This is a genomic window from Agromyces aurantiacus, from assembly GCF_016907355.1.
Lineage (GTDB): Bacteria > Actinomycetota > Actinomycetes > Actinomycetales > Microbacteriaceae > Agromyces > Agromyces aurantiacus.
On the sequence record NZ_JAFBBW010000001.1, the window covers coordinates 1,972,309 to 2,027,536 of the forward strand.

Sequence of the window (55,228 nt, forward strand, 5' to 3'; positions counted from 1 at the left end):
ATCGAGTGGTTATCGCACGTGCCGAGCGCGTCGGTGTAGCGGAACGCGATCTCCTGCTGGCCGAGGTTGCACTCGCCCTTCACGCCCTCGCAGTACATGCCGGCGCCGTCCATGGCGTTGCGGATGTCGCGCAGCAGCGGCTCCATGCGCGTCGAGGCGAGGAGGGCGTAGTCGATGTTGTAGTCGCTCGCGGGCGTGAGCTCGCGATAGCCCTTGCGCCATGCGTCGCGGTAGGAGTCGTCGAAGACGATGAACTCGAGCTCGGTGCCGACGTACGCCGTGAGGCCCCGCTCGGCGAGCCGTTCGAGCTGGCGCTGCAGGATGCGGCGGGGCGAGGCCTCGACGGGCCGGCCGTCGAGCCACTGCAGGTCGGCAGTGACGAGCGCGGTGGCCTCGAGCCAGGGCGCCATCCGGAGCGTCGTGAGGTCGGGCACGAGCGCCATGTCGCCGTAGCCGCGCTCCCAGCTGGACATCTCGTAGCCGTCGACGGTGTTCATCTCGACGTCGACGGCGAGCAGGTAGTTGCACGCCTCGGCGCCGTGGAGCGCGACCTCCTCGAGGAACAGGCGGGCCGACGTGCGCTTGCCGACGAGGCGCCCCTGCATGTCGGTGAACGCCACGATGACCGTGTCGACGTGCCCGTCGGCGACCGCGGAGCGGAGCCCGTCGAGCGTCAGGTAACCGGTGGGTGCCGCCATGTCGGGCGCCTCCTCGCGTGGGGAATGGTCGGGTACGGCGACCATTACACCACGGGCCGACGCGACCGACTAGGCCATCTTCGCCGTGATCACGGGGCGACGGTGCCGTGGCCCCCGGAAAAAGGTCTGTACGGGCGACCATTGCGCCCCTATCATGTGGCGCACAGCATCGCACCCCGCGCCCGCCCCCCAGGCCCGCGCGATGACGAACAGGAGCGCCATGGCGAAAGACACCCTCAAGGTCTCGGGCGTCACGTACACGACCGCCGACCAGGGATACTTCGAGAAACGCAAGCTCACCCGCGCCGCGGGCGTCTGGGGCCTCTGGGGCCTCGCCGTCGCCGCGGTCATCTCCGGCGACTTCTCCGGCTGGAACTTCGGCATCGACTTCGCGGGCTTCGGCGGCATGCTCATCGCCTTCGCGATCCTCGTGGTCATGTACTACGGCCTGATCTTCTCGATCGGCGAGATGGCGTCGGCCATGCCCCACACGGGCGGCGCCTACTCGTTCTCGCGCGCGGCGATGGGGCCGTGGGGCGGATTCGTGACGGGCCTCGCCGAGACGATCGAGTACGTCGCGACGACGGCCGTCATCGTGTTCTTCTCGGCCTCGTACGCCGACGCGATCACGAGCGAGCTGCTCGGCTTCTCGATGCCGGGCTGGGTCTGGTGGGTCATCCTCTACGCGATCTTCATCGGGATCAACGCCGCCGGCGCGAACATCTCGTTCAAGTTCGCCATCGTCGTCTCGATCATCTCGATCGCGATCCTGCTCGTCTTCAGCGTGATGGCGCTGTTCTCCGGGCAGTTCTCGTGGGACAACCTGTTCGACATCGAGCCCGACCCCGGCCAGAGCGCGTTCCTGCCGCACGGCGTGCTGCCGATCCTCTTCGCGCTGCCGTTCGCCATGTGGTTCTTCCTCGGCATCGAGGAGCTGCCGCTCGCGGCGGAGGAGTCGCACAACCCGGTCAAGGACATCCCGCGCGCGGGCATCATCGCGCGCGCCACGCTCATCGTGACCGGCCTGCTCGTGCTCTTCCTCAACACGGGCGTCCTGGGCGCCGAGGCCACGGGCGTGGCGGGGGAGCCGCTGCTCGACGGGTTCCGCGCGATCGTCGGCGACGAGCTCGCGGCGGTGCTCGCGCTGTTCGCGCTCATCGGCCTGCTCGCCTCGCTCCAGGGCATCATGTTCGCCTACGGCCGCAACATGTACTCGCTCTCCCGCGCGGGCTACTACCCGAAGTTCCTCTCGCTGACCGGCAAGCGGCAGACGCCGTGGGTCGCGCTCGTGGCGGGCGCCGTGATCGGCTTCCTCGCGCTCGTGGTGCTCGACGTGCTCGCCCAGGTCGACGCCGAGGGCGCGGGCGCGGTCGCGGGCGCGATCGTGCTGAACATCGCGGTGTGGGGCGCGGTCCTCGCGTACCTGCTCCAGATGGTCTCGTACGTGATCCTCCGCCGGAAGTTCCCCGACGCCAAGCGCCCGTACCGCAGCCCGTGGGGCGTCCCCGGCGCGGTCGCGGCCGCGGCCATCTCGGCGCTGATCTTCCTCGGCTTCCTGCTCAATCCGACCTTCGTGCCCGCGATCATCGCGATCGCCGTCGTGTACGCCGTCATGCTGATCGGCTTCGGGCTCTACGGCCGCAACCACCTCGTGCTCTCGCCCGAGGAGGAGTACGCGGTGTCCGGCGGCCTGCACGGCGATCCGCAGGCCGAGGGCTACGGCGGCGAGGTCGAGGAGGAGATCCTGGCCATGGACGGCGTGGACGCGCCGGCCGAGCCCGTCGACGCGCCCGCCGACGAGACGAAGGGCTGACGCGGGGGCGACGACACCTCCGGCGGCCGAGCGCCGGACACGCCGGGCGGCGGGACGCGGGGGCGTCCCGCCGCCCGATGGCGGGTTCGGCGCGAGGAGCACGGGGCTACGCTGGCGGCGGGAGGGGTCGTCATGGAACCGAGCGCTCCGCGCGCGCCGTCGTGGACGGCGGTCGCGCCCGAGCCCGCGTACGCGACGAGCGAGGATGGGGTCGTCGCGTACCAGGTGTTCGGCCGGGGCGACCACGACCTCCTGCTCATCGGCAACTGGGCGAGCAACATCGAGGTCATGTGGGAGCATCCCTCGATGGCGCGCTACCTCGAGCGCCTCGGCCGGTTCGCGCGGGTCATCTGCTTCGACAAGCGGGGCGCCGGGATCTCCGACCCGGTCTCGCTGGGAGCGCTGCCCACGCTCGAGCACTGGATGGACGATGCGCGCGCCGTGCTCGACGCCGCGGGCTCCGAGAAGGCCGCGCTCCTCGGCGACGCCGAGGGCGGTCCCATGGCGATGATGTTCGCCGCCACGTATCCGCAGCGCACGCGCGCGCTCGTGCTGGTGAACACGTTCGCGCGGATGCTGCGCGCCGAGGACTACCCGATCGGCATGCCCGAGTCGGCCGCCGAGCGGCTGCTCGTGTCGTGGCGCCAGGGCTGGGGGACCGATGCCGCGCTCTGGCTCTCGGCGCCGAGCGTCGCCGACGACGCCCAGCTGCAGCGCTGGGCACGCCACTACATGCGCCTGTCGGCGACGCCGGCCGCGGCGGCGCGGATGTACGGCTGGGTGCTCCGGCTCGACGTCCGCTCGGTGCTGCCGAGCATCCAGGTGCCGACGCTCGTGCTGCACAAGGCCGGCAACCGGCACTACCGGGCCCCGATGGGCCGCTACCTCGCGGAGCACATCCCCGGCGCGAAGTACGTCGAGCTCCCCGGTGCGGACTGGTACCCGCCGTTCGTCGGTGCGGAACCGGTCCTCGACGAGATCGAGGAGTTCCTGACGGGCGACCGGCCGGCGCCGCCCGACGACCGCATCCTCGCGACGGTGCTCTTCACCGACATCGTCGGCTCGACCGACCTGGCCGCGCGTCTCGGCGACCAGCGCTGGCTCGACGTGAAGGCCGCCCACGACGAGCTCGTCCGCTCGCATCTCGAGCGCCACCGCGGGCGCGAGATCGCGACCACGGGCGACGGGTTCCTCGCGATCTTCGACGGGCCGGCGCGCGCGGTGCGGTGCGCGACGGAGATCGCCGCCGCGGTGGACTCGCTCGGCCTCGCCATCCGTGCCGGGCTGCACACGGGCGAGGTCGAGCTGCAGGACGGCCAGGTCGCGGGCATCGCCGTGCACATCGCCGCGCGCGTCATGGCGCACGCCGAGGCGGGCCGGGTGCTCGTGTCGGGCACGGTCACCGACCTCGTCGTCGGTTCGGGCATCCGATTCGCCGATCGCGGGTCGCACGCGTTGAGGGGCGTCCCGGGGCAGTGGCGACTCTTCGAGGTCGTCGCGGAGTCCTGAGCCGGGTCCGCGGTCGCCGCACCGCGCACGATTCGTGCGACCCGCACGCGTTCACGCACGAACCGTCCGCGGCGTGCCCGATCCGGGCGGGGCGCTCGGCGGTAGGCTCGGACCAGTACCCGCGCGGCGATCCCGCGCACCCCTGAGGCGATGGAGCCACCCGTGTCGATGACCCGACCAGACCACCCGACCGTCGCGACCCGGAGAGCGGAGGACGAGATGGACCCCGCGCACGGGCCGACCCGCATCGAGACCGACTCGCTCGGCTCGGTGGAGGTGCCGGCCGACGCGTACTGGGGCGTGCACACCAAGCGCGCGCTCGACAACTTCCCCATCTCCAAGCGCCCGATCTCGGTGTACCCCGAGCTCGTGGTCGCGCTCGCGCAGGTCAAGCAGGCCGCCGCGCGGGCCAACAAGGAGATCGGCGCGCTCGAACCGCAGAAGCAGGTGTGGATCGACGAGGCGTGCCAGCGCATCATCGACGGCGAGTTCCACGACCAGTTCCTCGTGGGCGTCATCCAGGGCGGCGCGGGCACCTCGACGAACATGAACGCGAACGAGGTCATCACCAACGTCGCGCTCGAGATCGCCGGGTACCCCAAGGCCCGCTACGACATCCTGCACCCGATCGACGACGTCAACCGCAGCCAGTCGACGAACGACACCTATCCGACCGCGATCAAGCTGTCGATGACCGCGTCGCTCACGACGATGCTGGCCGAGCTCGACCAGCTCCGCATCGCCTTCGGCCGCAAGGGCCGCGAGTTCCAGGACGTCCTGAAGGTCGGGCGCACCCAGCTGCAGGACGCCGTCCCGATGACGCTCGGCCAGGAGTTCCACGGCTACGCGACGACGCTCGGCGAGGACATCGCGCGGCTGCGCGAGACCATCAAGCTGCTCTCCGAGGTGAACCTCGGCGGCACCGCGGTGGGAACGGGCATCACGGCCGACCCGGGCTACGCCGCCGCCGTCGTGCGCCACCTCAGCGAGATCGCCGGCCAGCCGCTCGAGACCGCACCCGACCTCGTCGAGGCCACGAGCGACACGGGTGTGTTCATGACCTTCTCGAGCGCACTCAAGCGCAGCGCGATCAAGCTCTCCAAGATCTGCAACGACCTCCGGCTGCTCTCGTCGGGGCCGCAGGCCGGCCTCGGCGAGATCAACCTGCCGCCCCGCCAGGCGGGCTCGAGCATCATGCCGGGCAAGGTCAACCCGGTCATCCCCGAGGCGGTCAGCCAGGTCGCCTACGCGGTCGCCGGCGCGGACGTCACGGTCATGATGGCGTCCGAGAGCGGGCAGCTGCAGCTCAACGCGTTCGAGCCGGTGATCGCCCACTCGCTGCTCCAGTCGATCACCTGGATGCGCCAGGCCTGCTGGACCCTGCGCGTGAACTGCGTCGACGGCATCACCGCGAACGTCGAGCGGCTCGAGGCGCAGGTGGCGTCGACCGTCGGCGTCATCACCGCGCTGATCCCGTTCATCGGGTACGCCGAGGCGGCCAAGCTCGCCAAGGCCGCGCTCGCGACAGGCCGTCCGGTCGCCGACCTCGTCGTCGAAGCCGACCTGATGACGCGCGAGGAGGTCACGCGCCACCTGATGCCGTCGCGGCTCTCGGGCACCCACCCCGTGACGCAGGCGATCCCCGTCGTCGAGCGCAAGGGCGAGCCGAGCGAGTGACGCGCCGACGCGCTGCCGCGGTCAGACCACGCGGCAGTGCGTCGTCAGCGACCCGATGCCCTCGATCGTGACCGTGACGGTCGAACCGTCGCGCAGGAACACCTGGGGGTTGCGCGAGTAGCCCGCGCCGCCGGGGCTGCCGGTGGAGATGAGGGTCCCCGCCGGCAGCGTGGCGGTCCTCGACAGGTAGGAGATGATCTCGGCGACGCTGCGCACCATCTCGTTGGTCGATGCGTCCTGCAGGATGTGCCCGTCGACGTTGGTCGTGAGCCAGAGGTCCTGCGGGTCGGCGATCTCGTCGGCCGTGACCACGACGGGGCCGGTCGGCGTGAAGCCGTCGAACGACTTGCACCGCGACCACTGGGCCTCGCTGAACTGGATGTCGCGGGCCGTGATGTCGTTGACGACGGTGTAGCCCCACACGTAGTCGAGCGCGTCGCGCACCGCGACGTCCTTCGCGGGGCGGCCGATGATCACGCCGAGCTCGGCCTCGTAGTCGACCTGGGTCGCGACGTCGCCCGCCCAGGTGGTGGTCTGGCCGTGCCCGGCGAGCGAGTTCGGCCAGAGCGAGAAGATCGTCATCGCCGACTCGGAGCGCAGCTTCAGCTCGGAGGCGTGCGCGGCGTAGTTCGCGCCGATCGCGAGCACCTGCGCGGGGCGGAGCACCGCCGAGGCGTGCCGCAGCTCGGCGACCGGCGTCGTCGGCGCGGCGGCGGCGAGTGCGTCGAACACGGCCGCGCGCACCGCGTCGAGCCCGTCGGCGCCGCGCTCGATCAGGCACTGGAGGTCGTGCGGGGCGTCGGCCATCACCTGGTCGAGGAAGAGCGCGTCGTCGCCGATCACCGCCGCGAGTCGTGGGGTCGGGTGGCCTTCGACTCGGAGGTGTGCGAACTTCACGTGTCTAGGCTATCGGCCGTCCGGCGAGCGAGCCTGTGCGAGGCGTACAACGAAATCGGCCGAACGCTCCCCGGCGGCGACAACGGCGCGCCTCGTGCTCAGGCGGATGCCGCGGCGCGCCAGAGATGCATCGACGCGTAGCTGCGCCACGGCGCCCACGCCTCGCCGCGCGCCGCGAGCGCCCTCGCGTCGCCCGGCAGCCCGAGGCGGAGCGCTCCGTTGCGGAGCGCGAGGTCGGAGACCAGCAGCTCGTCGGGTTCGCGCGTCACCCGCATGGCGAGGTAGCCCGCGGTCCACGGACCGATGCCGGGCACGGCGAGCAGTTCGGCGCGCAGCTCGGCGCGTCCGCGTTCGGGCGCGACGACGAGCGCGCCCAGCGCCAATCGTTCGCACACGTCGACGATCGTCCGGATCCGTGCGGCCGGGCCGCGCAGCACGGAGGCGCCGTGCGCCGCGATCGCCTCGGGCGCGGGGAAGAGCGTGCGGGCGCGTCCCTCGAACTCGACGCGCTCGCCGAGTTCGGCGGCGAGCCGGGTGAGCGACGTGCGGGCCGAGGCCACGGACACCTGCTGGCCGACGAGCGCGCGCACGACGAGTTCGTGCGGATCGAGCGTGCCGGGCATGCGGATGCCGGGGACGGCGGCGACGGACGGCGCGAGCGCGGGATCGGCGGCGAGGGCGGCGTCGATGGCGATCGCGTCGGCGTCGAGGTCGAACAGGCGCCGGACCCGCGCGACGAGCGGGGCGAGGTCGGCGAGGCTCGCGAGCCGCGCCTCGACGTCGATCGCCGGCGCGTCGCCCGCGGCCGAGAGCCGGACGAGCGCCGGACCGGTCGGCAGCTCCAGCGTGCGCTCGTAGCGGTCGGCGCCGGCCTCCTCGACGCCGGCGAGCGCACGGTCGGCGAGCCAGGCGAAGACGCCGGCGGCGTCGAAGGGGGGTCGGGCGGGCAGGCGCAGTCGCACGAGGCCCGCCTCGCCCGCGTCGGACCCCGCGTCATCCGTCGTGCCCGTCCGGCGTGCGGAACGGCGCTGCGCGAGCGCGCGCAGTTCGAGCGGGCTGCGCTCGTAGACGGCACGGATCGTGTCGTTGAACTGCCGGATGCTCCCGAAGCCCGACGCGAACGCGACGTCGGCGACCCGCATGGAGGTCGAGGTCAGGAGCGCGCGTGCGGTCTGGGCGCGGTGGGCCCGGGCCAGCGCGAGCGGTCCGGCGCCGAGCTCGGACGCGAGCACGCGCGTGAGGTGGCGCGGGGTGTAGCCCAGACGCGAGGCGAGGCCGGGCACACCCTCGCGCTCGACGACGCCGTCGCCGATGAGCCGCATGGCGCGCGCGGCGAGGTCGTCGTCGAGGTCCCACTCGGGGGAGCCGGGCACCGCGTCGGGCAGGCATCGCTTGCACGCGCGCAGCCCCGCCTCGTGGGCGGCGGCGGCGGTGCGGTAGAACGTCACGTTGGCCGGCTTGGGCGGCGCGGCGGGGCAGCTGGGCCGGCAGTAGATCCCGGTCGAGTGCACGCCGGTGATGAACTGGCCGTCGAAGCGGGCGTCGCGGGCGAGCATGGCGCGGTAGCGCTCGGCGAACGCCGGGTCGGCGAGGGGGTCGGCGGTCGTGGTCACCCCTCCAGCGTCGCACGGCCCGGCGACCACGGATAGCGGGAATCGGACATGGCTGCGACGGTTACGCTGTCGGCATGCCCGCCGACGTCGTGGAACAGCTCATCGATCTCCTCGGCGACGCGGTGATCGCCGACGGCCCCGCCATGCAGGCCGTGCGCGAGGACCGCTCGGGGTGGCGGAGCCCGCATCCTCCGCTCGCGATCGTGCACGCGGGCTCCGTCGAGGACGTGCAGGCCGTCATGCGCGTCGCGAGCGCCTCGGGCACGCCCGTCGTCCCGCGCGGCGCCGGCACGGGGCTCGCGGGCGGCGCGATCTCGAGCCTCGGCTCGATCGTGCTCGACCTCTCGCGCATGGACCGCATCCTCGAGATCTCCGACGTCGACGAGCTCGCGGTGGTCGAGGCCGGCGTGCTGAACGGCGACCTCGACCGGGCCGCGCGCGAGCGCGGGCTCTGGTACGCACCTGATCCCGCCAGCCGCGCGATCTCGTCGATCGGCGGCAACATCGCCACGAACGCCGGGGGGCTGCTCTGCGCGAAGTACGGCGTCACGCGCGAGTCGGTGCTCGGGCTCGTCGCCGTCCTCGCCGACGGCACGCTGCTGCGCACCGGGCACCGCACCGTCAAGGGCGTCACCGGCTACGACCTCACCGCGCTGCTCACGGGCTCCGAGGGCACGCTCGCCGTGATCGTCGAAGCCACCGTGCGACTGCGCCCGATCGTGCGCGGCGACACGCACACCGTCGCGGCCGCGTTCCCCGACGTCGAGTCGGCGGGCGTCGCGGTCGGCGGGGTCGCGGCGGCGCGCGTGCGACCCGCGCTGCTCGAGCTCATCGATCCGATCGGCCTCGCGCGCGTCGCCGAGTACCTCGGCCCGTCCGCGCTCGAGGGCACGCCGCTCGACGACCTCGCGCCCGGCGAGACGTTCCTGCTCGCGCAGTGCGACGCGGGCGACGCGGCCGACGAGGCCGAGTTCCTGGCGCGCGTCTTCGAGTCCGCGGGCGGGCGCGTGACGCGGTCGACGGATGCCGCGACGGGCGAGCGGCTGCTCGACATCCGCCGCGCGATGCATCCGGCGCTCGCCTCGCGCGGCAACGTGCTCATCGAGGACGTCGCCGTGCCGCGCTCGCGGCTTCCCGAGATGTTCCGCGCGATCGCCGAGATCGGCGCGCGCCACGACGTCGAGATCCCCACCCTCGCGCACGCGGGCGATGGCAACCTGCACCCGAACTTCGTGTTCGAGGGCGACAAGGTGCCCGAGCGGATCTGGGCCGCGGCCGACGAGCTGTTCCGCGCCGGCGTGCGCCTCGGCGGCACGCTCACCGGCGAGCACGGCGTCGGGCTGCTCAAGCGCCGATGGCTCGCCGAGGAGCTCGGCGACACGTCGGTCGAGCTGCAGCGACGCCTCAAGCAGGTCTTCGATCCGCAGGGCATCCTCAATCCCGGCGTCATGTTCGCACCCGTCCGCTCCGACGCCGACGCCGGCCTCGCTCGCTAGGCTTCGGGCGTGAGCCTCACGCCGCCGCCCGCCCCCGGTCCCCAGTCGAACGTCCCAGCCTGGCCGCCGGTATCGCCGCCCCGCCGCGGCGTCGGCGCCGGCCTCATCGTCGCGTTCGCCGTCGCGCTGCTCGTCGGCCTGCTCGTGCTCGGCTACCTCGCGGTCTCGCTCGGACTGTCGGTCGTGGCGACCGGCACGCTGCTCGCGCTCGTGCCGCTCGCGATCGTGCTGCTCGCGGTGCGCTGGGTCGACCGGTGGGAGCCCGAGCCGCGCTGGGCGCTGTGGTTCGCATTCCTCTGGGGCGCCGCGGTGTCGGTCGCGATCGCGCTGATCGTCGATCTCGGCGTGCAGCTCTTCACGGCGCTCTCCAACCCGGCGGGCGCGCCGACCGACGAGGTGATGCAGGCGGTCGTGCAGGCGCCCATCGTCGAGGAGGTCGCGAAGGGCTTCGGCGTGCTGCTCATCTACCTGTTCTCGCGCTCGCACTTCGACGGCCCGGTCGACGGCCTCGTCTACGCCGCGACGGTCGCGGCCGGCTTCGCGTTCACCGAGAACATCCTCTACTTCGGCGTCGCGCTCGTGGAGGGCGGCGCGGGCGAGCTCGGCATGACCTTCATCGTGCGCGGCATCTTCTCGCCGTTCGCGCACGTGCTCTTCACCGCGTGCACGGGCGTCGCGATCGGAATCGGTGCTCGGCGCGGTGCCGGGGCGGCGATCCTCGGATGGTTCCTGGCCGGCCTCGTGCCCGCCATCCTGCTGCACGCGTTCTGGAACGGCTCGCTCGCCTTCGCCGACGCGTTCCTGCTGTACTTCACGGTGCAGGTGCCGATCTTCATCGGCGCCATCGTCGTCACGGTCCTGCTCCGGCGCGAGGAGCAGCGGGTGACGCGCACGCGGCTCGCGGAGTACGCGGCCGCCGGATGGTTCAGCCCCGACGAGGTCGCGGGCCTTTCGACGGCGTCGGGCCGGCGCGCGGCGCTCGCCTGGGCCCGCGCCCAGCAGCCACCGCGCACCGAGGCGGTCCGACGGTTCATCGCGGATGCCACGCGGCTGGCGTTCACGCGGAACGCCCTCGTGACCGGCCGCGCCGACGTGCGCCGGCTCGATGACGAACGCGTCCTGCTCGACGCGGTGGCGCGCGACCGGCGCGCGATCGCCGGCTGAGCGCGGGCCGCGAGAGACCGACCGCGCGGTCCGGGCGCGCACGAGCCGGTCTATGCTTGCGGCATCCTGAATCGAGGGCGATCGGAGACGGCGTGCGCATGCCGAGCGAGGATCCGCGGGGGAGCGAAGCGAGCGACCTGCGCGACCGGCTGCTGCGCGCCCAGGAGGACGCGCTCGCGACCGGCGTCGTGCCGCTCAGCCTGCGTCCGGTCGTCCGTGAATCGTGGGAACGCGCCATCCGCGGGGCCATCGACCCCGACCGCGCGCTGCCCGCCATCGAACTCGACGACGGCGCGTTCCGGGAGTACCGCGCGACGCACGCCCTCGCGCCCGTCATGCCCGTCATCCGCCGCCTGCTCGTGGATGGCGCCGACGACGCCGGCCTCGTCGTCGCGGTCGGCGACGCGCAGGGGCGGCTGCTCTGGGTCGAGGGCGACGCGCACCTGCGGCGCCGCGCCGAGGACATGCTCTTCGTCGCCGGCGCCGACTGGTCCGAAGGGCGGATCGGCACGAGTGCGCCCGGGACCGCGCTGCAGCTCGACCGGGCCGTGCAGATCCGCGGGGCCGAGCACTACAACCGGATCGTGCACCCGTGGAGCTGCACGGCCGCACCCGTGCACGATCCCACCACGGGGGCCCTGCTCGGCGTCATCGACATCACGGGCACCGACCTCGCGGTCGCGCCGCACGCGCTCTCGCTCGTCTCTGCGACCGTCGCGGCGGTCGAGGCCGAGCTGCGCATCGCGAGCCTCGAGACCGCCGTGCGCGCCACCATCCGCCGCTCGCGCATGCGCGCGGTGCCCGCGCCCGAACGCACCCCGCTCACGGTGCTCGGCGAGCAGCGGGCCCGGCTCGGCGCGCTCGAGCTCAGCCCCCGGCACGCCGAGATCCTCGCGCTCCTGGCTTGGAACCCGCGAGGCATCGGCGCTGAGCGCCTGGCCGCGCTGCTGTACGAGCGCGACGCGTCGCCGGTGACGTTGCGGGCGGAGATCGCACGACTCCGCCGCGTGCTCGAGGCCGCGGGCGAGCCCGCACTCGAGTCGCGGCCGTACCGGCTGGGCCGCGAGCTCGACCTCGACGCCGCACGCGTCGCGCGGTTGGCCGGCCAGGGCGCGCTGCGCAAGGCCGTCGAGCAGTACCCCGGCCCCGTGCTGCCGGCCTCCACGGCGCCCGGCATCGTCGAGCTGCGCGAGGAACTCGCGAGCCGGATCCGCGAATCCCTGCTCGCCGACGCCTCGCCCGACCTGCTGCTCGCGTTCGCCGAGCGCGACGAGCACCGCTACGACATCGAGCTCTGGCGCGCGGCGCTCGAACTGCTGCCGGCGCGCTCGCCGCGGCGTGCCTCCATCGTGGCGCACCTCGAACGCATCGAGCAGGCGATGCGCTAGCGGCGCCGCAGCGCACTGCAACCCGATTGCAACCCCCGGGCAACCGACCTGCAACCGCCGCGCGCCTACGTTGTCGATCGCCCCACTCCGAGGGCATGACGACGACGTCACGAGGAGACACGATGACCGTGTACGCCGCGCCCGGCACCGCCGGCGCACTGATCCAGTTCAAGCCGCGCTACGAGCACTTCATCGGCGGCGAGTGGGTGAAGCCGGCCGGCGGCGCCTACTTCGACGACATCTCGCCCGTGAACGGCAAGCCGTTCGCCGAGGTCGCTCGCGGCACCGCGGCCGACATCGACGCGGCGCTCGACGCCGCGCACAAGGCCGCGCCCGCGTGGGGCCGCACGAGCGCCGCGCAGCGCGCCGCCATCCTGAACGCCATCGCCGACCGCATCGATGCGAACCGCGAGCTCCTCGCCGTCGCCGAGACGTGGGACAACGGCAAGTCGATCCGCGAGCCCCTGAACGCCGACCTGCCGCTCGCGAGCGACCACTTCCGCTACTTCGCGAGCCTCATCCGCGCGCAGGAGGGCAGCTTCACCCAGCTCGACGAGGACACCGTCGCGTACCACTTCGACGAGCCGCTCGGCGTCGTCGGCCAGATCATCCCGTGGAACTTCCCGCTGCTCATGGCCGTGTGGAAGCTCGCGCCGGCGCTCGCCGCGGGCAACGCCGTCGTGCTGAAGCCGGCCGAGCAGACGCCCGTCTCGATCCTCGTGCTCGTCGAGCTCATCGCCGACCTGCTGCCCGCGGGTGTGCTGAACGTCGTCAACGGCTTCGGCGTCGAGGCCGGCAAGCCGCTCGCCTCGTCGAGCCGGATCCGCAAGATCGCCTTCACGGGCGAGACCACGACGGGCCGGCTCATCCTGCAGTACGCGTCGGCGAACATCATCCCGTCGACCGTCGAGCTCGGCGGCAAGAGCCCGAACCTCGTGTTCGAGTCGGTCGCCGACCGGCGCGACTCCTTCTACGACAAGGCGCTCGAGGGCTTCAGCCTGTTCGCGTTCAACCAGGGCGAGGTCTGCACCTGCCCGAGCCGGTCGCTCATCCAGACGTCGATCTACGACTCGTTCCTGGGCGACGCGATCGAGCGCACCAAGCAGGCCCGGCAGGGCAACCCGCTCGACACCGAGACCCAGGTCGGTGCGCAGGCCTCGAACGACCAGCTCGAGAAGATCCTGAGCTACATCGACATCGGCAAGAAGGAGGGCGCGAAGCTCCTCCTCGGCGGGGAGCGCGTCGATCTCGGCGGCGACCTCAGCGAGGGCTATTACGTCGCGCCGACCATCTTCGAGGGCGAGAACCGCATGCGGCTCTTCCAGGAGGAGATCTTCGGCCCCGTCGTCGCGGTCACGAGCTTCCAGGACTACGACGACGCCATCCGCATCGCCAACGACACGCTCTACGGCCTCGGGGCGGGCGTCTGGAGCCGCAACGGCAACGAGGCGTATCGCGCGGGCCGCGACATCCAGGCCGGTCGCGTGTGGGTGAACAACTACCACGCCTATCCCGCGGGCGCGGCGTTCGGCGGCTACAAGTCCTCGGGCATCGGCCGCGAGAACAACAAGGAGGCCCTGGCCCACTACCAGCAGACGAAGAACCTCCTCGTCAGCTACAGCGAGAACCCCCTCGGGTTCTTCTGATCCGGATGCCGCTGATCTGAGATGGCGCAGACCATGTCGATCGACGAGCTGGCCGGCCGCGTGGTCGCGTCCGTCACGATCGAGGGCGACGTCTCGCCGCGGGTGGAGCTCACGCCCGCGGCGAGCGTCCTGCTCGCGACGCTCTGGGCGCAGCACGGCCCCCTGATGTTCCACCAGTCGGGCGGATGCTGCGATGGCAGCGCGCCGATGTGCTACCCCGCGGGCGAGTTCGCCACGAGCGCGGCCGACGTGCTGCTCGGCGAGCTCGACCTCGGTTCCGGCCGGGTCGTGCCGTTCTGGATGTCGGCCGAGCAGTTCGGCTACTGGCGGCACACGCACCTGACGGTGGACGTCGTCCCCGGACGCGGAAGCGGCTTCTCGCTCGAGGCGCCGCAGGGCGTCCGGTTCCTCATCCGCTCGCGGCTCATGGAGGAGTGAGCCGCCCGAGACCCGCACCACGGGGCGACGGACGCCCGCCTGCCCGTTCTTCTCGCAACGAAAGAACTCGTCGCCCCGTGGATGTGGCAATGCCGACATCTCGACGGAGCGACGAGCTCTTGAGGGCTTCAGCCTGCAAGATGTTCGCCGTTGGCGCAAGTGCGCGGTGGACGGTTGTCCGCGCCGGGGCTCTTCCGTTTGGATGGAGCCCATGACTGACACGAACAGCAAGCCCGAGGTCGACGCCCCCGAGGGCCCGGCTCCCGTCGAGCTCGTCATCGAGGACATCGTCGTGGGCGACGGCCCCGAGGCGACGCCCGGCTCGACCGTCGACGTGCACTACCTGGGCGTCGAGTACGAGACCGGCGAGGAGTTCGACTCGTCCTGGAGCCGCGGCCAGTCCATCAACTTCCCGCTCCAGGCGCTCATCGCCGGATGGCAGGAGGGCATCCCCGGCATGAAGGTCGGCGGGCGCCGCAAGCTCACCGTCCCGCCGCAGAAGGCGTACGGCCCGGCCGGCGGCGGCCACCAACTCTCGGGCAAGACCCTGATCTTCGTGATCGACCTGCTCGGCGTGAGCTGACCCGCCCCGCCACATCCGCGTCACCCGAAGGCCGGTGGACCGCTCGGTCCACCGGCCTTCGCCATGCCCCCGGCAGAAATTTCCATTCAGGTGCATCCGATTCCCGGGATGCGTGCGAAGTAGGTGGTGACAGGCACACTCGCTCGCCGCCCCGCCTCGCGGGGCAGACCTGGAGGGAAACCATGAAGAAGATCCTCGTCGCCGGGATCGGAGCGGGCGCGCTCATCGCGCTCGGCGCCGTCGCACCGGCCAATGCCGCGGAGGACAACGCGATGCTGTCCGTGCTCCACGGCGTCCCGGACCTCGTCGTCGACGTCTACGTCAACGACGAGCTCACGCTCGACGACTTCCAGCCCGGCGACCTCGCCGGCCCGCTCGAGCTGCCCGCCGGCACCTACTCGGTGGCGATCACCGCATCGGACGCCGCCGACGCGTCGTCGCCGGCGATCGGCCCGGTCGACCTGCCGCTCGAGGCCGGCGGGAACTACACCGCGGTCGCGCACCTCGACGCCGACGGCAACCCGACCGCGACGCTGTTCACGAACGACGTGTCGGACATCGCCGCCGGGCAGGGCCGGCTCACCGTGCGCCACACGGCCGCCGCGCCCGCCGTCGACGTGCTCGCGGGCGGCTCGCCGGTGATCACGAACCTCGCGAACCCCGACGAGGCGACGCTCGACCTGCCGGCCGGCACGGTCTCGGCCTCGGTCGCCGCAGCCGGCACCACCGACCCGGTGATCGGCCCGGCCGACGTCGACGTCGCCGAGGGCACGCTGACCATCGTGTACGCGTGGGGCAGCCTCGAGGACGAGAACCTCGCCCTCGCCGTGCAGACCGTGACCGGCATGCACTCGAGCCCCGACGGCGTGCCCGCCGGTTCGGCCGGCCTCGCCGCGACCAACTCGCCCGAGCAGCAGCTGCGGGTGTGGGGCGCCATCGGGTTCGGCGCGCTCGCGATGGTCGCGCTCGCTGCGGCCCTCCTGCGCAAGAGCGTGGCCGCGAAGGCGGAGCGCTGATCCGGATGGGGGACAAGGGGGTCGCGGCCGGGCTGATCGGGTGCCTGGCCGCGGCCTCCGCCGTGCTCGGCCTGCTGGCCGGGTGCGCCGCGCCGCCGCAGGGGATCGGCGGCGCGGCGTCCTCGGCGCCGACCGAGGCGGCCTCGGCGCCGACCGAGGCGGCCTCGCGCCCGGCTGCGGCCGCACCGCCCGCCGCCGTCCCCGACATCCCCAGGCAGTCGGCCGCCCTCGACGCCCTGCCGGCCGCGCCGCCCGCGCCCGTGCGGGTCGAGGTGCCCGCGCTCGGCATCGACGTGGAGGTGCGACCGGTGGGCCTCGACGACCAAGGCCGCATGGGCCTGTTCGACGATCCGGCCATCGCGGCGTGGTACCAGTGGGGGTCGGCGCCCGCGAGCGACGCGGGATCGACCGTCATCGCGGCCCACGTCGACTCGCTCACCTACGACCTCCTGCCCTTCGCGCGACTGAAGGACGCCGCGCCGGGCACCGAGGTGGTGGTGACGGATGCCGCGGGCACGCGTCACGCGTACGCGGTCGAGTCGCTCGCGGTCACCGAGAAGGCCGACGTCGACTGGGATGCCGCATTCGACCGCTCGGGATCGCCGCGACTGACCCTCGTGACGTGCGGGGGCGAGTTCGACTACGAGCAGCGCCGCTACCTCTCGAACCTCGTGGTGACGGCGCGCCCGGCCGGATAGCCGGACGACGATGCGTGGAGGGTGGATATGCTGATGCCGGTGCCGCAGGCGACCGCTGCCGCGCCGCCCGCGCCGATCGACGGCGTCGGGCTCGTCAGTGGTCGACGAAGGGGTGAGCGTCGCACGGTGACCATGGTGTCCTTCGCCGGCATCGACGACCACGCCCTCGGGCGCGAGTTCGCCGCGGGCGATGAGCGCGCCCTGCGCGAGGCGTACGCCCGGTGGTCGCCGCTCGTCTTCCGGCTCGCGCTGCGCTCGCTCGGCGACCGCACCGATGCCGAGGACGTCACGCAGCAGGTCTACATCTCGGCCTGGAAGGGCCGGCACACGTTCGACCTCGCCCGGTCGACCCTCAGCGCGTGGCTGGTCGGCATCGCCCGTCACCGCATCGCCGACGCGCACGAGGCGCGAGCCCGCGCCCGGCGCCTGGAGGAGACGCTCGTCCTCGAGGCCTCCGCCGGGTCGGAGGCCGTCGACGACGACCTCGCCGAACGCGTGATGGTCGCGGAGGAGCTCGAGCGGCTCGAGCCCGTCCCGCGACGCGTCATGAAGCTGGCGTTCTACGACCAGCTCAGCCATTCGCAGATCGCTGAGACCCTCGGGATCCCGATCGGGACCGTGAAGAGCCATGTCCGACGCAGCCTGACCAGGCTGCGGTCGCGATGGGAGGTGGATGATGGACCATATCGAGCCTGACGAACTCGCCGTGCTGGCGCTCGACGGGCGTGAGCCCGCCGACGCGGTCCGCGGCCACCTCGACACATGCCCGGAATGCCTCGCCGAGTACGACGCGCTCGTGCGCACGGTCTCGCTCGGCCGCGGCGGCGTGCCCGTCGACGAGCTGGAGGCGCCGCCGTCGTCGGTCTGGGCCGGCATCCACGGGGAGCTCGGACTCGCGTCGGAGCTCGCCGCGGATCCGCTCGCCGACTGGCGGACCGTCGTGATCGAGCGCGCGGCTGCGCCCGATGGCGCCCCCGAGGCGCCCGCTGATCGCCCGGCCGGGTCCGAGCGGATCGCGCCGGTGACTCCGCTCGCGCCGCGCCGACGCGCCCGCTGGCCGATCGCGATCGCCGCCGCGGCCGGCGGCATCCTCGCCGGGGTCGGCATCGGCGTCGCGGTCGCGAGTCTCGGCGGTTCGGGTGGCGGCACGTCGACCCCGTCGCCGGCGGTCGTCCTGGCCAGCGCCGACCTCGCCGCGTTCCCCGGGTGGGACGACGCGACGGGTCACGCGACGGTCGAGGAGGATGCCGACGGCGAGCGCTCGATCGTGGTCGACCTCGACGCCGCGGTGCCCGCCGGCGACGTGCGCGAGGTGTGGCTGATCCGCTCGGACGCCTCGGGGCTCGTGAGCCTCGGACTGCTCGACGGCGACTCGGGCCGGTTCGTCGTGCCTTCGGGCATCGACCTCGCGGAGTTCACGCTCGTCGACGTCTCGGCCGAGCCGGTCGACGGCGACCCCGCGCACTCGGGCGACTCGATCGTGCGCGGCGAGCTGGTCGAGAGCTGAGGTGGGCGCTCCCGCCCTGGCGTTCGCCCCGTACGCGGCGCTCTCGCTCGTGCACCTCGTGGTGCTCCAGGCGATGCCCGATCCCACGGCGGTGACGGCCACGAAGCTGCTGCTCATGCCGGCGCTCGCGGCGGGCGTGCTTCTCGCGCGACCGCCGCGGACGCGGTCGACCCTGCTGCTGCTCGCGGCGATCGCCCTCTCGTGGGCCGGCGATGCCGCGCTCACGGGTGCGGGCGCGGGATGGTTCGTCGCGGGCCTGCTCGCGTTCCTCGCCGCGCACGTCGCCTACGTCGTGCTGTTCGCGGGCTCGGGTCGCGGCCGGCGGATGCCGGCGTGGACCGCCGTCTACGCGGTCTGGTACGCGGGCTTCCTCGCGCTGCTCGCGCCGCACCTCGGCGCGCTGCTGGCCCCGGTCGCCGTGTACGGGCTCGTCCTCGGCGCGATGGCGGCGCTCGCGGGACGGCTCGGCGGGATCATCGCCCTCGGCGGGGCGCTGTTCGTGGTGTCCGACTCGGTGCTGGCGCTCGGCCGCTTCCTGCCCGGCTACGGGTTCGCGCTGCACGACCTCGCGGTCATGACGACCTACCTCGCCGCGCAGGGCCTCATCGCCCTCGGCATCCTCCGCCTCGCCGGGACCCCCGCCGTCAGTCGGGCGGGACGGGTGGCGGCGGCCCCGACGGCGGCAACCCCGGCTGCTCCGACCCCGTCGACGACGGATCCGGCGTAGCGGGCGGTCGACCCTCGGAGGGGCGGGCCGCTGCGCGCTCGGGTTCCGCGACATCGCGCACGCGGTCGACGAGGTCGCGCCACGGCCCCGTGACCTGGCGTTCGGCGAGCGTCGCCTCGTGCGGCTCGCAGCGGATCCGGTAGGTGTACCGGTCGGGCTCCGGCGGCGCCGGGGGCGTCTCGCTCCACGGGAGCCGCTCGATGAGCAGCACCCACTCCTCGGGATCGGGCTGGTCGTCGACGTTCACCGTCCACGAGAGCCGCAGCCCCGCGATGCCGCCGCTGCGCACGACCTCGACGTCCATGCGTCGGATGCTACTCCGGGTCGAGACCGACGGCGCGCCAGCCTCGGGAGATCGCGCGCGCCTCGCGCGAGCCGGCCCCGAAGCGCGCCCTCGCGGCGGCGAGCGTGGCCGCGGCGAACACGTCGAAGCCGTCGTCCGGACCGAGCACGCCGTCGGTCAGCGTGTCGTACCAGACCCGGCCCGCGTGCTCCCACGCGAAGCCGCCGAGCTCGACCGCGGCGAGCGCGAAGGCCCGGTTCGGGATGCCCGAGTTCAGGTGCACGCCGCCGTTGTCGTCGTCGGTGCGCACGTAGTCGCGGAAATGGGCGGGCTGCGGGTCGCGGCCGAGCACGTCGTCGTCGTAGGCGGTGCCCGGCTCGAGCATCGACCGGAGCGCGCGGCCCTGCACGAGGTCGGTGAACACGCCCTCGCCGATGAGCCAGGTCGCCGCACCGGCGTCCTGGCCCATCGCGTATTGCTCGACCAGCGCACCGAACACGTCGGAGACGTGCTCGTTGAGGGCGCCCGACTGGTCGCGGTAGCGCAGCCGCGCGGTCGCCTCGGTGACGCCGTGTGCGAGCTCGTGGCCGATCACGCTGAGCGACTGCGTGAAGCCGCGGAACACCTCGCCGTCGCCGTCGCCGAACACCATGCGCTCGCCGTCCCAGAAGGCGTTGTCGTAGCGGTCGCCGAAGTGCACGGTCGCCTCGAGTGGCGCGCCACCGCCGTCGATCGCGTCGCGCCCGTACACGCGGTGGAACAGCGCGAACACCTCGCCGAGGCCGTGGTACGCCTCGTCGACGGAGGCGTCGCCCGTCTCGGGCTCGCCTTCGCGACGCACGAGCCGCCCGGGCAGCGTCTCGAGGTGCTCGGCGTCGGAGATGCGCCGGTCGGGCGACGGCTCGGGTCGCTCGACCGCAATGGTCGGCGCCTCGGCCTCGCCCGAGGGCTCGAGGGACGGCCGGCCCTCGCGCGCCTCCTCGTGCGCGACGAGCGGCGGGTGGGCGGCCTCGGCGCGCAGGTCGCGCAGCGGCCGATCGCGCCGAAGCGACCGTCGTGCCGCTTCGGGCGCGACGTCGTAGTGCTCGGTCGCCTCGGCGACCCGACGCAGCAGCCATGGGGGCACGATGCCGGCGCGGGGTCGGCGTTCACGGGCGGCGGCGGCGGCCGGCGGCATCCGGGTCATGCGTCGATCGTGGCACGCGCCGCCGACAGGCCGCGGCGCCCCGCCGCCGTGTCGGGGCCCCGCCGTGCGAAGGTAGGAGGGTGCCCGTGACCGCCCCCGCCTCGATCGAGGTGCGCACGCATCCGATCGCGCTCGTGCCCGCCGCGCTCGTGTGCGGTGCGGCGATCCTGCTGTTCGGGTTCATGCAGAACCTCGCGGGCTACGCGGTGCTGGCCGCGGGGCTCGTCGCGGCGTGGCTCGTCGATCGCTCCGGGCGCACCGAGCGGCTGCTGCCCGACCTCGCGCTCATCGCCCTCGGGCAGGCGATCATCTCGACGATGCCGCTCGAGGCCGACATCTCGTTCCCCGCGATGGTGCGGTTCGCGCTCGTGCTCGGGCTCGCCGTCGCGGTGCCGTACCTGATCTCGCGCTACGTCTACCGCGAGCACGTGATCCGCTTCCCGTGGCGCACCGGCCGCCGCCGGACGCGCACCCAATGGCTCTACCTGATCGGCGTGACGTTCGCCGGATGGCTCATCCTGCCGTTCTACTTCATCACCTCGGGCGTGTACCAGAACTGGCCCACGGTGACGGAGCCGAGCGAGATCGCGCGTCTCTTCGTCGGCGTCAACGCGGTCGGCACGTGGGACGAGCTGTTCTTCATCTGCACGGTCTTCGCGCTGCTGCGCCGGCACTTCCCGACCTGGCAGGCCAACCTGCTGCAGTCGATCGTGTTCGTCTCGTTCCTGTGGGAGCTCGGCTACCAGTCCTGGGGGCCGCTGCTGACCATTCCGTTCGCGCTCATCCAGGGCTATACGTTCAAGCTCACGAAGTCGTTGACCTACGTGCTCGTCGTGCACCTCATCTTCGACGCGGTCGTCTTCTGCGTCATCGTGTACGCGCACAACGGGTGGCCGGCGATCTTCCCGCTCGTGCCGGCGTAGGCGGGCGCGAACTCAGCGCTCGGCGTCGGCCCCGTGCGCCGCGAGCCAGTCGAGCAGCACGGTCGCGTGGTTCGCGCGCTCGTCGCGGGCCCCGAACAGCAGCGTGACGTGGTCGTGCGTGCGTCCGGCGTCGAGGAGGGCCACGGCGGCCGGGTTCGCGTCCAGCTCGGCGCGATAGCGCGCGGCGAACTCGTCGAAGCGGGCGGGGTCGTCGCTGCGGTGCCACTCGGCGCGCAGGTCGGGGGAGGGAGCGACGTCCTTCGCCCACTCGTCGAGCTCGGCGCGCTCCTTGGAGACGCCGCGCGGCCAGAGCCGATCGACGAGCACGCGGTGCCCGTCGGAGGCCTCCGGCGCGTCGTAGATGCGCTTGATCGCGAACGCCATGACGCCATCCTGCACCCGGAACGCCGGCGCGCCTACCCGGCGGTGCGCGTCACGAGGAACGTGCCGTCGTCGTGCCATTCGACGACGAGGAGGTCGTTGTGCACGGCGTCACCGGCCACGCCGTCGCCGTCGTCGTCGCGACCGGTCGCGAGCCCGGCGGGGATCGGCGTGCGCAGGACCATGCCGTCGTCGGCGACATGCTCGAGCGAGGTGCAGTTCCAGATCATGCCGTCGGCGTCCAGGCGCACCACCAGGCAGGCGATCGCGGTATAGGAGACGGCGGCGTACACGCCCGCGCCGCGGATCTCGTCGGCCGGTCCGACGAGTTGCGCGATGCGGGAGGCCGGGAAGAGGTCCGTGAGCCAGCCCGGCATCGATCCCGGCGACCGGTCGCGGTCCCGGAAGACGTCGAAGGCGGCGCCGAGCGGCGCGTCCCAGGTGTTCGCCTCGGGCTCGGCACTCGGCGTGATCTCGACCCGCACGGCGGGCGGGCGGTGCGCGGCGTCGTCGGCCCACGACCACACGGCGACGAATCCCGCGCCGGCGAGCACGCCCATCAGGGCGGCGACCACGGCCGGCGGACGTCGACGCATGCGGCCCGACGACCGGGCGCGGCGCGCCGCGGCGCTCACGTCGGCCGCGCGCGGAGGCGGGGAGGCGATCGCCGTGGGCGGAGGCGCGTCGCCCGACGCATCCCGCCCGGCGCCCGTCATGTCGTCCAGCCGCAACTGCCACTCGCTGTCGCTCACCCAGACGCGGCGCCCGGTGACCGGATCGAGGTGCTCCTCGCGCGGGTCGTCCGCGCCCGCGCGGGAGTAGACCCGCGCCTCGAGTTCCGACCGCTTCATCTCGTCGAGCATCTCCGACGCCCCCACCGACAGGTTATACCTGAGGAATACTCGACCATGAACCGTGAACGGGGGCCGCTGGTCGCCGCCGCCGTCGGGTCGCGGCATCCGCTCTGCTAGACTCCTGAGGTTGCCGTGAATCGGCCGCGCATCAAGAGAGCCCAGGCATCCCGCCCCGGGCAGCGCGCAACGAGAAGGAAGGGGATCCCATCTATGGCTCTGGATGCAGAGAACAAGAAGGCGATCATCGAAGAGTACGCGACGCACCCCGGTGACACTGGATCCCCCGAGGTCCAGATCGCGATCCTCACCAAGCGGATCAAGGACCTCACCGAGCACCTCAAGGCGCACAAGCACGACCACCACTCGCGTCGTGGCCTGCTGCTCCTCGTCGGTCAGCGTCGTCGTCTGCTCGGCTACCTCGCCGACGTCGACATCAACCGCTACCGCTCGCTCATCGAGCGTCTCGGGCTGCGCCGCTGAGCGACGCACCCGCCGCGGCTCTCGGATGACACCGCGAACTTCTTGCGAAGGCCCCCGGCCCGCCCACTCGGCGCGGCGCGGGGGCCTTCGTCATGCCACGATGGCCATCTCGTGCGGGGTGCGGTTCAGTCGGCGCCCGCCGTCGGGCTCGACCACCACGATGTCCTCGATGCGCACGCCGAATCGGCCGGGCAGGTAGATCCCGGGCTCGATCGAGAAGCACATGCCCGGCTGCAACCGGCGGTGCTCGCCCTCGACCATGTACGGCGGCTCATGGGTCGTGAGCCCGATGCCGTGGCCCACCCGATGGATGAAGTACTCGACGTACCCCGCCTCGGCGATCACCGCGCGGGCGACCCGGTCGACCTCCTGGCACTCGATGCCGGGGCGCACGACCTCGAACGCGGCCTGCTGCGCCCGCCGCACGATCTCGTGCACGCGGCGCTCCTCCTCGGTCGGCTCGCCGACGTGCACCGTGCGGGTGGTGTCCGAGCCGTAGCCGTGCTTCAGGCCGCCGAAGTCGAGCACGACCATGTCGCCGTGCTCGATGACACGGTCGCCGATCTCATGGTGCGGGTTCGCACCGTTCGGGCCCGAGCCCACGACCGTGAAGTCCACCTGCGAGTGCCCGAACCGCAGGAGCAGGGCCGCGAGGTCGGCCGCGACCTCGCGCTCGGTCCGGCCCGCGAAGCGAACCTTCAGGATCTCGGCGTAGGCGGCATCGGCGGCCTCGCCCGCGGCGGCGAGGCGCGCGAGCTCGTCGGCGTCCTTGACCGCGCGCAGCATCGGCAGGGCGGTCGTCATCGCGACGTACGAGGTGTCGGTCCGTCGGCCCTGGAGGCCGAGCAGGTGCATCGCCCACGCCGAGTCCGAGACCGCGTAGCGCCCGGGCCCGAGCAACGGGGCCGCGGTCTCGTAGGGGTCGCTTCCGTCGGTCCAGTCGAGCAGGCGCAGCGCCGGAGCGCCCGCCGCGCGCTCGGCATCGGGTCGCTCGAGCTTGGGCACCACGAGGCTCGGCCGGCCGTCGACGGGCACGACGAGCAGGGTGAGGCGTTCGGTGATCGCGACCGGCGCGTACCCCGTCAGGTAGAGCAGGTCGGGTCCCGGCGTGACGAGGAGGCCGTCGAGACCCTCGGCGCCGGCGGCGCGTGCGGCGCGGCCCATCCGCTCGGCGAAGTCGTCGATGGTGAACGGGACGGGCTCGGCGGAATCGGTCATCTCGGCCTCCGGTTCGGTGCGCCTGCGGCGCGGGCACGGCGTCGGCGGCACTCTAGCGGCCGACTCGAGGGCGCCGCGGGCACTTCGACCTGTCAACCCCCTGCCGTCGCGTCGGTTCGCCTGCCTAGCGTGAAGACGGTCCACGAAAGGAGCATCGGATGGCCGAGCGACTCACGGGCAAGCGCGTCGCGTTCCTGATGACCGACGGATTCGAGCAGGTGGAGTTCACCCGGCCGTGGGAGGCGCTCCGCGCGGCGGGCGCCGAGGTCGAGCTGATCGCCCCCGAGACCGGCACCGTGCAGGGCATGAACCACGTCGAGCCCGCCGACGCGTTCGAGGTCGACCACGCGGCATCCGACGTCGAAGCCGACCTCTACGACGCGCTCGTGCTGCCGGGCGGCGTCGTGAACGCCGATCACCTGCGCATGGACCGGCCCTCGGTGGCGTTCGCGCGCGGCTTCTTCGAGCAGCACAAGCCGGTCGCCGTGATCTGCCACGGGGCGTGGATCCTCGCGGAGGCCGACGTGCTGCACGGGCGCCGGATGACGTCGTACCCGTCGCTCCGGACCGACCTGGCCAACGCCGGCGCCGACTGGGTGGACGAGCAGGTCGTGGTCGACGAGGGGCTGGTCTCGAGCCGGCGGCCCGACGACCTGCCCGCCTTCATCGACGCGACGATCGAGGAGATCTCCGAGGGTGCGCACGCCGGGCAGGTCGCCTGACGCCTGTCGGCCTCGGATCGCAGACGGGATGCCGCGGGCTTTGGGGTAGCCCGCGGCATCCGCTCGTTCAGGATGCGGCGTCCTCCGCGCGTGCACGGTGCGCCCTCGCCGCCATCCGGTTGCCGCATCGCACGCTGCAGTAGCGGCGCGACGCGTTCTTGGACAGGTCGACGAACACGCCCGTGCAGTCGTCGGCGTCGCACCGCGCGAGCCGGCGCGTCTCGTCGGCGCGGATCACGTCGACGAGCGCCATGGCTGCCTCGACGAGCATGCGCTCGGCGAGCGGGGAGTCCTGCGAGACCGCGTGGATGTGCCAGTCGAGGTCGTCGTGCCGCATGAGGCGCGGGGTGGCGTTGTTCTCGGCGAGGATGGCGTTGACGGCGTCGACCATGTCGTCGCGCTCGAGGGTCCACAGGTCGCGCAGGCGCTCCCGCACCGCGCGCACCTCGTCGAGTTCGCTCCGGTCGCCGTCGCGACGGCCGGAGAACCCCCAGGCGTCGAGGAGGCCCTCGAGTTGCGCGGTCGACGAGAGCTCGTCCTCGCCGGACTCCGACGCGCCGGGCACCGTGTCGGCCACCGCGGCCATGAACCCGAGGGCGGCCGTCGTGTCATCGGTGAAAATCATTTGACTCCTGACGTCGGCGCGAGTACTGTCACGAGCATAACGGTCTTCGCCCATGACGGGGGCGACGGCCCGCGACTCGGAGGGAGGCGGCGATGCGCGCATCGCGAGGACTCGTCGGCATCGCGCTCGGACTCGGCGCCGGGCTCGCCTTCGGGGCGGGCGGCGTGTTCGTCAAGCCGCTCCTCGAGAGCGGATGGACGCCCGGCGCGGCCGTCCTGGCCCGCATCTCGATCGCGGCCGTGCTGCTCTCGATCCCCGGCCTCATCGCGCTGCGCTTCGACCTGCGGCCGCTCTGGCGCGCCCGGTGGACGGTCCTGCTCTACGGCCTCGTCGCCGTCGCGAGCGTGCAGGTCGCCTTCTACGCCTCGCTCGAGCGCATCCCGGTGTCGATGACGCTGCTCATCGAGTACCTCGCGCCGATCGCGCTCGTGCTGTTCGCCTGGGTGCGCACCCGGCGGATGCCGCAGCTGATCGTGCTCGGCGGCTCGGTGCTCGCGATCGCCGGCCTCGTGCTCGTGATCGGGCCCGGCGGGGGCGCACTCGACCCCCTCGGCCTGCTCTTCGCGGCGATCGCCATGATCGGCGTCTGCGTGTACTACGCGATCGGGGAGCGCGCGAGCGAGCAGGTGCCGCCCGTCGCGCTCATCGCCTCGGGCTTCGTGGTGGGCGCGATCGCGCTCGCGGCCACCGGCGCGATCGGGCTGCTCCCGATGAGGGCCACGTTCGGCGAGGTCGACTTCCTCGGCGGCACGGCGCCGTGGTGGGTGCCGCTCGTCACCGTCGGCGCGGTCTCGACCGCGTTCGCGTACACCGCGGGCATCGCCGCCATCCGCATGCTGGGTGCGCGGCTCGCCTCGTTCCTCGGGCTCTCCGAGGTCGTCTTCGCGGGCATCGTGGGCTGGATCCTCCTCGGCGAGGCGCTCGGCCCGCTGCAGGTCCTCGGCGGCGTGCTCATCCTCGGCGGGATCGTGCTGGTCCGCCTCGAGCGCGCGCCGGCGGATGCGGCATCCGTCGCACTGGACATGGACCTCGTGCCCGTCACGGCGCCCGTCGAGACCCCCGCGCCCGCCCGGCGCGGATAGTCTCGCGTCATGCGCTTCGGACTCGTCATCCTGCCCCAGTACGACTGGCCCGAGGCGGGTCGCCTGTGGCGCCAGGCCGAGCAGCTCGGCTTCGACCATGCGTGGACCTACGATCACCTCTCGTGGCGCGGCCTCGCGGGGGAGCGCTGGCACGCCACCGTGCCGACCCTCACCGCCGCCGCGATGGTCACCGAGCGGATCCGGCTCGGCACGTTCGTCGCGAGCCCCAACTACCGGCACCCCGTGCCCTTCGCCAAGGACGTCGCGACGCTCGACCAGGTCTCGGGCGGTCGCGTCGTGCTCGGCCTCGGATCCGGCGGCACCGGGTTCGACGCGTTCGTGCTGGGGCAGGGCGAGCTGACGGCGCGCGAGCGGTTCGAGCGGTTCCGCGAGTTCACCGAGGCCCTCGACGTGCTTCTGCGACACGAACGCGGCTCGGGGCGGGGCATCTCCTACTCGGGCGACTGGTACTCGGCGGTCGGCGCCCGCATGGTCGGCGAACCCGACCAGGAGCCGCGCGTGCCCTTCCTCATCGCGGCGAACGGGCCGCGAGCCCTGCGCCTGGCCGCGCGGCTCGGATCCGGGTGGGTGACCACGGGGCCGCAGGCCGACACGGATGCCGCGTGGTGGAGCGGTGTCGCCGACCTCGCCGCGCGGCTCGACGACGCGTGCGCGGCCGAGGGGCGCGACCCGGCCGAGCTCGACCGCGTGCTCTCGCTCGACGACGACGGGCGGTACTCGATGGCGAGCGTCGGCGCGTTCGAGGACGCGGTCGGCCGTGCGCGCGACCTCGGCTTCACCGACGTGGTGACCCATCGCCCGCGCGAGCACGGACTGTACGCGGGCACCGAGGCGGTCCTCGAGGAGGTCGGCTCGCGGCTCGACGCCCTCCGCTAGCCTGTCGGGGTGTCCGCGCCCCGCTTCGTCTCCCCGCTCCACTGGGAGCCCCTGCCCTACCTCGTGCTCGTCGCGCTGCTCGTGCTGACCGGCCTCATCCGACCCGAGTCGGGGATCGGGTTCGCGGTCCTCATGGCGGCGATCGCGCTCGCCGGCGCGTGGCTGATCGCCGGGCTCGTGCGCGAACGCCGCACGCGCAATCCCGACACGATGGGCGAGGTCGACGACCTCGAGGCGCTCGAGGTCGTCGACGCGCCACGTGCCGGCGGCGAACTGCGCACGGTCGTCCCGGTGGCCGACACGCACCGTCACCAGCCCGCGATCGAACTCGCGCGCCTGCACGGCGGCGCCGAGCAGCGGGCCGTGCTCGTGCCGCGCGCACGTCGGTGGCTCTCGCCGCGCTACCGCATCGGCGTGCAGCTGGTCGGCGAGGGTCGGCCCCGGCACGCCGGATTCCTGCCGGATGCCGCCGACGCGCGATGGCGCGACGGGCTCGACGAGCTCCGCGGCGCCGGCCGGTTCCTGCGCGTGCCCGCACGCATCGAGGGCTCCGCGCGGCCGTACCGCGTGGATCTCGATCTCAGCGGGCTCGGGGCCGTGGCGCCGGAGTCGCCCGGACGCTGAGGGCGCATGCTCCCGGGCGCATACGGTGGAACTGAGCAGAAGTCAAGTCTGGTCCGGCTCACAGAAGATGCATAGCCTCTCGACTGAGGAGCGTCGACGAGGACGCTCCCCGAGAAGGAGAGACGATGTATCGATCTGCAAGGCTTTCCCGCCGCGCCGTGGTGCTCGCGACCGCGACATCCGCGCTCGCTGCACTGGCGCTCGCGCCCGCCGGCGCCGCACTCGCCGCCCCCAAGGCGAAGGTGTGCGATACCCGCAACAACAACACGATCACCAAGCTCCTCGAGTGCGTGAACGCCGCCGGTGCGACGGAGCACCTGCAGGCGCTCCAGGACATCGCCGACGACAACGGCGGCACCCGCGCCGCCGGCACGCCCGGGTACGAGGCGAGCGTCGACTACGTCGTCGACACGCTCGAGGCGGCCGGATGGAGCGTCAGCATCGACGAGTTCCCGTACACGTACGTCGGGCCGTCCACGCTCACGCAGCTCGCGCCGATCTCCGCGGAGTACCCGACCGGTCCGTTCACGGGCAGCGGCGCGGGCGACGTCACCGCTGGGGTATCGCCGGTCGACCTGCAGCTCGGCCTCGGCAACACGAGCTCGAGCGGATGCGACGCGGCCGACTTCGCGGGCTTCACCGCGGGGAGCATCGCGCTGATCCAGCGCGGAACCTGCAACTTCAGCGTCAAGGCGCTGAACGCGGCGGCGGCCGGTGCCGCGGGCGTCGTCATCTTCAACCAGGGCAATGACACGACCGATGCGCGCAACGGCCTCATCGTCGGCACGCTCGGCGGTTCGGATGTCGTCGACATCCCGGTCGTCGGGGCCAGCTACGAGCAGGGCGTCGCGCTCTCGCAGGCGGGGTCGATCGCGAACATCTTCGTCCCGGCACCCGAGTCGCGCCCGCAGAAGAACGTCATCGCCGAGAAGACGGGCCTCAACGACGACAACGTCGTGATGGCCGGCGCCCACCTCGACTCGGTCCAGGCCGGTCCGGGCATCAACGACAACGGCAGCGGCTCCGCCTCGCTGCTCGAGCTCGCGCAGCAGCTCTCCAAGCTCGAGCCGCAGAACACCATCCGCCTCGCCTGGTGGGGCGCCGAGGAGAGCGGCCTGATCGGTTCGGAGGAGTACGTCGCCGAGCTCAGTCAGGAGGAGCGGGACCGCATCGCGCTGTACCTCAACTTCGACATGGTCGCTTCGCCCAACTACATCTTCATGGTGTACGACGGCGACGAGTCCGGCTGGCTCGCACCCGAGGGCGTGCCGATCCCCGACGGCTCGATCCAGATCGAGAAGCTGTTCGAGGGCTACTACACGTCGGTCGGCGCGCCGTACGACGACGCCCAGTTCAGCGGTCGCAGCGATTACGACGCGTTCATCCGCGTCGGCATCCCGGCGGGCGGCCTGTTCACCGGCGCCGAGATCGTGAAGACCGCCGAGCAGGCCTCGATCTGGGGCGGCACGGCCGGGGCATCGTACGACCCGTGCTACCACCAGGCGTGCGACACGCTGGCCAACGTGAACCAGCGGGCGCTCGACGTGAACGTCGACGCGATCGCCCTCGCGGTGCTCGCGTACTCGTACACCACCGAGTCCGTGAACGGCGTCGCCGGTGCGGACATCCCCGGCGGCCTCGGCCTGCCCGCGCCGTCGGGGCCCGAGGGGACGATCGGCGGCAACGCCGGCGGTCTCGACCCCGACCTCGTCGGCGACGGCCACCACCACGGCCCGCACGAGACCGAGTAGCGGGGATCAATCGTGCGGGGCCCGTCGCGAGAGCGGCGGGCCCCGCACTCGTCCACGAGACTGGGGCCGTGGAGACGATCGTCAAGCGCCGGGACGACGCGCCGAGGGGTTCTTCGAGGCCGAGGCGGCGGGACTCGCCTGGCTGGCGGCCGCCGGCGGCGCGCGCGTAGCGGGCGTCACCGGTGTCGGACCGGGCGCGGCTACGGGGTCGCGCTCGTCGAGGCGGCGGAAGCGGTGCTCGACCTCGACGGTCGGGCTGGGGAATAGTTCGGGGGAGACATCCGTTCAACCCAATTGCATGCAAACGCATGAAGCAAGACGAGGAGCCCAGGAGGGCGACATGCAGTTCGGAATCTTCACCGTCAGCGACATCACGCAGGACCCGACGACCGGTCGGACCCCCAGTGAGGCCGAGCGCATCCAGGCGACGCTGACGATCGCCAAGCACGCCGAGGAGGTCGGGCTCGACGTCTTCGCGCTGGGCGAGCACCACAACCCGCCGTTCTGGTCCTCGTCGCCGACCACGACCCTCGCGTACATCGCCGGGCAGACCTCGACGCTGCAGCTCTCGACCGCCACGACGCTCATCACCACCAACGACCCGGTGAAGCTCGCCGAGGACTACGCGATGCTGCAGCACGTCTCGGGCGGCCGCGCCGACCTGATGCTCGGCCGCGGCAACACCGGCCCGGTCTACCCGTGGTTCGGCAAGGACATCCGCCAGGGCCTGCCCATCGCCATCGAGAGCTACGAGCTCCTGCACCGCCTCTGGCGCGAGGACGTCGTGGACTGGGAGGGCAAGTTCCGCACCCCGCTGCAGGGCTTCACCTCGACCCCGCGGCCCCTCGACGACGTCCCGCCGTTCGTCTGGCACGGCTCCATCCGCACGCCCGAGGTCGCCGAGCAGGCCGCCTACTACGGCGACGGCTTCTTCGCGAACCACATCTTCTGGCCCGCGTCGCACACCGCTCGCATGATCGCCCTGTACCGGCAGCGGTACGAGCACCACGGCCACGGCACCGCCGCGCAGGCGATCGTCGGGCTCGGCGGCCAGGTCTTCATGCGCAAGAACTCGCAGGACGCCGTGAACGAGTTCCGGCCGTACTTCGACAACGCGCCGGTCTACGGCCACGGCCCGAGCATGGAGGACTTCACGCAGCAGACGCCGCTCACCGTCGGCAGCCCGCAGGAGGTCATCGACCGCACGCTGGGCTTCCGCGACTACGTCGGCGACTACCAGCGCCAGCTCTGGCTCATCGACCACGCCGGCCTGCCGCTGAAGACCGTGCTCGAGCAGCTCGACCTGCTCGGCGAGGAGGTCGTGCCGGTGCTCCGCCGAGAGTTCGCGAAGGACCGCCCCGCCGATGTGCCCGACGCGCCGACCCACGCCTCGCTCGTCGCGGCGAAGTACGGCGACGCGGCGCCCCGCCAGGCGACCCCGCGCGCCAACCGCGGCGACAACCTGACCGCCGGCTCGCCGTACCAGGATGCCGAGCCCGTCGCCGCGGCGGCCTCCGGCTCGTCCTTCGGTCCGGCCGCGACCCGGACGGCGGGTGCGCGATGACCACGAAGAAGCTCGTCATCGTCTCGTCGGGCCTGTCGACCCCGAGTTCGACCCGCCAGCTCGCCGACCGCCTCGTGTCCGACGCCGCCGGCCTGCTCGGCGAGCGCGGCATCGAGGTCGAGGTGAAGGTCTTCGAGCTGCGCGACCTCGCGCACGACATCACGAACCACCTGCTGCTCGGCTTCGCCCCGCCCAAGCTCCAGGCCGCGCTCGACGCGGTCGCCGCGGCCGACGGCCTCATCGCAGTGACGCCGATCTTCACGACGAGCTACGCCGGGCTCTTCAAGTCGTTCATCGACGTGATCGACCCCGACGCGCTCACGGACCTCCCGGTGCTCATCGGGGCGACCGGCGGCACGCCGCGGCACTCGCTCGCGATCGACTACGCGATCCGCCCGCTGTTCACCTACCTCCACGCGATCCCGGTGACCACCGGCGTGTTCGCCGCCACGGGCGACTGGGGCGACGGCGGCGACGGCGTGCGGTCCCTGCCCGACCGCATCTTCCGCGGCGCCAAGGAGTTCGCCGACCTCGTCGAGCGCACCGACCGAAGCGACCGCGTGAGCGATCCCTTCTCACTCGACCGCCCGATGGGGCACCTGCTCGGGGGACTCGCGGGGGAGTAGCTCCGCCAGGGCTCGCCCGGATGCCGTGACCGCACGTCGGTCGCGGCATCCGCCGTTCGCGCCGCGCTCAGTCGTCGAGCACGAACGTGACCTCGAGGGTCACCGACCACTCGACGACGCGGTCGCCTTCGACCGTGACCTTCTGCTCCTTGACCCAGGCGCCCTTGACGCCCCGCAGCGTCGCCGCCGCGCGCGCGATGCCGACCGAGACGGCATCCTCGAAGCTCGTCTCCGAGTACGCGGTGATCGTGGTGACCCGTGCGACCGATGACATGGCGTTCCCCCTCGAACGAATCGGGACGCATCGGACGGTGCGTCCTCGACCCATGTAACTCCTCATCGGGCGATCCCGCGAGGGGGTGCGCCGCCGCGAGGGGCGTCTTCGGGGAGGTGCGCCGGTGCTCAGCCGCTCTTGCGGCGGAACTCCCGCCGGTGATCGGCGGGGCCGTGCGAATGGTTCGCGGCGGAGGTGCCGTCGAGGTGCGACTCGCCCGAGCGGTTCCTCGCCGCGTCGTTCTTGCGATCGAGCGCCTCGCGGAACTTGCGCTTGGTCTCCTCGGAGGGCTCCGTGCTGCTCTGCTCGTCGGGCGTCATGTCCACGAGTCTGGCACGGATGCCGCGAAGCACCCCTCTGCTAGGCTGGATCCGGTCGCCCGATGGGCCACCACCGTCTGGGGTGCCGTGAACCGGTACCGCATCCGCTCGGATCGACCAGGCGGCACAACTGCACATCGAGCACCGTGCTCGTATCGAGCACGCACCGGAGCAGGCCGGCAGGAAGCTGGTCCCCTGTGGTGGATCACCAAACCGAGCGGGTTGGTGGACTTCTACTGGTGGCCAGCGTGAGCGCATCGCCTGATGCGTTTCGTAATGCCTGTTCCTGCTCCTGACGTATGAGTCGCGCCCACCACGGGGTGCGACGTAAAACAAAGGAGAAGACCTCTTGGAAGGTCCTGAGATCACGTTCGCCGAAACGGTCATCGACAACGGTCGGTTCGGCACCCGCACCATCCGCTTCGAGACCGGCCGTCTCGCCCAGCAGGCGCAGGGCTCCGCGGTCGCCTACATCGACGACGAGACCATGCTGCTCTCCGCCACGTCGGTGTCGAAGCAGCCGAAGGAGCACTTCGACTTCTTCCCGCTCACGATCGACGTCGAGGAGCGCATGTACGCCGCGGGCCGCATCCCCGGCTCGTTCTTCCGTCGCGAGGGCCGCCCCTCGACCGAGGCGATCCTCACCTGCCGCCTGATCGACCGCCCGCTGCGCCCCTCGTTCGTCGAGGGCCTGCGCAACGAGGTCCAGGTCGTCGTGACGGTGCTCGCCATCGAGCCCGACGAGCTCTACGACGTGCTCGCGATCAACAGCGCGTCGCTCTCGACGCAGCTGTCGAGCCTGCCGTTCTCCGGCCCGATCGGCGGCGTGCGCGTCGCCCTGATCGACGGCCAGTGGGTCGGCTTCCCGAAGCACTCGCAGCTCGAGGACGCGGTCTTCAGCATGGTCGTCGCCGGCCGTGTCGTGACCGAGGCCGACGGCTCGCAGGACGTCGCGATCATGATGATCGAGGCCGAGGCCACCGACAACGCCTTCACCCTGATCCAGGCCGGCGCCGTCAAGCCCGACGAGACCGTCATCGCCCAGGGCATCGAGGCCTCGAAGCCGTTCATCAAGCAGCTCGTCGAGGCGCAGCAGGAGGTCGCCAAGACCGCCGCCAAGCCGACCGCCGACTACCCGACCTTCCCGCCCTACCAGGACGCGACGAAGGCCGCGGTCGAGGAGCTCGCGCTCGAGGAGCTCAAGGGCATCTACCAGATCGCCGGCAAGGTCGAGCGACAGGACGCCGACGACGCGCTCAAGGCGCGCGTCAAGGAGGCCATCGCGGCCAAGGTCGACGCGGGCGAGCTGCCCGAGTCGGCGAACGGCGAGGTCTCGGCGGCCTACAAGTCGGTCACCAAGCACGTCGTCCGCTCGCGCGTCCTCTCCGAGGGCGTGCGCATCGACGGCCGCGGGCTCGCCGACATCCGGCCGCTCGACGCCGAGGTGCAGGTCATCCCGCGCGTGCACGGCTCCGCGATCTTCCAGCGCGGCGAGACCCAGATCCTGGGCGTCACCACGCTGAACATGCTCAAGATGGAGCAGCAGATCGACTCGCTGAGCCCGGTCACCAAGAAGCGCTACATGCACAACTACAACTTCCCGCCCTACTCGACGGGTGAGACGGGTCGTGTCGGTTCGCCGAAGCGTCGCGAGATCGGCCACGGCGCACTCGCCGAGCGCGCCCTCGTGCCGGTGCTGCCGAGCCGCGAGGAGTTCCCGTACGCGATCCGCCAGGTCTCCGAGGCGCTGGGCTCGAACGGCTCCACCTCGATGGGCTCGGTCTGCGCGTCCACCCTGTCGCTCCTGAACGCGGGCGTGCCGCTGAAGGCGCCGGTCGCGGGTATCGCGATGGGCCTCATCTCCGACACCGTCGACGGCGAGACCCGCTACGCGGCGCTCACCGACATCCTCGGTGCGGAGGACGCGCTCGGCGACATGGACTTCAAGGTCGCCGGCACCTCCGAGTTCGTCACCGCGATCCAGCTCGACACGAAGCTCGACGGCATCCCCGCGTCGGTGCTCGCCGGCGCGCTGACCCAGGCGAAGGAGGCGCGCACCACGATCCTGCAGGTGCTGAACGCCGCCATCGAGGGCCCCGACGAGATGGCGCCCACCGCGCCGCGCGTGATCAGCGTGCAGATCCCGGTCGACAAGATCGGCGAGCTCATCGGCCCCAAGGGCAAGACGATCAACGGCATCCAGGATGAGACGGGCGCCGAGATCTCGATCGAGGAGGACGGCACGGTCTACATCGGCGCGACCGACGGCCCCTCGGCCGAGGCCGCCCGCGCCGCCGTGAACGCGATCGCCAACCCGACCAACCCCGAGGTCGGCGAGCAGTTCCTCGGCACGGTCGTGAAGATCGCCGCGTTCGGCGCGTTCATCTCGCTGCTGCCCGGCAAGGACGGCCTGCTGCACATCTCCGAGGTGCGCAAGCTCGCGGGTGGCAAGCGCGTCGAGAACGTCGAGGACGTGCTCGGCGTCGGCCAGAAGCTGCTCGTCGAGATCACCAAGATCGACGACCGCGGCAAGCTCTCGCTCGCGCCGGTCGTCGCGGAGGACGCGGACACCAACGGCCGCGAGGCCGAGCCGGTCCACGCCGACGCGCCCGCTGAGGGCGCCGACGCGTAGTCCTCGCCTGAGCGAACGGATGCCCCGCCCGACATGTTCGGGCGGGGCATCCGTCGTCTGGGGCGGCCGGGTGTCAGAGCGGCAGGGTGTCAGAGCGGCAGGTACCCGGCGCGGCGGATCAGCTCGTCGCGCTCGGCCAGTGCGGCCTCGGCCGCGGCGCGGGCCTCGATGCGCGAGAGGAGCCGGTCGCGGTCGGTGCGGCGTGCGGCCCGTCGCAGGCCCCAGCCGGCGAGGTCGAGCCCGGTGCGGACGGCCAGTCCGGCGACCAGGCCGGAACCGGGGGAGAGGATGGCGGTGTTCATCGTGACTCCTCGTCTGGATGGTCGGTCGGTTCGCCGCGCACGAGCGGGAACGCGTTGATGTGGACCTGCACGGGCCGCGAGCCCGGCGAGGGCGTGCGCTTGTAGGCGCCGATGTACTTCTCGAGCACGGCGTCGATCTCGGTCACGAGCCCGTGCAGCTGCTCCGGCGTCAGCCGGATGTTGATGGTGTCGGAGGTCGCGACGTCGAGCCAGTCGCGCCCGAAGACCTGGTCGCCGTCGGCGAGGAACTCGCGGAAGTTCTGCTCGCGGGAGCGGTACCACTCGTCCTCGACGAGGCGGACCGCCAAGCGCTCGGCGCTGCCGGGCGGCAGGTCGCGCGCCTCGGGGATCGCGATGGAGCCCGGGCGCCGCTCCCACCAGCGCTCGCGGCCCTTGCCGCGGCTCTCGTCCTCCTGCACGAGCCCGGAGCGCGCGAGCTGGCGGAGGTGGTAGCTCGTCGCTCCGCTCGTCTCGCCGAGGCGTTCGCCCAGCATGCTCGCCGTCAACGGGCCGTACGCGGACAGCTCATCGTAGATCCGGACGCGCAGCGGGTGGGCGAGGCTCTTGAGGCTCTCGGAGGGGAGGATGTGGTCGATCCCGGGGTGCCGGGTGCTGCTCGGCCAGGCTTCGAGGTCGTTGTCGTCGCTCATGTTGCAAAGATAGCGTTGCAAAGAAACCTTTGCAAGCGGTTCTTTGCAACAGGTTCTTTGGGAGGCGTTCAGGTGCGCAAGTGGCGCAGCACCGCGTCGGCGAGCATGTCAGCCGAACCGTCCGCCATCCCGAGGTACAGGATGGGTTCGATGAGCTCGAGCTCGAGCACGCGGAGTCGCCCGGCGAACCGCACGACGTCGATCCGGGCGTAGTCGAGCTCGAAGGGCAGGCGCGCGGCGAGCTCGCGGATCTCCATAAGGTCGCTCTCGGTAGGAGTGTGCCGCTCGATCGTGCCGCCGTAGATCCCGTGTGCTCGGAAGTCGCCCTCGGCCGGGCGCTTGCGCAGCGCGTGACTCACCTCGCCGCCGATCACGGCGAAGGAGTACTCGCCCTCGTCGAGCACCGCCGGGGCGAAGGGCTGCACGAACACGGGGCCGCTCGTCGAGGCGAGGTGGTCGACCAGCCGCGAGGCGCGCAGCCGGACGACGCCGGCCCCGCCGACGCCGACGGTCGGCTTGACCACCAGTTCGTCCCATCCCGCCGCCGCCACAGCGCGTGCGACGGCGGCCCGCTCGACGGACGACGCGCGGATGACCGGCACGACGGGCACTCCCATTTCCGCGAGGTCCACGAGGTAGTGCTTGTCGCTGTTCCAGCGAACGGCATCGATCGGGTTGCGGACGCGACAGCCGCGGGCCTCGATCGCCTCGAGGGCGGCCAGGAACTCGGGCAGCCGGTCGACGTAGTCCCACGTGCTGCGCAGCACGGCGAGGTCGAACGCCGCCCAGTCGGCGTCATCCGACCATGCCAGGGGCACCGCATCGACGCCGCGGCGGCCCAGCGCCGCGATGAGGAGCCGGTCGTCCTCGAACAGGGCGTCGACGTCCGGGATCTCCCACGTCACGAATCGCGGAAGTCGTTCGCAGCGGAGCACGGCGACGCGCATGGCGGTGCATTCCTCAGCGCATCAGCAGCGGCGCGAGCCGGAAGGGGATCAGCTCGCCCATCGCGAGCGAGGTCTCGGTGCGTTCGACCCCGTCGATCGCGAGGATCTCCTCGTCGATGCGGAACAGGTCGTGCGCGTCGCGGCACACCACGCGCACGAGCAGGTCGATCTGGCCGGAGAGGCCGTGGGCCTGGATCACCTCGGGGATCTCGGCGAGGGCGCGCACGACCTCGGCGAGGACCTTCTGGCGGGCGTGCACGGCCACGAACGCCTCGAGGGGGTACCCGAGCGGGGTGGGATCGATGCTGCGCTCGAAGGAGAGGAACGCGCCCGCGGCGTCCAGCCGCGACATCCGGGCCTGCACGGTGTTCCGGCTCATCCGGAGCCGCTCGGCCAGTGCCACCACGGTCGCGCGCGGGTCCTCGGAGAGCGCCCGCAGCAGCGCGCGGTCCACCGCGTCGTAGCCGTCCATAGCGCCACACGTTAGCACCGTCGAAGCCGCCTGCACCATGCAATGTGCGCAACGCGTCCGTGTCTGCTTGAGCCGATTGCCAGATCGTCGTACGCTGCCGATATCCGGCATCGGCGCCGGGTGCGAGGCTGCCCACGACGCGGCCGAGCCGACACGGAGGTTCGAACATGACCCCTTCCGACCGAGAGGCGACCGGGCTGCTCACCCGCCCAGACGACCTCGTCCAGCTCCTCGACCAGTCCGGCATCCGGCACGCGAACCCCGAGTTCGACCGCTGGATCGCCGACGTCGACACCGACGCGCTGATCGCCCTCCATCGCGACATGGCCGTGGTGCGCCGACTCGATGCCGAGGCCACCGCGCTGCAGCGCCAGGGCGAGCTCGCCCTCTGGCCGCCGCTCGCGGGGCAGGAGGCCGCGCAGATCGGCTCGGCGCGCGCGCTGCACGACGACGACTTCGTGTTCTCGAGCTACCGCGAGCACGCCATCGCGTGGCTGCGCGGCGTGCAGCCCCACGAGCTGCTGAGCGTCTGGCGCGGCGCCGCGCCGTCCGGGTGGAACCCCTTCGACAAGGGGATGGCGATCCCGCAGATCATCATCGGCGCGCAGGCGCTGCACGCGGTCGGCTGGGCCATGGGCGCGAAGTGGGAAGGCTCCGACGCCGCCTCGATCGCGTACTTCGGCGACGGCGCCACGAGCGAGGGCGATGTCAACGAGGCCTTCGTGTTCGCGGCGAGCTTCGGCGCACCCACGGTCTTCTTCTGCCAGAACAACGGCTGGGCGATCTCCGAACCGGTCGGCCTGCAGTCCAACCAGCCGCTCGCGCGGCGTGCCGACGGCTTCGGCATGCCCGGCATCCGCGTCGACGGCAACGACGTGCTCGCGGTGCTCGCGGTCACCCGCTGGGCGCTCGACCGTGCGCGCCGCGGCGAGGGGCCGTCGCTCATCGAGGCCGTCACCTACCGCATGGGACCGCACACCACCGCCGACGACCCCAAGCGCTACCGCACCGACGACGACCTCGCGACCTGGCGCGAGCGCGACCCGATCGCGCGCGTGCACGCCCTGCTCGAGGCATCCGGCGCCGACATGGAGGCCGTCGACGCCGACGTGAAGACGGCCGCCGACCGCGCCGCCGCCGAGCTGCGCGCCGGCATCACCGCGATCCCCGACCCCGAGCCCATGAGCGTGTTCGACCACGTCTACGCCGAGCCCAACAGCCACCTCGAGCGGCAGAAGGAGCGGTACGCCTGGTACCTCGCCATGTTCGGCGACGAGGACGGAGGCGCCCGATGACGACCATCACCTTCGGCAAGGCCATCAACGAGGGGCTTCGCCGCGCCCTCGCCGACGACGACAAGGTCGTCCTGCTCGGCGAGGACATCGGCACGCTCGGCGGCGTGTTCCGCATCACCGACGGGCTCAAGGCCGAGTTCGGCGAGCACCGCGTGGTCGACACGCCGCTCTCCGAGGCCGGCATCGTCGGCACGGCCGTCGGCCTCGCATACCGCGGCTTCCGCCCGGTCGTCGAGATCCAGTTCGACGGGTTCGTCTACCCGGCGTTCGACCAGATCGTGGCGCAGGTGGCCAAGCTGCACTACCGCTCGCGCGGCGCCGTGCGCATGCCGCTCGTCATCCGCATCCCGTTCGGCGGTGGCATCGGCGCGGCCGAGCACCACTCCGAGTCGCCCGAGGCGTACTTCACGCACACCGCCGGCCTGCGCGTCATCGCGTGCTCGAACCCCGCCGACGCGTACGTCATGATCCGCCAGGCGATCGCGAGCGACGACCCCGTGGTCTTCCTCGAGCCCAAGCGCCGGTACCACGTCAAGGGCGAGGTCGACCTCGACGCCAACCTCGCCGACGCACGGCCCATGGGCGTGGCCACCGTCGTCGCCCCGGGTCGCGACGTGACGCTCGTCACCTACGGCGCGCTCGTGCAGACCGCGAGGGATGCCGCGACCGCCGCCGCGGAGGAGGGCGTGTCGATCGAGGTCATCGACCTGCGCTCGCTCGCGCCCGTCGACTACTCCACCATCGAGGCGTCGGTGCGGCGCACCGGCCGGCTCGTCGTCGCCCACGAGGCGGGCGAGCAGGGCGGCGTGGGCGCCGAGATCGCCGCGTCGATCACCGAGCGCTGCTTCGAGTTCCTCGAGGCCGCGCCCGTGCGCGTGACCGGGCACGACATCCCGTACCCGCCGGCGAAGCTCGAGCAGTACCACCTGCCCGACCTCGACCGCATCCTCGACGGGGTCGACCGCGCGATGGGCCGCCCGAACTCGCTGAGCGAGGTGGAGGCGTGAGCATGATCCGCGACTTCGCACTGCCCGACCTCGGTGAGGGGCTCACCGAGTCCGAGATCGTCGCGTGGCGCGTCAAGGTCGGCGACCACGTCGAGCTCAACCAGATCATCGCCGACGTCGAGACCGCCAAGGCGGTGGTCGAACTGCCGTCGCCGTTCGAGGGCACGGTCACGGCGCTGCACGCGGCCGAAGGCGAGACCGTCAACGTCGGCGAGAAGCTGTTCTCGTGCGACACCGGTGAGGGGGCCGGCGCGGAGGCCGCGGCACCCGCGCAGGAGGCCGCCGCGGCGGTCGCGTCGACGGCCGTCGCGTCGCCCGCCCCGGCGACGGCCGAGGTCGAGACTCGCGAACCGACGCTCGTCGGCTACGGTGCCGGCGCCGAGCGGGGCCCCAAGCGGCGCGCTCGTCGCCTCGGCGGGGGAGCGGCGGCGCTCGCGGCCGATCTCGTCCCGGCGCCGCCCGAGCACGACCGCCTGGAGCCCGACACGGCGACGCACGCCGTGAACGGCCTGCACGACGGCGACGAGCGGCCCGAGCGCCCGCGGTCCACGCCGCCCGTGCGCAAGCTCGCGCGCGACCTCGGCGTCGACCTCGAGCACGTGGTCGGCACGGGCGAGCGCGGACTCATCACCCGGGCCGACGTCGAGGCCGCGGCATCCGGAACCGGGATGCGCGCGGAGGAGCACGCGACGGTCCAGGCGGTGGCCGGCCGTTCCGAGACCCCGACCGCCGCGACGACCGAGACGCGCATCCCGATCAAGGGCGTGCGCAAGCACACCGCGGCGGCCATGGTGCGCAGCGCCTTCACGGCGCCGCATGTCACCGAGTTCCTCACGGTCGACGTGACCGCCACGATGGAACTCCTCGCGGCCATCCGCGAGGACCGCGCGTACGCCGGGCATCGCGTGACCCCGCTCGCGGTCGTCGCGAAGGCGCTGTGCATCGCGGCGACCCGCACGCCCGAGGTGAACTCGCGCTGGGAGGAGGGCGCGCAGGAGATCGTGCGCTTCGGCCACGTCAACCTCGGCATCGCCGCGGCGACCGAGCGGGGCCTCGTGGTGCCGAACATCAAGGGCGCCGAGGGCATGACGCTCATCGAGCTCGCCGACGCGATCGCCGCGCTCGCCGACACGGCCCGCGCCGGACGCACCGCGCCCGGCGACCTCTCGGGCGGCACGATCTCGATCACGAACATCGGCGTGTTCGGCATCGACGCCGGCACGCCCATCCTGAACCCCGGCGAGGCGGCGATCCTCGCAATGGGCGCCGTGCGGCGCACGCCGTGGGAGCATCGGGGCGAGATCGCGCTGCGCGACGTCATGACGCTCTCGCTCTCGTTCGACCACCGGCTGGTCGACGGCGAGCAGGGGTCGCGATTCCTCGCCGACATCGGCCGCATCCTGCGCGATCCGGGCCTGGCGCTGACCATGGCCTGATCGCGCGTACGCCGAGGGCGCGGGTCGCCGGAATTCGTGGAGGATTCCGGCGATCCGCGTCCGGCGGCGGTATTCGCGCGCGCGTGCGCGAAGATGGTGGCATGGACGAGCGCACGCCGCTCTCGCGCGACGACGTCGCGGCAGAACTCGAGGGATCGGGATTCCGCCACGACGGCGAACGGCTGACGGCGGAATTCCGGACGGCCGATTTCTCGAGCGCGGTGCGCCTGCTCGACGCCGTGGCGGAAGAGGCGGATGCCGCGAATCACCATCCCGATGTGCGACTCGGATGGGGCCGTATCGAATTCGAACTCGCGTCGCACGACGTCGGCGCGGTCACGGGGCGCGATGTCAGGCTCGCACGGCGTATCCGCGCGCTCGCCGATCAATTCGGCGCGCGCCCGGCGTGATATCCCGCCGGGTATTCCCCAGGCGTTTCCGGACGGAATTCTCCACAATTCGATCGCGCCGATTCACGCGCGTGAATTCGAAAGCGAATATGCTCGATTCCCGACAGGTACCCCTGCCCTGAATTCAGCGGCGAATGCCGCAGATCGGACGTGTGAAATGGCCAAGCGTGTTGTCGAGACCCTCGTCGACGATATCGACGGATCCGACGCCGACCGCACCATCTCCTTCTCGATCGACGGAACCCAGTACTCGATCGATCTCTCGAGCGCCAATGCGGAGAAGTTCGAGGCGGCCGTCGCGCCGTATGTCGCGGCCGCCCGCAAGACGTCCTCGTCCCGGGCGACCGGCACGGGTCGAGCCCGCCGGGCAGGCGCCTCGACGGGCGGCGACACCAAGGACGCCCGGGAATGGCTCCGCGAGAACGGCCACCAGGTCTCCGACCGTGGTCGCGTGCCCGCCCCGCTCATGGAGCTCTACCGCAACCGCTGAGCCGCGGTCAGCGCAGCTCGAACTCGATCTCGTCGATCTCGGCTCGGCGCGCGTTCGCGTAGCCGCGATCGCGCCCGACCTCGACGAAGCCCAGCTTGCCGAGCACGGCGACGGAGGCCGCGTTGTCGGCGGCCGCACGCGCGCGCACGGGGCGCGGTTGCGAATCCAGGAACAGCCGCACGGCGCGCGTGGCGATGCCGCGCCCCCATTCGGATCGGTCGATCCAGTACGTGATCTCGGGCTGGCGGCTCTCCGCGTCGATCCAGCGGGAGACGCTCCCGACGATCCGGCCGTCGCAGCGCACGGTGCGCGAGTCGACGTCCTCGCGGGCGAACAGCCGTCGCCAGTGCGCGTCGAAGGCCGCCCGGTCCGACGGGTCCTCCGGCGTGAAGGCGGCCATGCGGTTGGCCTCGGGATCGAGTTGGATGCGGAACAGCTCGTCGAGATCGTCCGCGCGGGTCGCGCGCAGGGTCACGACGTGAGGCTCGACCATGCCATGTCCTCCAGGATGCTGCGGACCACCCTGTCCGCGGGTCGGCGCCCATGGGTGCGGGCGCTGTGGGGGGTGGAGTTGATCAGTCCGAAGGCCGCGTGGGCCCGGATGCGCAACTCGGGTTCGGCCCGGTCGGGCCTGAGGCGGGCGAGCACGCCCACCCACAGTTCGACGTACTCGCGCTGCAGGCGGCGGACCTCATGTGCGTCGGCCTCGTCGAGGCTCGTGAGGTCGCGGTCCTGCACGCGGATGACGTCGGCGTTCGCGAGGGCGAAGTCGACGTGGAAGCGGATGAGGGCCTTCAGGGCACCGGCCGGGTCGCCGGCATCCGCCACGGTGCGTCGGCCGCCCTCGAGCAGGCCCTCGCTCGCGTCGTGGAGGATCGCCGCGAGGACCGCCGACTTGCCGGGGAAGTGCCGGTACACGGCGGGTCCCGAGACCCCCGCGGCCTGCCCCAGTTCCTCGAGCGTGACGCCCGCGTAGCCACGGTCGGCGAACAGGCGCGCGGCGGCGGCCAGCAGCGCGGCGCGGCGGTCGGCCTTGGCGCGGCCGCGCTCGGTGAGCGTGTCGCTCAGGGTGCACCTCCCGGGGCATTCGGTGAATGCACACTAACCGACCGGCCGGTCGGAGGCAACCGGCCGGTCGGGAGGGAAGGTCAGCGGACGGATGCCGCAGCCTCGCGCACGAGTCGCACCGCGTCGGCCGTCCCGCCGTTCCACGGCGTGCCGTGGCCGGGGAGCACCCAGGTCGCGTCGAGTGCGGCGAGCCGGTCGAGCGAGGCGATCGCCTCGTCGGGCTCGTCGGTGAACGGGGCGGGCTGCGGGCCGCGGCGGCCGGTCAGCACGTGCCGCGTGGTGAGCGCGTCGCCGACGCAGACGGCGTCGAGCTCGGGGGAGTGCACGGCGATGCTGCCCGGCGAGTGCCCGGGCATCCCGACGATCACGGGCGACCCGGGCAGGTCGAGCCGGTCCCCGTCGACGACCGTGCGCACCTCGGTGAGGTACTCGGTCTTGGCTCCGCCCTTGCCGAGCGCGTAGGCGAAGAAGCGCACGATCGGCCAGGGGCGGATGCCGCGCCCGAACGACGTGCTCGGCGTGTCGCCGCCCCGGGCGCGCGCGGCATCGGCCTCGTGGACGTAGACGGGGACGCCGTGGTCGCGGCGCAGGCGCTCGGCGAAGCCGATGTGGTCGGTGTCGCCGTGGGTCAGGATGACGGCGCGGAGGTCGTCGAGCGTGCGTCCGGCGGCCGCGAGCTCGTCGACGAGGTCGTCGTAGTGGCCGGCGAGGCCGGCATCGACGAGGGTCACGCCGCGGTCGTCGATGAAGAGGTAGCAGGCGACGATCTCGTTGCCGATGCGTCGCACTCCGGGGGTGAGTTCCATGTCGGCTATTGTATTTAGCCGAATCGGCTACTGTCAATAGCCAATGCATCCCACCGACCGTGTTGCGGATCTCGGTGAATCGCGGCTAACATGAATCCCGGTTAGCGAGCGTTCACCGAAGCGCTCGCGCGCACGCCACGACGGAGAGGCGGAACAGGAGCGGATGCACATCCTCACGAGCGCGATCGACGCGTCGTCCGACGCCGCGCGCGGCAACGCCGAGGCCCACGACGCGCTGGCCGGCGAACTGCGGGAGAAGCTCGCGAGGGCCGCGCTCGGCGGCCCCGAGGCATCCCGCGACCGCCACGTCGCGCGCGGCAAGCTGCTGCCGCGCGACCGGGTCGAGCGCCTGCTCGACGAGGGCAGCCCGTTCCTCGAGCTCTCGCCCCTCGCAGCCGACGACCTCTACGACGACGACACGCCCGCGGCGGGCGTCATCGCGGGCGTCGGGCTCGTGCACGGCCGGCCCGTGATGGTGGTCTGCAACGACGCGACCGTCAAGGGCGGCACCTACTACCCGATGACGGTGAAGAAGCACCTCCGCGCGCAGGACGTGGCGCTCGAGAACCGGCTGCCCTGCGTCTACCTCGTCGACTCCGGCGGCGCGTTCCTGCCCAAGCAGGACGAGGTGTTCCCCGACCGCGACCACTTCGGCCGCATCTTCTACAACCAGGCGAACCTCTCCGCACGGCGCATCCCGCAGATCGCCGCGGTCATGGGCTCGTGCACCGCCGGCGGCGCCTACGTGCCGGCGATGAGCGACGAGACGGTCATCGTGCGGAACCAGGGCACGATCTTCCTCGGCGGCCCGCCGCTCGTGAAGGCCGCCATCGGCGAGGTCGTGACCCCCGAGGAGCTCGGCGGCGGCGAACTGCACTCGCGGCACTCGGGCGTCACCGACCACCTCGCCGAGGATGACGAGCACGCACTCGAACTCGTGCGCGACATCGTCGCGACGCTGCCCGCGCCGCCCGAGCGGGCCTGGGCCGTGCGCGAGCCGCGCGAGCCCGCGGTCGACCCGGCCACGCTCACGACGGTCGTCCCGGTCGACGTCCAGCAGCCCTACGACGTGCGCGAGGTGATCGCGCGCCTCGTCGACGGCAGCGAGTTCCACGAGTTCAAGCGCGAGTACGGCGACACGCTCGTCACGGGCTTCGCCTGGATCGACGGCCACCCCGTGGGCATCGTCGCCAACAACGGCGTGCTGTTCAGCGAGTCGGCCATGAAGGGCGCGCACTTCATCGAGCTCTGCGACCAGCGCGGCATCCCGCTCGTGTTCCTGCAGAACATCTCGGGCTTCATGGTCGGGCGCGACGCCGAGGCGGGCGGCATCGCCAAGCACGGCGCGAAGATGGTCACGGCCGTGGCGACGACCCGCGTGCCGAAGTTCACGGTCGTCATCGGCGGCTCGTTCGGCGCCGGCAACTACTCGATGTGCGGCCGCGCCTACTCGCCCCGCTTCCTCTGGATGTGGCCGAACGCGCGCATCTCGGTGATGGGCGGCGAGCAGGCGGCCTCCGTGCTCTCGACCGTCAAGCGCGACCAGCTCGCCGTGCGCGGCGAGGCGTGGTCGGCTGACGACGAGGAGGCGTTCAAGGCGCCCGTCCGGGCCCAGTACGAGTCGCAGGGCAGCCCCTACCACTCGACCTCGCGGCTCTGGGACGACGGCATCATCGAGCCCGGCGACACGCGCACGGTGCTCGGCCTCGCCCTCGAGCTCGCGAGCCGCACGCCGCTGCCCGAGCCCCGCTTCGGCCTGTTCAGGATGTGATGGGAATGTTCGATCGGGTCCTCGTGGCCAACCGCGGCGAGATCGCCGTGCGCGTCATCCGCACGCTCAAGCGACTCGGCATCCACGCGATCGCCGTGTACTCCGACGCCGACGCGGGCGCGCCGCACGTCGCGCTCGCCGACGAGGCCGTCCGCATCGGCCCCGCGCCGGCCGCCGAGAGCTACCTCGACCCCGCCCGCATCGTGCGCGCGGCGATCGAGACGGGCGCGCAGGCGATCCATCCCGGCTACGGCTTCCTCAGCGAGAACGCCGCGTTCGGTCGCGCGTGCGCCGAGGCGGGCATCGTCTTCGTCGGCCCCGGCGAGCTCGCGCTCGAGGTCATGGGCGACAAGATCCGCGCGAAGCGCCACGTCGAGGCCTCGGGCGTGCCCGTCGTGCCGGGCGTGAGCGAGCCCGACGCGACCGACGACGAGCTGCTCGACGCCGCGCCGCTCGTCGGCTTCCCGATCCTCGTGAAGCCCTCGGCGGGCGGCGGCGGCAAGGGCATGCAGGTCGCGCGCGACGAGCGCGAGCTCGAGCACGCGCTCCCCGCCGCGCGCCGCGTCGCGCGCGCCGCGTTCGGCGACGACACGCTGCTGCTCGAGCGATTCGTCGAGCGACCGCGCCACATCGAGGTCCAGGTGCTCGCTGACGCGCACGGCACCGTGATCCACCTCGGCGAACGCGAGTGCTCGCTGCAGCGCCGGCACCAGAAGGTCGTCGAGGAGGCGCCCTCGCCGCTGCTCGACGCCGCGACGCGCGAGCGCATCGGCCGCGCGGCCTGCGACGCGGCGCGGAGCGTCGACTACCTCGGCGCCGGCACGGTCGAATTCCTCGTGTCGGATGCCGCGCCCGACGAGTTCTTCTTCATCGAGATGAACACGCGCCTGCAGGTCGAGCACCCGGTGACCGAGCTCGTCACGGGCGTCGACCTCGTCGAGCAGCAGCTGCGCATCGCCGCCGGCGAACCGCTCGCGATCGCACAGGACGAGGTGCGGATGACGGGCCACGCCATCGAGGCGCGCCTCTACGCCGAGAGTCCCGAGCGCGGCTTCCTGCCCTCGACCGGCGACGTGCTCGCGTGGCGTCCCGCCTCGGGCGATGGCGTCCGCGTCGACGCGGGCGTCCGCGAGGGCCAGCGCGTCACCGCCGACTACGACCCGATGATCGCGAAGGTGATCGCGTACGGCGCCGACCGGGCCGAGGCGCTCGACCGGCTCGACGCGGCGCTCGCCGACACCGTCGTGCTCGGCATCGAGACGAACACCGCGTTCCTGCGCCGGCTGCTCGCGCACCCCGACGTGCGCGCCGGGCACCTGGACACCGGGCTCATCGACCGGCTGCAGGAGCCGGCCGCCGGGCCGGCCGAGGCGATCGAGCCGGCCGCCGGGCCCGCCGAGGCGACGGATGACGGGACCGCCCGCCTCACCGCGGTCGGCCGTCTCGCACGCGAGCGCGCCCACCGCGCCGCGTCGGCGCACGATCACGCGTGGCGGCGCGAGCGCGGCTGGCGGCTGGGTGGAGCCGCCCGGGTCGCCGAGCGCGGCGCGCGTGCGGCCGCCGACCTCGACCGCGCGACTGTGCGGTTCGCCGACGACGGCACCACGTGGGTGCACCTCGACGGCCGCACCGCCGCGGTGCCGACCCTCGACCGCCGGGCTGCGCTCGAGGACCGGCTCGCGCGGCTCGAGCGCGGCAGCGACGTCGACCCCGACCTGCGCGCCCCCATGCCGGGCAGCGTCACGACGCTGTTCGCGGCCGACGGCGACCACGTCGAGGCCGGACAGGCGGTGCTCGCGATCGAGGCCATGAAGATGGAGCACCGCGTGACCGCGACCGTCGCCGGCATCGTCAGGCTGCGCGTCGCGATGGGCGAGCAGGTCGCCCGCGACCAGGTCGTGGCGCGCGTCGAGCCGATCGCCGAAGCGACCGGCCACGCGGCATCCGATGAACCCCGGGCCGGCGCCCACGAGGCCGCCGCCCCGTCCGCACCCCACCAGGAATGAGGAACGCCATGCACGACCTGACCGACGAGGAACAGCAGCTCTACGACATGGTCTGCGAGTTCGCCGACACCGTCGTCGCTCCGCAGGCGTACGAGGCCGACCGCACCCACGAGCTCTCGATGGACGTCGTCGCCCAGATGGGCGAGCTCGGGCTCTTCGGCCTGCCCTTCCCTGAGGAGTTCGGCGGCCAGGGCGGCGACTACATGGCCCTGTGCCTCGCGATCGAGGCTCTCGCCCGGGTCGACCAGTCGATCGCGATCACCCTCGAGGCCGGCGTCGGCCTCGGCGCGATGCCGATCTACCGCCACGGCACCGATGAGCAGAAGGCCGAGTTCCTGCCCGACCTCGTCGCGGGGCGCGCGCTCGCCGGGTTCGGCCTGACCGAGCCCGAGGCCGGGTCCGACGCCGGCGCCACGCGGACGACGGCCGTGCTCGACGGCGACGAGTGGGTCGTCAACGGCTCGAAGCAGTTCATCACCAACTCGGGCACGCCCATCACGCGCTTCGTGACCGTGACGGCGGTGACCGGGGAGCGCACGCGCCCCGACGGCTCCACCTCGAAGGAGCTGTCGACGATCATCGTGCCGAACGGCACGCCCGGGTTCACCGTCGGGCCGGGCTACGACAAGTCCGGATGGCGCGCCTCCGACACGCACCCGCTCACCTTCGACGGCGTCCGCGTTCCGGCCGCCAACCTGCTCGGCGAGCGAGGCCGCGGCTTCGCGAACTTCCTCCGCACGCTCGACGAGGGCCGCATCGCGATCGCCGCCCTCGCCACGGGCGCCGCGCAGGGATGCCTCGACGAGGCGATCGCCTACGCGAAGACCCGCAACGTGTTCGGCGTGCCCATCGCGAGCCACCAGTACATCGCCTTCACCATCGCCGGGATGCAGGCCCGCGTGCACACCGCGCGCCTCGCGTGGCATGACGCGGCACGGCGCGCCGACGCCGGGCTGCCGTTCAAGAAGGAGGCCGCGATCGCGAAGCTCGTCTCGAGCGACGCCGCCATGCTGAACGCGCGCGACGCGACCCAGATCTTCGGCGGCATGGGCTTCATGAACGAGACCGTCGTCGCCAGGCACTACCGTGACTCGAAGATCCTCGAGATCGGCGAGGGCACGAATGAGGTGCAGCTCATGGTCATCGCCCGCGAGCTCGGGCTGGCGGCGTAGGCCGCGGCCGACGGAGAGGAGGGGACGCGTCATGACGGAAGCCCCCATGCGCGAAGTCGTGCAGCGCGGGCTCTGGTTCGAGGAGTTCGAGGAGGGCGTGCGCTACCTGCACCGTCCGGGACGCACGGTGACCGAGGCCGACAACGTGCTCTTCACCACGCTCACGATGAACCCGCAGCCGCTGCACTTGGACGCGGCGTGGTCGGCCCGCCAGCCGTTCGGGCGCGTCCTCGTGAACTCCCTGTTCACGCTGTCGACCCTCGTCGGCCAGTCCGTCGGGCAGCTCACGCAGGGCACCCTCGTCGCGAACCTCGGCTTCGGGGCGGTCGCGTTCCCGAACCCCGTGTTCGTGGGCGACACCCTCTACGGCGAGAGCGTCGTCGAGTCGAAGCGCCTGTCGTCGTCGCGGCCCGGAGAGGGGATCGTGGTGCTCGCGCACACGGCTCGCAACCAGGACGGCGCCGTGGTCGCGACCGCGTCCCGGACCATGCTCGTCTGGACGCGCGAGGCGGGCGAGCGTCGCTCGCACGCGGAGGCGGCCGGAGGGAGCGACGGATGACGCATCCGCCGTTCCCGTTCGGGCCCGCGCTGCTCTTCTGCCCGGCCGACCGGCCCGACCGGTACGGCAAGGCGGCGGAGCGCGCCGACGCCGTGATCCTCGACCTCGAGGACGCCGTGGCCGAGGGCGGCAAGTCGGCGGCGCGCGAGTCGCTCGTCGCGAACCCGCTCGATCCCGCGCGCGTGATCGTGCGGGTCAACCCGGCGTCCACGCCGCACCTGGCCGACGACCTCGCGGCCCTCCGCCGCACGTCCTACCGCACCGTCATGCTCGCCAAGTGCGAGGGCACCGCCGACCTCGTCGCGCTCGAGGACTTCGACGTCATCGCGCTCTGCGAGACGGCGCGCGGGGTCCTGGCCGCGCCCGAGATCGCCTCGGTGCCCATCGTGTCCGCGCTCATGTGGGGTGCCGAGGATCTCGTCGCCTCGCTCGGCGGCGCCTCGAGCCGCCACCCCGACGGGCGGTACCGCGACGTCGCGGTGCATGCGAGGTCGCGCGTGCTGCTCGCCGCCGGCGCGCACGGCGTGGCGGCGATCGACGCGGTGCACCTCGACCTCGCCGACGCCGACGGCCTGCGCGCGGAGGCCGAGGATGCGGCCGCGCTCGGCTTCGCGGCCACGGCGTGCGTGCATCCGGGCCAGGTGGAGGTCGTCAGGGCCGCGTATGCTCCGAGCGGCGAGCAGGCCGAGTGGGCGCACGCGCTGCTCGCCGAGGCGGCCGCGCGCGCCGGCGACGGCGTGTTCGCGTTCCGCGGGCAGATGGTCGACGCGCCGCTCATGCGGCAGGCCGAGGCGGTCGCGCGGCGGGCGCGTCGGCACTGACAGGATGCTGGTGAGCGACCCGGCTCGCCACCCAGGGAAAGGACTCGGGCTCGATGAAGATCATCGTCCTCGTGAAGGAGGTCCCCGACACGTGGGGCGAACGCAGGCTCGACCTCGAGACGGGGCTCGCCGACCGTGCCGCGAGCGAGGCGGTGCTCGACGAGATCGGCGAGCGGGCGCTCGAGGTCGCGCTGGCGTACGCCGACGCGCATGCCGACACCGAGGTCGTCGTCATGTCGATGGCGCCCGAGAGTGCCGCGGCGACGATCCGCAAGGGCCTGGCGATGGGGGCCGGATCGGCCGTGCACATCGCCGATCCCGGGCTGGCCGCCGCCGACCTCGGCCTGACCGCGCGCACCCTCGCCGCCGCGATCCGGCGCATCGGGTTCGACCTCGTCATCACCGGCAACGTCTCGACCGACGGCAGCGGCGGCGTGCTGCCCGCCATGCTCGCCGAGCTGCTCGAGGTGCCGAACGCGACCGCGCTCTCCTCCGTCGAGATCGCCGACGACTCGGTGGCGGGCACCCGCAACATCGAAGGTGGCACGATGCGCGTGCGCGCGTCGCTGCCGGCCGTGATCTCGATCACCGAGGCGCTCCCCGACGCGCGCTTCCCGAACTTCAAGGGCATCATGGCCGCCAAGAAGAAGCCGTTCGAGACGCTCAGCGCGGCCGACCTGGGCATCGAGCCCGAGGACCTGTCGGTCCCGTGGTCGATCATGACCGCCGTCGCCGAGAAGCCCCCTCGCGCGGCGGGGGTCAAGATCACCGACGAGGGCGACGGCGGCACGAGGATCGCCGAGTTCCTCATCGAGAACCGCCTGGTCTGAGAGGACGAACATGACCGACCACCCCGCAGACCCGATCCTCGTCGTGCTCGAGGCGACGCCGGGCGGCGAGCTCGCGACGAGCGCCGCCGGCCTGCTCGCCGCCGCCTCGCAGATCGGCACGCCCGCGGCGCTCGTCGTCGCGGCGCCCGGCCAGGCGCCGTCGCTCGCCGAGCAGGCCGCCGCGCTGGGCGCCGAGCGAGTGCTCGCCGTCGAGTCCGCCTCGACGCAGTCCGAGCTCACGATCCCGCACGTCGACGCGGTCGCCGCGGCGGCCGCGGCCGTCGCGCCGCAGGCGGTGCTCGTCTCGAACTCGATCGACGGCCGCGACATCGCCGGGCGGTTCGCCGCGCGGACCGGCGCGCCCATCGCCGTGGACGCCGTCGGCCTCTCGCGCGATGAGGAGGGGATCGTCGCGCACCATTCGGTGTACGGCGGCGCCTACACCGTCGACTCCGCCGCGACCTTCGGCCCGCTCGTCGTGACGGTGCGCCAGGGCGCGGTCGACGCCCGCGCCGAGGCACGGGCCCTCGCGCTCGAGTCGCTCGAGGTGGCGGCATCCGGCGCGCCCTCGGCCGCCATCGAGTCGGTCGAGGCCGTGACCGAGGCCTCGAGCCGGCCCGAGCTGCGCGGCGCGAAGCGGGTCGTCTCGGGCGGGCGGGGCCTCGGCTCGGCCGAGCAGTTCGCACTGGTCGAGGAACTCGCCGACGCGCTCGGCGCCGCCGTCGGCGCGTCGCGCGCCGCGGTCGACGCCGGCTACATCCCCGCGAGCCACCAGGTCGGCCAGACCGGCGTCTCGGTCTCGCCGCAGCTGTACGTCGCGCTCGGCATCTCGGGTGCGATCCAGCATCGCGCGGGCATGCAGACGGCGAAGAACATCGTCGCCGTGAACAAGGACCCCGAGGCGCCGATCTTCGACGTCGCCGACTTCGGCGTCGTGGGCGACGTCTTCACCGTGGTCCCGCAGCTGATCAGCGCGCTCGCCGAACGGAAGCGGTGACCCGTGGCCGCTGAGCGGAACCTGCGCAGGGGACTCCCGCATCGACGCGGCGGCGAGCCGTGGCCGCCGGTCGCGGGAGCGCCCGGCGTGCTCGTCGCCGCGTCGGCGGAGGCGGCCGCGGATGACGTGGCGGTCGAGCCGGCCGCTGCGCCCGCGGCTCCCGTCGCTCCCGTCGCGACGGTCGAAGCTCCGGTGGCGGCGGCCGCCGCACCCGTGGCGACGGCGGTGCAGGTCGCCGACGGCGCATCCGCCGCGGTCGCGTCGGGTGGTCGGCTGCGACGAGGGCTGCCCCGCGTGCGCGGCGGCCGGCCGTGGCCCGAGGCCGTCGTGCCGACCGGCGCTCCGGAGGTCGCAGTCGCCGAGGCTGCGCCCGAACCGACGCCCGCCATCCCGGTCGAGACGGGAGTCGAGCGCACCGGCGACACCGCTGCCGAACCCGCCTCGGCGTCCACCCCGTCGCCGCCCGGTCGCCCTGCGGCGGCCGCCGCGTCGACGGCGCACGAGGCCGTGGCCGGGCTCCGCCGCGGGCTGCCGCGCGTCGCCGGGGGAGCACCGTGGCCGCCGGAGACGGCGGTCGCACGCGTCCCCGAGCCGCCCGCGCCGGCGCCGGCGCCGATCACGCCCCGTGCCGCGCCCGCGCCCGCGGCGCCGGTCGCCGCAACCGCACCGCCCGCCCAGCCCGTCGTGACGCGCCCCGCGGCGCCCGTCGCGGCATCCGCACCGCCCGCCGAGCGCGTCGCACCCGCGCCCGCGCCCCCGACGCCGCCTGCGACGCCGGTCGCGGCATCCGCTTCGCTCCCCGCGCGAGCCGAGCCGCCGGCTGCCGCACCGGCCACGCCCGCCCCGGCGCCGAGCACACCCGAGAAGCCGAGCACGTTCCGATTCGGCCAGCTGACCACCGGGCAGTGGGCCGGGGTCTCCGTCGTCGGCGTCCTCGCGATCATCGGCGCCGCGACCATCGTCGTGCAGCTCACGAGGTGGTTCCTCGGGCTGGGGTTCATGCAGGACTTCGTGGCGGCCTATCCGGGCGAGACGCCGCTGCCCGAGGGCGCGCCGGTGGGCCTCCCGGCCTGGCTCGGCTGGCAGCACTTCTTCAACGTCTTCCTCATCGTGCTGATCATCCGCTCGGGGCTGCGCGTCCGCAGCGAGCGGCGACCGCCGGCGTACTGGACCCCGCGCTGGTCGAAGGGCGGGCAGGGCCGGATCAGCCTCACCCTGTGGTTCCACCAGTCGCTCGACCTGCTCTGGTTCGCCAACGGACTCGTCTTCGTCGTGCTCCTCTTCGCGACGGGCCAATGGATGCGCGTTGTGCCGACGAGCTGGGAGGTCGTTCCGAACGCGATCTCGGCGCTCCTGCAGTACCTGTCGCTGGACTGGCCGCTCGAGAACGGCTGGGTCAACTACAACAGCCTGCAGGTGCTCGCCTACTTCGTCACGATCTTCATCGCCGCGCCGCTCGCGGCGATCACCGGCGTGCGGATGTCGGGGCTCTGGCCGAAGGGCGCGGCGAACCTCAACCGCGCCTATCCCGTCGAGTGGGCGCGTGCCGTGCACTTCCCGGTCATGCTGTACTTCGTCGGGTTCATCGTGGTGCACGTCACGCTCGTCTTCCTGACCGGCGCGCTGCGCAACCTCAACCACATGTACGCCGCGCGGGACGCCGACGACTGGCTCGGCTTCTGGATCTTCGTCGCCTCGCTCGTCGTCATCGCGGCGGCGTGGGTCGCCGCGCGCCCGAGCGTCCTCGCGCCCATCGCCGGGCTGTTCGGCAAGGTCGGTCGGTAGGCGCCCGGCCGCCCGCGCGCGTCCGCTCGACGGACCAGGGGGACGAACGGATGCCGCGGCGCGCCGCCGTGTGCGGGCGCGCGCCGCGGCATCCGCCGGTCACACCGCGATGTCGCGCCGGCGGAACACGAGCCAGCCGACGACGAGCAGGGCCGCCGCCACGGCGAGGTTCAGCCAGAGCATGCCGGTCCAGCCCTGCTGGAGCGGCGAGTCGGCGTACGCCCAGCTGTACGGCGACCAGTCGTGCAGCCACTCGAGGTCGGCGCTCTGGTTGCCGAGGGCGTTGAGCGCGTAGCCGTACACGGCCACGCCCGCGCCGGCGCCGAGCGCCCACGACCGGCGGCCGGTGATCCCGCCGACCGCGATCGCCGCCGCGGCGCTGAGCCCGATGAGGCCGACGTACGCGACCGTCACGGCCACGAGCGGCCCGGGGTCGATGCCGAGCTCGGCCGGTCCGTCGAGGCCGAGGATGACCACGGCGCTCACGAGGGCCAGCCACAGGATCTTCACGAACACCGCGGCGGCCCGCTCGGCGAACACTTGGCCGCGGATCACGCCGTGCGCGAGCGTGAGCTCGAGCTGGCCGTTCTCCTCGTCGTTGGCGATCGCCCCGGTGCCCCAGCCGACCGCGGCGATCGTGCCGAGGATGAAGCCGATGAGACCGAAGTAGGTGGCCTGCGTGTAGCCCGATCCGGTCGCGATCTGGTCGTAGTTCAGCGACTTGATGAGTTCCTGCGGCAGCGAGTCGAGCAGGTCCTGCATCTGGCTCTGTCCGCCGAACGTCGGGTAGAGCGGCAGGTACAGGAAGAGCGCCGCGAGCAGGCCGACGGTCCAGCCGAGGAGGCCGCGCCATCCGTCGACGATCGAGCGCCGGAAGAGGGGCAGCGGCGGGTTCATCGTGCCACCTCCGCGGGCTCGGCGGTGCCGGCGTCGGCCGACGCCGAGACGTCGGCGCCGTAGTAGGCCAGCACCATCTCCTCGAGGTCGGGCTCCTCGACGGTCAGGTCGACGAGGTCGAGCGCCGCGACGGCCTTGACGAACGCATCGACGTGCGAGTCGAGCCGCGCCGAGAGCGCGACGGTGCCCGCCCCG

57 protein-coding genes (2 of these 57 running past the window's edge) are annotated in these 55,228 nt (G+C 72.6%); 37 read left to right on the top strand and 20 right to left on the bottom strand.

Annotation, left to right across the window (positions count from 1 at the left end):
• Positions 1-698: the 5' portion of a glutamine synthetase family protein gene (locus JOD46_RS09305; protein WP_204393626.1), read on the bottom strand. Its footprint begins 670 nt before the window's first position; 698 of the gene's 1,368 nt are visible here — the first part of the coding sequence; it begins with the start codon at positions 696-698; the stop codon falls past the left edge of the window.
• A 220-nt stretch (positions 699-918) separates the two neighbouring features.
• Here JOD46_RS09305 and JOD46_RS09310 point away from each other — a divergent pair, with 220 nt between their 5' ends.
• The 3 genes from JOD46_RS09310 (at position 919) to JOD46_RS09320 (ending at position 5,697) form a co-directional block, all read left to right on the top strand.
• Positions 919-2,511: an amino acid permease gene (locus tag JOD46_RS09310; RefSeq protein ID WP_204393628.1), complete on the top strand. Its 1,593-nt coding sequence runs from the start codon at positions 919-921 to the stop codon at positions 2,509-2,511.
• A gap of 132 nt (positions 2,512-2,643) precedes the next feature.
• On the top strand, positions 2,644-4,020 hold the full coding sequence (locus JOD46_RS09315) for an adenylate/guanylate cyclase domain-containing protein (RefSeq protein ID WP_204393630.1): 1,377 nt from the start codon (positions 2,644-2,646) through the stop codon (positions 4,018-4,020).
• Positions 4,021-4,239: 219 nt separating this feature from the next.
• Positions 4,240-5,697, top strand: coding sequence for an aspartate ammonia-lyase (locus tag JOD46_RS09320; protein ID WP_204393632.1), 1,458 nt, complete (start codon positions 4,240-4,242; stop codon positions 5,695-5,697).
• Between the two features lie 21 nt (positions 5,698-5,718).
• Here the strand turns inward: JOD46_RS09320 and JOD46_RS09325 are convergent, their stop codons facing one another.
• A complete protein-coding gene (locus JOD46_RS09325; protein WP_204393634.1) occupies positions 5,719-6,594 on the bottom strand; it encodes a fumarylacetoacetate hydrolase family protein in 876 nt (291 codons plus the stop codon).
• Positions 6,595-6,692: 98 nt separating this feature from the next.
• Positions 6,693-8,207 carry an AlkA N-terminal domain-containing protein gene (locus JOD46_RS09330; RefSeq protein ID WP_307834981.1) on the bottom strand — a complete coding sequence of 505 codons (1,515 nt, stop codon included), beginning with the start codon at positions 8,205-8,207 and terminating at the stop codon, positions 6,693-6,695.
• Positions 8,208-8,281: 74 nt separating this feature from the next.
• On the opposite strand from JOD46_RS09330, the gene JOD46_RS09335 reads away from it, so the two are divergent.
• From JOD46_RS09335 to JOD46_RS09385, 11 genes are all read left to right on the top strand, one after another.
• Entirely contained in the window at positions 8,282-9,703 is a 1,422-nt protein-coding gene (locus tag JOD46_RS09335; RefSeq protein ID WP_204393636.1) for an FAD-binding oxidoreductase, read from the top strand.
• A 9-nt stretch (positions 9,704-9,712) separates the two neighbouring features.
• A complete protein-coding gene (locus tag JOD46_RS09340) occupies positions 9,713-10,867 on the top strand; it encodes a PrsW family intramembrane metalloprotease (RefSeq protein ID WP_204393638.1) in 1,155 nt (384 codons plus the stop codon).
• Positions 10,868-10,965: 98 nt separating this feature from the next.
• Entirely contained in the window at positions 10,966-12,255 is a 1,290-nt protein-coding gene (locus tag JOD46_RS09345) for a GAF domain-containing protein (protein WP_204393640.1), read from the top strand.
• A 122-nt stretch (positions 12,256-12,377) separates the two neighbouring features.
• Positions 12,378-13,901 (top strand): acetaldehyde dehydrogenase ExaC, encoded by a 1,524-nt coding sequence (exaC, locus tag JOD46_RS09350; protein ID WP_204393642.1) that lies wholly within the window; start codon positions 12,378-12,380, stop codon positions 13,899-13,901.
• A 21-nt stretch (positions 13,902-13,922) separates the two neighbouring features.
• Positions 13,923-14,339 (top strand): DUF779 domain-containing protein, encoded by a 417-nt coding sequence (locus JOD46_RS09355; RefSeq protein WP_239562668.1) that lies wholly within the window; start codon positions 13,923-13,925, stop codon positions 14,337-14,339.
• A gap of 211 nt (positions 14,340-14,550) precedes the next feature.
• On the top strand, positions 14,551-14,922 hold the full coding sequence (locus tag JOD46_RS09360) for an FKBP-type peptidyl-prolyl cis-trans isomerase (protein ID WP_204393644.1): 372 nt from the start codon (positions 14,551-14,553) through the stop codon (positions 14,920-14,922).
• 182 nt (positions 14,923-15,104) lie between these two features.
• Positions 15,105-15,938 carry a DUF4397 domain-containing protein gene (locus JOD46_RS09365; RefSeq protein WP_204393646.1) on the top strand — a complete coding sequence of 278 codons (834 nt, stop codon included), beginning with the start codon at positions 15,105-15,107 and terminating at the stop codon, positions 15,936-15,938.
• 5 nt (positions 15,939-15,943) lie between these two features.
• Positions 15,944-16,636 carry a class F sortase gene (locus JOD46_RS09370; RefSeq protein WP_204393648.1) on the top strand — a complete coding sequence of 231 codons (693 nt, stop codon included), beginning with the start codon at positions 15,944-15,946 and terminating at the stop codon, positions 16,634-16,636.
• A gap of 39 nt (positions 16,637-16,675) precedes the next feature.
• Positions 16,676-17,332, top strand: a complete 657-nt coding sequence (locus tag JOD46_RS09375; RefSeq protein WP_307834982.1) for a sigma-70 family RNA polymerase sigma factor — start codon at positions 16,676-16,678, stop codon at positions 17,330-17,332.
• Entirely contained in the window at positions 17,310-18,143 is an 834-nt protein-coding gene (locus JOD46_RS09380) for an anti-sigma factor (protein ID WP_204393650.1), read from the top strand. The genes JOD46_RS09375 and JOD46_RS09380 overlap by 23 nt, the downstream gene beginning before the upstream one ends.
• 1 nt (position 18,144) lies before the next feature.
• Complete coding sequence (locus JOD46_RS09385; protein ID WP_307834983.1) at positions 18,145-18,870, top strand: lysoplasmalogenase; 726 nt, start codon at positions 18,145-18,147, stop codon at positions 18,868-18,870.
• Here the strand turns inward: JOD46_RS09385 and JOD46_RS09390 are convergent.
• Together JOD46_RS09390 and JOD46_RS09395 are read right to left on the bottom strand one after the other, a co-directional pair.
• A complete protein-coding gene (locus tag JOD46_RS09390) occupies positions 18,788-19,174 on the bottom strand; it encodes a protealysin inhibitor emfourin (protein ID WP_204393652.1) in 387 nt (128 codons plus the stop codon). The genes JOD46_RS09385 and JOD46_RS09390 overlap by 83 nt on opposite strands.
• A 10-nt stretch (positions 19,175-19,184) precedes the next feature.
• Entirely contained in the window at positions 19,185-20,339 is a 1,155-nt protein-coding gene (locus JOD46_RS09395) for a M4 family metallopeptidase (RefSeq protein WP_239562670.1), read from the bottom strand.
• 86 nt (positions 20,340-20,425) lie between these two features.
• Between JOD46_RS09395 and JOD46_RS09400 the strand changes: the two genes are divergently transcribed.
• Positions 20,426-21,262 (top strand): CPBP family glutamic-type intramembrane protease, encoded by an 837-nt coding sequence (locus JOD46_RS09400; RefSeq protein WP_372432354.1) that lies wholly within the window; start codon positions 20,426-20,428, stop codon positions 21,260-21,262.
• Between the two features lie 12 nt (positions 21,263-21,274).
• Here JOD46_RS09400 and JOD46_RS09405 read toward each other — a convergent pair whose 3' ends face one another.
• Together JOD46_RS09405 and JOD46_RS09410 are read right to left on the bottom strand one after the other, a co-directional pair.
• Positions 21,275-21,646: a DUF488 domain-containing protein gene (locus tag JOD46_RS09405; protein WP_204393656.1), complete on the bottom strand. Its 372-nt coding sequence runs from the start codon at positions 21,644-21,646 to the stop codon at positions 21,275-21,277.
• A gap of 32 nt (positions 21,647-21,678) precedes the next feature.
• Positions 21,679-22,521 carry a hypothetical protein gene (locus JOD46_RS09410; protein WP_204393658.1) on the bottom strand — a complete coding sequence of 281 codons (843 nt, stop codon included), beginning with the start codon at positions 22,519-22,521 and terminating at the stop codon, positions 21,679-21,681.
• 186 nt (positions 22,522-22,707) lie between these two features.
• Between JOD46_RS09410 and rpsO the strand changes: the two genes are divergently transcribed.
• Positions 22,708-22,977, top strand: coding sequence for a 30S ribosomal protein S15 (gene rpsO, locus JOD46_RS09415; RefSeq protein ID WP_092670694.1), 270 nt, complete (start codon positions 22,708-22,710; stop codon positions 22,975-22,977).
• 90 nt (positions 22,978-23,067) lie between these two features.
• Here the strand turns inward: rpsO and JOD46_RS09420 are convergent, their stop codons facing one another.
• A complete protein-coding gene (locus JOD46_RS09420) occupies positions 23,068-24,195 on the bottom strand; it encodes an aminopeptidase P family protein (protein WP_204393660.1) in 1,128 nt (375 codons plus the stop codon).
• Positions 24,196-24,353: 158 nt separating this feature from the next.
• On the opposite strand from JOD46_RS09420, the gene JOD46_RS09425 reads away from it, so the two are divergent.
• Complete coding sequence (locus tag JOD46_RS09425; RefSeq protein WP_204393662.1) at positions 24,354-24,917, top strand: type 1 glutamine amidotransferase domain-containing protein; 564 nt, start codon at positions 24,354-24,356, stop codon at positions 24,915-24,917.
• Between the two features lie 67 nt (positions 24,918-24,984).
• On the opposite strand, the gene JOD46_RS09430 is transcribed toward JOD46_RS09425, so the two are convergent.
• Positions 24,985-25,542 carry a CGNR zinc finger domain-containing protein gene (locus JOD46_RS09430; RefSeq protein WP_204393664.1) on the bottom strand — a complete coding sequence of 186 codons (558 nt, stop codon included), beginning with the start codon at positions 25,540-25,542 and terminating at the stop codon, positions 24,985-24,987.
• 92 nt (positions 25,543-25,634) lie between these two features.
• On the opposite strand from JOD46_RS09430, the gene JOD46_RS09435 reads away from it, so the two are divergent.
• The 6 genes from JOD46_RS09435 to JOD46_RS09460 all read left to right on the top strand — a co-directional run bounded on the left by JOD46_RS09435 (position 25,635) and on the right by JOD46_RS09460 (position 32,086).
• On the top strand, positions 25,635-26,624 hold the full coding sequence (locus JOD46_RS09435; RefSeq protein ID WP_204393666.1) for an EamA family transporter: 990 nt from the start codon (positions 25,635-25,637) through the stop codon (positions 26,622-26,624).
• 9 nt (positions 26,625-26,633) lie between these two features.
• Positions 26,634-27,521, top strand: coding sequence for an LLM class flavin-dependent oxidoreductase (locus tag JOD46_RS09440; protein WP_204393668.1), 888 nt, complete (start codon positions 26,634-26,636; stop codon positions 27,519-27,521).
• Positions 27,522-27,530: 9 nt separating this feature from the next.
• Complete coding sequence (locus JOD46_RS09445) at positions 27,531-28,145, top strand: hypothetical protein (RefSeq protein ID WP_204393670.1); 615 nt, start codon at positions 27,531-27,533, stop codon at positions 28,143-28,145.
• A 125-nt stretch (positions 28,146-28,270) separates the two neighbouring features.
• Complete coding sequence (locus JOD46_RS09450; protein WP_204393672.1) at positions 28,271-29,896, top strand: M28 family metallopeptidase; 1,626 nt, start codon at positions 28,271-28,273, stop codon at positions 29,894-29,896.
• Positions 29,897-30,236: 340 nt separating this feature from the next.
• A complete protein-coding gene (locus JOD46_RS09455; protein ID WP_204393674.1) occupies positions 30,237-31,460 on the top strand; it encodes an LLM class flavin-dependent oxidoreductase in 1,224 nt (407 codons plus the stop codon).
• The gene (locus JOD46_RS09460) at positions 31,457-32,086 is read left to right on the top strand and encodes a CE1759 family FMN reductase (protein WP_204393676.1); all 630 of its coding nucleotides are present in this window, start codon (positions 31,457-31,459) and stop codon (positions 32,084-32,086) included. Before JOD46_RS09455 ends, JOD46_RS09460 begins: the two co-directional genes overlap by 4 nt.
• A 67-nt stretch (positions 32,087-32,153) precedes the next feature.
• Here the strand turns inward: JOD46_RS09460 and JOD46_RS09465 are convergent, their stop codons facing one another.
• Together JOD46_RS09465 and JOD46_RS09470 are read right to left on the bottom strand one after the other, a co-directional pair.
• Positions 32,154-32,360, bottom strand: a complete 207-nt coding sequence (locus tag JOD46_RS09465) for a dodecin family protein (RefSeq protein ID WP_204393678.1) — start codon at positions 32,358-32,360, stop codon at positions 32,154-32,156.
• 128 nt (positions 32,361-32,488) lie between these two features.
• Complete coding sequence (locus JOD46_RS09470) at positions 32,489-32,680, bottom strand: DUF5302 domain-containing protein (RefSeq protein WP_204393680.1); 192 nt, start codon at positions 32,678-32,680, stop codon at positions 32,489-32,491.
• A gap of 349 nt (positions 32,681-33,029) precedes the next feature.
• Between JOD46_RS09470 and JOD46_RS09475 the strand changes: the two genes are divergently transcribed.
• Entirely contained in the window at positions 33,030-35,312 is a 2,283-nt protein-coding gene (locus tag JOD46_RS09475) for a polyribonucleotide nucleotidyltransferase (RefSeq protein WP_204393682.1), read from the top strand.
• Between the two features lie 89 nt (positions 35,313-35,401).
• On the opposite strand, the gene JOD46_RS09480 is transcribed toward JOD46_RS09475, so the two are convergent.
• The 4 genes from JOD46_RS09480 to JOD46_RS09495 form a co-directional block, all read right to left on the bottom strand.
• On the bottom strand, positions 35,402-35,614 hold the full coding sequence (locus JOD46_RS09480) for a hypothetical protein (protein ID WP_204393684.1): 213 nt from the start codon (positions 35,612-35,614) through the stop codon (positions 35,402-35,404).
• Entirely contained in the window at positions 35,611-36,264 is a 654-nt protein-coding gene (locus JOD46_RS09485; protein ID WP_204393686.1) for an ArsR/SmtB family transcription factor, read from the bottom strand. The genes JOD46_RS09480 and JOD46_RS09485 overlap by 4 nt, the downstream gene beginning before the upstream one ends.
• Positions 36,265-36,332: 68 nt before the next feature.
• Positions 36,333-37,211, bottom strand: coding sequence for an ATP-grasp domain-containing protein (locus JOD46_RS09490; RefSeq protein ID WP_204393688.1), 879 nt, complete (start codon positions 37,209-37,211; stop codon positions 36,333-36,335).
• 13 nt (positions 37,212-37,224) lie between these two features.
• Positions 37,225-37,683 (bottom strand): Lrp/AsnC family transcriptional regulator, encoded by a 459-nt coding sequence (locus JOD46_RS09495; RefSeq protein WP_204393690.1) that lies wholly within the window; start codon positions 37,681-37,683, stop codon positions 37,225-37,227.
• A 167-nt stretch (positions 37,684-37,850) separates the two neighbouring features.
• Here JOD46_RS09495 and pdhA point away from each other — a divergent pair, with 167 nt between their 5' ends.
• The 5 genes from pdhA (at position 37,851) to JOD46_RS09520 (ending at position 42,321) form a co-directional block, all read left to right on the top strand.
• Positions 37,851-38,978, top strand: coding sequence for a pyruvate dehydrogenase (acetyl-transferring) E1 component subunit alpha (gene pdhA, locus JOD46_RS09500; RefSeq protein WP_204393692.1), 1,128 nt, complete (start codon positions 37,851-37,853; stop codon positions 38,976-38,978).
• Positions 38,975-39,985, top strand: coding sequence for an alpha-ketoacid dehydrogenase subunit beta (locus JOD46_RS09505; protein ID WP_204393694.1), 1,011 nt, complete (start codon positions 38,975-38,977; stop codon positions 39,983-39,985). The genes pdhA and JOD46_RS09505 overlap by 4 nt, the downstream gene beginning before the upstream one ends.
• A 2-nt stretch (positions 39,986-39,987) precedes the next feature.
• Complete coding sequence (locus JOD46_RS09510) at positions 39,988-41,421, top strand: dihydrolipoamide acetyltransferase family protein (RefSeq protein ID WP_204396476.1); 1,434 nt, start codon at positions 39,988-39,990, stop codon at positions 41,419-41,421.
• Between the two features lie 101 nt (positions 41,422-41,522).
• Positions 41,523-41,831, top strand: a complete 309-nt coding sequence (locus JOD46_RS09515) for a 4a-hydroxytetrahydrobiopterin dehydratase (protein WP_204393696.1) — start codon at positions 41,523-41,525, stop codon at positions 41,829-41,831.
• Between the two features lie 157 nt (positions 41,832-41,988).
• Positions 41,989-42,321: a histone-like nucleoid-structuring protein Lsr2 gene (locus JOD46_RS09520; protein WP_204393698.1), complete on the top strand. Its 333-nt coding sequence runs from the start codon at positions 41,989-41,991 to the stop codon at positions 42,319-42,321.
• Positions 42,322-42,328: 7 nt separating this feature from the next.
• Here the strand turns inward: JOD46_RS09520 and JOD46_RS09525 are convergent, their stop codons facing one another.
• From JOD46_RS09525 to JOD46_RS09535, 3 genes are all read right to left on the bottom strand, one after another.
• The gene (locus JOD46_RS09525) at positions 42,329-42,814 is read right to left on the bottom strand and encodes a GNAT family N-acetyltransferase (protein ID WP_204393700.1); all 486 of its coding nucleotides are present in this window, start codon (positions 42,812-42,814) and stop codon (positions 42,329-42,331) included.
• Positions 42,793-43,389: an SACE_7040 family transcriptional regulator gene (locus tag JOD46_RS09530; RefSeq protein WP_204396477.1), complete on the bottom strand. Its 597-nt coding sequence runs from the start codon at positions 43,387-43,389 to the stop codon at positions 42,793-42,795. Before JOD46_RS09530 ends, JOD46_RS09525 begins: the two co-directional genes overlap by 22 nt.
• Positions 43,390-43,469: 80 nt before the next feature.
• A complete protein-coding gene (locus JOD46_RS09535; RefSeq protein ID WP_204393702.1) occupies positions 43,470-44,195 on the bottom strand; it encodes an MBL fold metallo-hydrolase in 726 nt (241 codons plus the stop codon).
• A gap of 163 nt (positions 44,196-44,358) precedes the next feature.
• Between JOD46_RS09535 and JOD46_RS09540 the strand changes: the two genes are divergently transcribed.
• Genes JOD46_RS09540 through JOD46_RS09575 form a run of 8 tightly spaced genes read left to right on the top strand, consistent with a single transcriptional unit; the run spans position 44,359 to position 54,136 of the window.
• Positions 44,359-45,966 carry a carboxyl transferase domain-containing protein gene (locus JOD46_RS09540; RefSeq protein WP_204393704.1) on the top strand — a complete coding sequence of 536 codons (1,608 nt, stop codon included), beginning with the start codon at positions 44,359-44,361 and terminating at the stop codon, positions 45,964-45,966.
• 5 nt (positions 45,967-45,971) lie between these two features.
• Positions 45,972-47,972 (top strand): acetyl/propionyl/methylcrotonyl-CoA carboxylase subunit alpha, encoded by a 2,001-nt coding sequence (locus JOD46_RS09545; RefSeq protein WP_417281510.1) that lies wholly within the window; start codon positions 45,972-45,974, stop codon positions 47,970-47,972.
• 8 nt (positions 47,973-47,980) lie between these two features.
• Positions 47,981-49,144, top strand: a complete 1,164-nt coding sequence (locus JOD46_RS09550) for an acyl-CoA dehydrogenase family protein (protein WP_204393708.1) — start codon at positions 47,981-47,983, stop codon at positions 49,142-49,144.
• A gap of 31 nt (positions 49,145-49,175) precedes the next feature.
• Positions 49,176-49,703: a MaoC family dehydratase gene (locus JOD46_RS09555; RefSeq protein WP_239562672.1), complete on the top strand. Its 528-nt coding sequence runs from the start codon at positions 49,176-49,178 to the stop codon at positions 49,701-49,703.
• Positions 49,700-50,524: an HpcH/HpaI aldolase/citrate lyase family protein gene (locus JOD46_RS09560; RefSeq protein ID WP_204393710.1), complete on the top strand. Its 825-nt coding sequence runs from the start codon at positions 49,700-49,702 to the stop codon at positions 50,522-50,524. Before JOD46_RS09555 ends, JOD46_RS09560 begins: the two co-directional genes overlap by 4 nt.
• Positions 50,525-50,577: 53 nt before the next feature.
• Positions 50,578-51,354, top strand: coding sequence for an electron transfer flavoprotein subunit beta/FixA family protein (locus tag JOD46_RS09565; protein WP_204393712.1), 777 nt, complete (start codon positions 50,578-50,580; stop codon positions 51,352-51,354).
• Positions 51,355-51,364: 10 nt separating this feature from the next.
• Positions 51,365-52,351, top strand: coding sequence for an electron transfer flavoprotein subunit alpha/FixB family protein (locus JOD46_RS09570; protein ID WP_204393714.1), 987 nt, complete (start codon positions 51,365-51,367; stop codon positions 52,349-52,351).
• A 3-nt stretch (positions 52,352-52,354) separates the two neighbouring features.
• The gene (locus JOD46_RS09575; RefSeq protein ID WP_204393716.1) at positions 52,355-54,136 is read left to right on the top strand and encodes a cytochrome b/b6 domain-containing protein; all 1,782 of its coding nucleotides are present in this window, start codon (positions 52,355-52,357) and stop codon (positions 54,134-54,136) included.
• A 99-nt stretch (positions 54,137-54,235) separates the two neighbouring features.
• On the opposite strand, the gene JOD46_RS09580 is transcribed toward JOD46_RS09575, so the two are convergent.
• Both JOD46_RS09580 and JOD46_RS09585 read right to left on the bottom strand, forming a co-directional pair.
• The gene (locus JOD46_RS09580; RefSeq protein ID WP_204393718.1) at positions 54,236-55,033 is read right to left on the bottom strand and encodes an efflux permease Rv1217c-related protein; all 798 of its coding nucleotides are present in this window, start codon (positions 55,031-55,033) and stop codon (positions 54,236-54,238) included.
• Positions 55,030-55,228: the final stretch of an ABC transporter ATP-binding protein gene (locus tag JOD46_RS09585; RefSeq protein WP_204393720.1), read on the bottom strand. 782 nt of this gene lie beyond the right edge of the window; 199 of the gene's 981 nt are visible here — the last part of the coding sequence; its start codon lies off the right edge, out of view; its stop codon occupies positions 55,030-55,032. The genes JOD46_RS09580 and JOD46_RS09585 overlap by 4 nt, the downstream gene beginning before the upstream one ends.

Coding starts and splice junctions, on each gene's coding strand:
- JOD46_RS09310 (WP_204393628.1), top strand. CDS start 919: ATGGCGAAAGACACCCTCAAGGTCTCGGGCGTCACGTACACGACCGCC.
- JOD46_RS09315 (WP_204393630.1), top strand. CDS start 2,644: ATGGAACCGAGCGCTCCGCGCGCGCCGTCGTGGACGGCGGTCGCGCCC.
- JOD46_RS09320 (WP_204393632.1), top strand. CDS start 4,240: ATGGACCCCGCGCACGGGCCGACCCGCATCGAGACCGACTCGCTCGGC.
- JOD46_RS09335 (WP_204393636.1), top strand. CDS start 8,282: ATGCCCGCCGACGTCGTGGAACAGCTCATCGATCTCCTCGGCGACGCG.
- JOD46_RS09345 (WP_204393640.1), top strand. CDS start 10,966: ATGCCGAGCGAGGATCCGCGGGGGAGCGAAGCGAGCGACCTGCGCGAC.
- exaC (WP_204393642.1), top strand. CDS start 12,378: ATGACCGTGTACGCCGCGCCCGGCACCGCCGGCGCACTGATCCAGTTC.
- JOD46_RS09355 (WP_239562668.1), top strand. CDS start 13,923: ATGGCGCAGACCATGTCGATCGACGAGCTGGCCGGCCGCGTGGTCGCG.
- JOD46_RS09360 (WP_204393644.1), top strand. CDS start 14,551: ATGACTGACACGAACAGCAAGCCCGAGGTCGACGCCCCCGAGGGCCCG.
- JOD46_RS09365 (WP_204393646.1), top strand. CDS start 15,105: ATGAAGAAGATCCTCGTCGCCGGGATCGGAGCGGGCGCGCTCATCGCG.
- JOD46_RS09370 (WP_204393648.1), top strand. CDS start 15,944: ATGGGGGACAAGGGGGTCGCGGCCGGGCTGATCGGGTGCCTGGCCGCG.
- JOD46_RS09380 (WP_204393650.1), top strand. CDS start 17,310: ATGATGGACCATATCGAGCCTGACGAACTCGCCGTGCTGGCGCTCGAC.
- JOD46_RS09390 (WP_204393652.1), bottom strand. CDS start 19,174: ATGGACGTCGAGGTCGTGCGCAGCGGCGGCATCGCGGGGCTGCGGCTC.
- JOD46_RS09395 (WP_239562670.1), bottom strand. CDS start 20,339: ATGACCCGGATGCCGCCGGCCGCCGCCGCCGCCCGTGAACGCCGACCC.
- JOD46_RS09405 (WP_204393656.1), bottom strand. CDS start 21,646: ATGGCGTTCGCGATCAAGCGCATCTACGACGCGCCGGAGGCCTCCGAC.
- rpsO (WP_092670694.1), top strand. CDS start 22,708: ATGGCTCTGGATGCAGAGAACAAGAAGGCGATCATCGAAGAGTACGCG.
- JOD46_RS09420 (WP_204393660.1), bottom strand. CDS start 24,195: ATGACCGATTCCGCCGAGCCCGTCCCGTTCACCATCGACGACTTCGCC.
- JOD46_RS09425 (WP_204393662.1), top strand. CDS start 24,354: ATGGCCGAGCGACTCACGGGCAAGCGCGTCGCGTTCCTGATGACCGAC.
- JOD46_RS09430 (WP_204393664.1), bottom strand. CDS start 25,542: ATGATTTTCACCGATGACACGACGGCCGCCCTCGGGTTCATGGCCGCG.
- JOD46_RS09435 (WP_204393666.1), top strand. CDS start 25,635: ATGCGCGCATCGCGAGGACTCGTCGGCATCGCGCTCGGACTCGGCGCC.
- JOD46_RS09440 (WP_204393668.1), top strand. CDS start 26,634: ATGCGCTTCGGACTCGTCATCCTGCCCCAGTACGACTGGCCCGAGGCG.
- JOD46_RS09450 (WP_204393672.1), top strand. CDS start 28,271: ATGTATCGATCTGCAAGGCTTTCCCGCCGCGCCGTGGTGCTCGCGACC.
- JOD46_RS09455 (WP_204393674.1), top strand. CDS start 30,237: ATGCAGTTCGGAATCTTCACCGTCAGCGACATCACGCAGGACCCGACG.
- JOD46_RS09460 (WP_204393676.1), top strand. CDS start 31,457: ATGACCACGAAGAAGCTCGTCATCGTCTCGTCGGGCCTGTCGACCCCG.
- JOD46_RS09465 (WP_204393678.1), bottom strand. CDS start 32,360: ATGTCATCGGTCGCACGGGTCACCACGATCACCGCGTACTCGGAGACG.
- JOD46_RS09470 (WP_204393680.1), bottom strand. CDS start 32,680: ATGACGCCCGACGAGCAGAGCAGCACGGAGCCCTCCGAGGAGACCAAG.
- JOD46_RS09480 (WP_204393684.1), bottom strand. CDS start 35,614: ATGAACACCGCCATCCTCTCCCCCGGTTCCGGCCTGGTCGCCGGACTG.
- JOD46_RS09485 (WP_204393686.1), bottom strand. CDS start 36,264: ATGAGCGACGACAACGACCTCGAAGCCTGGCCGAGCAGCACCCGGCAC.
- JOD46_RS09490 (WP_204393688.1), bottom strand. CDS start 37,211: ATGCGCGTCGCCGTGCTCCGCTGCGAACGACTTCCGCGATTCGTGACG.
- JOD46_RS09495 (WP_204393690.1), bottom strand. CDS start 37,683: ATGGACGGCTACGACGCGGTGGACCGCGCGCTGCTGCGGGCGCTCTCC.
- pdhA (WP_204393692.1), top strand. CDS start 37,851: ATGACCCCTTCCGACCGAGAGGCGACCGGGCTGCTCACCCGCCCAGAC.
- JOD46_RS09505 (WP_204393694.1), top strand. CDS start 38,975: ATGACGACCATCACCTTCGGCAAGGCCATCAACGAGGGGCTTCGCCGC.
- JOD46_RS09510 (WP_204396476.1), top strand. CDS start 39,988: ATGATCCGCGACTTCGCACTGCCCGACCTCGGTGAGGGGCTCACCGAG.
- JOD46_RS09515 (WP_204393696.1), top strand. CDS start 41,523: ATGGACGAGCGCACGCCGCTCTCGCGCGACGACGTCGCGGCAGAACTC.
- JOD46_RS09520 (WP_204393698.1), top strand. CDS start 41,989: ATGGCCAAGCGTGTTGTCGAGACCCTCGTCGACGATATCGACGGATCC.
- JOD46_RS09525 (WP_204393700.1), bottom strand. CDS start 42,814: ATGGTCGAGCCTCACGTCGTGACCCTGCGCGCGACCCGCGCGGACGAT.
- JOD46_RS09535 (WP_204393702.1), bottom strand. CDS start 44,195: ATGGAACTCACCCCCGGAGTGCGACGCATCGGCAACGAGATCGTCGCC.
- JOD46_RS09540 (WP_204393704.1), top strand. CDS start 44,359: ATGCACATCCTCACGAGCGCGATCGACGCGTCGTCCGACGCCGCGCGC.
- JOD46_RS09545 (WP_417281510.1), top strand. CDS start 45,972: ATGTTCGATCGGGTCCTCGTGGCCAACCGCGGCGAGATCGCCGTGCGC.
- JOD46_RS09550 (WP_204393708.1), top strand. CDS start 47,981: ATGCACGACCTGACCGACGAGGAACAGCAGCTCTACGACATGGTCTGC.
- JOD46_RS09555 (WP_239562672.1), top strand. CDS start 49,176: ATGACGGAAGCCCCCATGCGCGAAGTCGTGCAGCGCGGGCTCTGGTTC.
- JOD46_RS09560 (WP_204393710.1), top strand. CDS start 49,700: ATGACGCATCCGCCGTTCCCGTTCGGGCCCGCGCTGCTCTTCTGCCCG.
- JOD46_RS09565 (WP_204393712.1), top strand. CDS start 50,578: ATGAAGATCATCGTCCTCGTGAAGGAGGTCCCCGACACGTGGGGCGAA.
- JOD46_RS09570 (WP_204393714.1), top strand. CDS start 51,365: ATGACCGACCACCCCGCAGACCCGATCCTCGTCGTGCTCGAGGCGACG.
- JOD46_RS09580 (WP_204393718.1), bottom strand. CDS start 55,033: ATGAACCCGCCGCTGCCCCTCTTCCGGCGCTCGATCGTCGACGGATGG.